The organism is Plantibacter sp. Leaf314 (genome assembly GCF_001423185.1).
Taxonomy (GTDB): Bacteria; Actinomycetota; Actinomycetes; order Actinomycetales; family Microbacteriaceae; genus Plantibacter.
Map to the genome: position 1 here is coordinate 336,678 of NZ_LMOB01000003.1, position 57,671 is coordinate 394,348.

Below are 57,671 nucleotides of genomic sequence, written 5' to 3' on the forward strand. Positions count from 1 at the left end.
ACATTCGGAGTGACGAGGAAGTCGACGTGGGAACGAAGCGCAACGGAGCGAGCAGGTGGGCGATGAGCCTCCTCCCGAACCGCGGCACCGATCGAACCGACCACGACTCCCTCTCGGCCCGGCTTCCCGCCGGCCACCTCTCCCTGCACCCTCGCCGGCACCACGACGAGGCGTCCGCACCCGCACCCGCGAACGCCACGTAGCCGACGAGCGGCCTCGATGAGCTGGACACATCGACGCCGTTCGACCTGCGCATGACAACGACGTCCAAGCAACCCCCTAGGGAAGGAACCACACAGTGAAGAAGAGAATGCTCCTCGCCACGCTGGCCGCAGGCACGATGGTCGTGTCGCTCGCCGGCTGCTCCGGCGGCGCAAGCGGCGGATCGGGCGGCGGCGAAGGCGACGGCAAGCTCGTCGGCGTCGCGATGCCCACCAAGAGCTCCGAGCGCTGGATCCAGGACGGCAACGCCGTCAAGGAGCAGCTCGAGAAGGAGGGCTTCAAGGTCGACCTGCAGTACGCCGAGGACGACATCCCCACCCAGGTCTCGCAGATCGAGAACATGATCACCAAGGGCGCCTCCGTCCTGATCATCGCGTCGATCGACGGCACCACGCTCACGAGCGTGCTGCAGGAGGCCAAGGACGGCGACATCCCCGTCATCGCCTACGACCGCCTCATCCGCGACAGCGAGAACGTCGACTACTACGCGTCGTTCGACAACTACAAGGTCGGCGTGCAGCAGGCCAACTCGGTCCTCAACGGCCTCGGCCTCGTCGACCTCGAGGGCAAGCCCACCGAGGGCGCACCCGCCGGTCCGTTCAACATCGAGATGTTCGCCGGCTCGCCCGACGACAACAACGCCACGTTCTTCTGGGACGGCGCGCAGGACACCCTGAAGCCGTTCATCGACGCGGGCACCCTCACGGTCGCCAGTGGCCAGACCTCCTTCGAGCAGGCTGCAACGCTCCGTTGGGACGGTGAGACCGCGCAGAAGCGCATGGAGAACATCCTCACGTCGACCTACTCCGACGGTTCCAAGGTCAACGCGGTCCTGTCGCCCTACGACGGCATCTCGCGAGGCATCATCTCGGCGCTGACCGACGCCGGCTACTCGGTGGGCGACGGCTGGCCCGTCATCTCCGGCCAGGACGCCGAGCTCGACTCGGTCAAGGCCATCGAGTCCGGTGAGCAGTACGCGACCATCTTCAAGGACACCCGCCAGCTGGCGAGCGAAGCCGTCAAGATGGCCGTCGCCGTCCTGAACGGTGAGAAGCCCGAGGTCAACAACACCGAGGACTACGACAACGGCAAGAAGGTCGTCCCGTCCTTCCTCCTCGAGTCGCAGATCGTCGTCAAGGACAACATCCAGGAGGTCCTCGTGGACTCCGGGTACTGGACCGAAGACGAGATCAAGGGCTAACACCCACCGAAGTCCCCAGTCGGGCTCGGGGAGCGGATTCCGCTCTCCGAGCCTGTCTCGGGGCCCGGGTCCGCACCTCGACGCTTCGACCACCTCAGTGACCATGTCCGGTCCCTGAGTCGGACGACGTGCCTGAGGTCACCGGCCAGGCTCAACGACGACCACCAGTAAGGAGACTCAGGTGTCAGCCGAGACGACGAGCATCCTCGAGATGCGCAACATCATCAAGACCTTCCCCGGCGTCAAAGCCCTCTCGAACGTCACCCTCGATGTGCAGCGCGGTACCGTGCACGCCATCTGCGGCGAGAACGGTGCCGGCAAGTCCACCCTCATGAAGGTGCTGTCGGGCGTGTACCCGTTCGGGACCTACGAGGGCGACATCGTCTTCGAGGGCGAGACGATGGAGTTCAAGGACATCCGTGACTCGGAGTCCAAGGGCATCGTCATCATCCACCAGGAGCTGGCGCTCAGCCCCTACCTCTCCATCGCGGAGAACATCTTCCTCAACAACGAGCTGAAGGGGCCGCTCGGCCTCATCGACTGGAACCGCACCAACCAGGAGGCGGCAGCCTTGCTCGCCCGGGTCGGGCTGCGGGAGAACCCGACGACGAAGATCCTCGAGATCGGTGTCGGCAAGCAGCAGCTCGTCGAGATCGCGAAGGCCCTCTCGAAGCGCGTGAAGCTCCTCATCCTCGACGAGCCGACCGCCGCCTTGAACGACGAGGACTCCGACCACCTGCTCGACCTCATCCTGCACCTCAAGGAGCAGGGCATCACGTCGATCATCATCAGCCACAAGCTCAACGAGATCAAGAAGGTCGCCGACACCGTCACGGTCATCCGCGACGGCAAGACGATCGAGACGATCGTGAAGAACGACGTCACCGAAGAGCGCATCATCAAGGACATGGTCGGTCGCGACCTCGAGCACCGCTACCCGGACCACACGCCGAACATCGGTGCCGAGATCCTGCGCGTCGAGGACTGGACCGCCCACCACCCGCAGGACCCGACCCGCGTGATGGTGGACGCCGTGAACCTCAACGTCCGTGCCGGTGAGATCGTCGGCATCGCCGGCCTCATGGGCGCCGGGCGCACCGAGTTCGCGATGAGCCTCTTCGGCCAGTCGTACGGCAGCCGGATCAGCGGCAAGGTCTTCAAGAACGGCTCGGAGATCCGCACGCGCACCGTGTCGGAGGCCATCGCGAACGGCCTCGCGTACGCCACCGAGGACCGCAAGTACTACGGCCTCAACCTCATCGAGGACATCAAGCGCAACATCTCGATGGCCTCGCTGAAGAAGCTCGAACGCGGCGGACTCGTGAACGACAACGAGGAGTACAAGGTCGCCGAGGAGTACCGCAAGAGCATGAACATCAAGGCTCCCAACGTGCTCGCGAAGACCGGCAAGCTCTCGGGTGGCAACCAGCAGAAGGTCGTGCTGTCGAAGTGGATCTACTCCGACCCCGACGTCCTCATCCTCGATGAGCCCACCCGTGGGATCGACGTCGGCGCGAAGTACGAGATCTACACGATCATCAACCGCCTCGCCGCGGAGGGGAAGGGCGTCATCGTCATCTCCTCCGAGCTCCCCGAGCTCATCGGCATCTGCGACCGCATCTACGCCCTCAGCGAGGGCCGCATCACCGGCGAACTGCCGATCGAGGAAGCGAACCCCGAAGCGCTCCTCAAGCTCATGACCATGGAGAAGCCCCGCTAAGCGGGCGCGGACGGATCGAAGGAGAACCGCAATGTCCGATCTGGACACCAAACCCACCGTCCCGGCAGGGGACGGCACCGCCGCCGGCGGCCTCGTCAACCCGGCCACGAACCGGTTCACGAGCTGGCTGACCCACATCCTCAGCGACCTCGGCAAGAACGGCATCTTCATCGCCCTCCTGCTCGTCGTCGTGTTCTTCGCCGTCATCACCGACGGCATCCTGCTGCGGCCGCAGAACATCTCCAACCTGATCGTGCAGAACGGGTACATCCTCGTCCTCGCGATCGGCATGGTGATGGTCATCATCGCCGGCCACATCGACCTGTCGGTCGGTTCCGTCGCGGCCTTCGTCGGCGCCGTCTCCGGTGTCTTCGCCGTACAGATGCAGATGCCGTGGTGGATCGCGGTCATCCTCTCGCTCGCCATCGGTGCCCTCGTCGGCGTCTGGCAGGGCTTCTGGATCGCCTACGTCGGCATCCCGGCGTTCATCGTGACGCTCGCCGGCATGCTCATCTTCCGCGGCCTCGCGCTCGTGGTCCTCGGCAACGCGAACATCGGTTCCTTCCCGGGCGAGTACCGCGCCCTCGGCAACGGCTTCCTGAACGACGTCTTCGGTGACTTCCCGATCGACCCGCTCACGCTGGGGATCGGCGTCATCGCCGTCATCGGCCTCGTCGTGCAGCAGGTCCGCACGCGCCTCGGCCGTCAGAAGTACGGCCAGGAGACCGAGCCCTTCCCGTGGTTCGTCGCCAAGCTCGTCCTGATCACCGCCGGCATCGGCTTCTTCGTCTACGCCCTCGCCGCGTACAAGGGCATCCCGGTCACGCTCATCGTGCTCGCCGTCCTGGTGCTCGTGTACGGCATCGTGATGAACCGCTCCGTCTTCGGTCGCCACATCTACGCGATCGGTGGCAACCGCCACGCGGCCGAGCTGTCCGGTATCAAGACGCGCAAGGTCGACTTCTTCCTGTTCGTCAACATGGGCTTCCTCGCGGCGCTCGCCGGCCTCATCTTCACGGCCCGCCTGAACCTCGCCGGTCCGAAGGCCGGTGACGGCTTCGAGCTCGAGGCGATCTCCGCGGCGTTCATCGGTGGAGCCGCGGTGCAGGGTGGCGTCGGAACCATCGGTGGCGCGATCATCGGTGGTCTCATCATCGGCGTCCTGAACAACGGTATGTCGATCATCGGCCTCGGCATCGAGTGGCAGCAGGCCGTCAAGGGCCTCGTGCTCCTGCTCGCCGTCGCCTTCGACGTCTACAACAAGCGCCGCAGCGGCGGACGCTGATCCGCAGCCCCGCTCAGGCGGCGAGCTGTCCAGCACGAACGACCAGTCACCCTCAGCGATGACCGCGAACCACGGAGGCGAGCGCACCGGCGAACAGGCCGGGGCGCTCGCCTCCGTGCGTGGTCCGGGCGGTGATGCGACGGTCCCGTCGGTACCGGCACTCGAGGTGCTCGACGGTGACGAGACGGTGCTCGCCGTCGAGGCCGGCGTCGTCCACGCGGTCGTCGGGCCCCGGTCGGCGACGCGGCGGTTCGTCGACGCCCTCTCCGGCGCCGCGGGCGGACGGCGGCGACGCAGGACCGCCGAGGTCGTGCGCATCGCGGGGACGGCCGTCGCCCTCGCTTCTCGTGCGGCGTCGAGTGCGGCCGGGATCGCCGTGGTGACCGGCGGCCAGGCGATCAGTTGGACGCAGGACGTGGGCGACAACGTCCTGCTCGGCAACGAGCACGGCTCGGGTGTCGACGGCTTCGGCGCCGCGGTCCGCGCCGCGCTCCGCTTCGGGCGCCCCGGTGGTGATACCCGTGGGAGCGACCGGGACCGCGTGGTCCGCGCGCTCGCGACGGTCGGCCTGGCGACCGAGCCGACCACGGCGGTCGCGGAGCTGACCGCTCTGGAACGCCGACTCGTCGAGCTCGCGAGAGCGGTCGCAGCGGGAGCCGCCGTCGTGATCGTCGACGAGTCCGGAGCCGGACTGTCCACGCCGGAACGCGAGCGCTGGCAGACCGCCCTGCGCTCCGTCGCCGCCACGCCCCGGCCGTCCGGGACCGCTCCGGTGGTCCTGCTCGTCACGGGGACGGTCACCGGTCTCGCCGCCGTCGCATCGGCGGTCACCCTGCTCGGAACCGGATCCGGCGCGAACGGCCCCCGCACGCTCCCGGTGTCGGACGCGGCCGATGAGCGGCGGGTGCTCGACGCCTTGGCAGTGGGCCTCGGGAGCGCCGCGGGTCTCCGTGGTGTGGACCGCACGAGCGACAGCGCGCGGTCCTGCCCGGATCGCGACACCCGCCCGACCGAGCGCACGGGCGGGCTGCGTGTCGAGCAGTGGCACGCGAGCCACCCCGCCGACGCCGCCAGGACCATCGTCGACGGGGTGAGCTTCGCGTGCGCTCCCGGCGAGGTCCTCGGCCTCTTCGGTCCCCTCGACTCCGGTGTCGGCGAGGTGCTCCTCAGCCTGTTCGGCCACTCGTACGGTGCCACGGTGCGTGGAGCGGTCGCCATCGACGGCGAGACCGTCGACGTCTCGACCATGGACCGCGCTCGCGCTGCCGGACTGCTTTACACGACCGAACACCCGATCCGCTACGACCTCGCGTTCCTCGGCGGCGTGCCCTCGAGTGTGTCGCCGACGTCGCTCACCCGCATGGTCTCGACCGGGCTCGCGGACGGCCGCCGGGCGTACCCGGCGACCACCGGGGTGAACGGCCTGGCGGCGGCGCTGCCCGGTGCGCATCGCGGCCCGACCGCCGAGCAGTTCACCGAGTCACTTCGGTCGCTCCTCGACACACCGGCACGGGTGGTGCTCCTGGCCGAACCGTTCGGTGACCGCCGCGACGCCGGTGCGGCCGAACGCGTCGCCCTCATCCGGGCCATCGCCGCCTCCGGTCGGGCGGTCGTGGTGGCCGGCGACGACCCCTCGGCGCTCGTCGAGGTCTGCGACCGGGTCATCGCCGTCCGCAACGGCCGGGTGGTGGGGGAGACCCGTCCCGACCGCGACGCCAGGGGGCATCGGGACGCGGTCCTCGCCGTCCTCGACGCGATGGGCGGGCTCGCATGAGCGGCGCTGGCCAGGCCGATGTACAACGTTGTACACTGGCATCGGCCCGGACGCCGTCGAACCTCCACCCGACCCCGGCCCACCCACCCCGAGCGTCCCCGGGACGCCGCAGGCTTCCGCACCACCCGACGAACCAGCACCACCAGACGAAGGAGTCCAGCCGGTGAACACCGAGCACACCGCAGCATCCCCCAGCGCGTCAGCCGCCTCCGGCGAGACCTACACGATCGGCGTCGACTTCGGCACCCTGTCCGGCCGGGCCGTCGTCGTCCGCGTGTCCGACGGCGCTGAGCTCGGCTCCGCGGTGCTCGACTACCCGCACGCCGTCATGGACCGCGAACTCGCCTCGACCGGCGCCACCCTGCCGCCCGACTGGGCGCTGCAGGTCCCGGCCGACTACGTCGCGGTCATCAGGTCCGCCGTGCCCCGCGCCGTCGAGGCCGCCGGGATCGACCCGGCGGCGGTCATCGGCATCGGCACCGACTTCACGGCCTGCACGATGGTCCCCGTCATCGCCGACGGCACCCCACTCAACGAGCTGCCCGAGTACGCCGACCGCCCGCACGCCTACGTGAAGCTGTGGAAGCACCACTCCGCGCAGCCGCAGGCCGACCGCATCAACGAACTCGCCGCCGAGCGGGGCGAGTCCTGGCTGCCGCGCTACGGCGGACTCATCTCCAGCGAGTGGGAGTTCGCCAAGGGACTCCAGCTGCTCGAGGAGGACCCGGAGCTCTACGAGCGCATGGACCACTGGGTCGAGGCCGCCGACTGGATCATCTGGCAGCTGACCGGGCGGTACGTCCGGAACGCCTGCACCGCCGGGTACAAGGGCATCTACCAGGACGGCGCCTACCCGAGCCACGAGTTCCTCGCCGCCCTCAACCCCGCGTTCGAGCGCTTCGCCGACGACAAGGTCGAGCACGAGATCGGTGAGCTGGGCGCTGCCGCCGGCACCCTCTCCGCGGAGGCCGCGGCCTGGACCGGGCTCCGTGAGGGCATCGCCGTCGCGGTCGGGAACGTCGACGCCCACGTCGCCGCCCCCGCGGCACAGGCGGTCTCGCCCGGCCAGATGGTCGCGATCATGGGCACGTCCACCTGCCACGTCATGAACGGCGACGTCCTCCGCGAGGTCCCCGGCATGTGCGGCGTCGTCGACGGCGGCATCATCGCCGGCCTGTACGGCTACGAGGCGGGCCAGTCCGGCGTCGGCGACATCTTCGCCTGGTACGTCGAGAACCAGGTCCCCGCCCGGTACACGGAGGAGGCGGCCGCGCGCGGCGTCAGCATCCACGAGTACCTCACCTCTCTGATCCAGGACCAGCCGGTCGGTGCCCACGGGCTCGTCGCGCTCGACTGGCACTCCGGCAACCGCTCGGTGCTCGTCGACCACGAACTCTCCGGCACGGTCCTCGGCCTGACGCTCTCCACACGCACCGAAGAGGTCTACCGGGCGCTGTTCGAGGCGACCGCCTTCGGGACGCGCAAGATCGTCGAGACGTTCAACGCTTCGGGCGTGCCCGTCACCGAGTTCATCGTCGCCGGCGGTCTGCAGCGGAACCCGTTCCTCATGCAGACCTACTCCGACATCCTGCGCCTGCCGATCTCGATCACCGCGAGCGCCCAGGGTCCCGCCCTCGGCTCCGCCATCCACGCGGCCGTCGCGGCCGGCGCCTACCCGGACGTCCCGGCGGCCAGCGCCGCGATGGGCAAGGTCGACCGCGCCGTCTACACGCCGAACGAGGCCGCGGCGGACGCGTACGACCTGCTCTACGCCGAGTACGCCACCCTCCACGACTACTTCGGTCGCGGAGCCAACGACGTCATGAAGCGGCTGAAGCGCCTCCGCCGGGCCGCCCTCGGTGGCGGCTCCGACCGCCTGCCGTCCGACACCGAGACCACCGCCCTCGAAGGAGCAACCTCGTGAACACCTACTCACCGGAGATCGAGGTCGCGATCGCCCGCGTCCGCGCCGACGTCGCGAAGCTGCACGGCGAGCTCGTGCGCTACGGCCTCGTCATCTGGACCGGCGGCAACGTCTCCGGTCGGGTGCCCGGCGCCGAGCTGTTCGTGATCAAGCCGTCGGGCGTCGACTACGACGACCTCGCGCCCGAGAACATGATCCTCTGCGACCTCGACGGCAACGTGATCCCGGGCACGCCCGGCTCCGACCGGTCGCCCTCGAGCGACACGGCCGCGCACGCCTACGTGTACCGCCACATGCCCGAGGTCGGCGGGGTCGTGCACACGCACTCCACCTACGCCGTCGCCTGGGCTGCACGCGCCGAGCCGATCCCGTGCGTCATCACCGCCATGGCCGACGAGTTCGGCGGGGAGGTCCCCGTCGGGCCGTTCTCGATCATCGGCGACGACTCGATCGGTCGCGGCATCGTGGAGACGCTGACCGGCCACCGGTCGCGCGCCGTCCTCATGCAGAACCACGGTCCGTTCACCATCGGCAAGGACGCGCGGGACGCCGTGAAGGCGGCCGTCATGGTCGAGGACGTGGCCCGGACCGTGCACATCTCGCGGCAGCTGGGTGAGCCGAAGCCGATGCCGACCGAGGCGATCGACGCCCTGTTCGACCGCTACCAGAACGTCTACGGCCAGGCGCCCCAGGGCGCGCTCTAGGCCAGCCACCGCACCCCGGTCCCTCCCCATCCCTGAGCTCGTCGACGGGCAGGGACCGCGCACACCACTCCAGACCAGAAAGCAGACCCACCCATGCCGAAGCCCACCACCACCCTCGACCACTACACCGTCTGGTTCCTCACCGGCAGCCAGAACCTCTACGGCGAGGAGACCCTCCGCCAGGTCGCCGAGCAGTCACAGGCCATCGCGGCCGAGCTCGGCGCCGCCGCCGACGTCCCGGTCCGGATCGAGTGGAAGCCCGTCCTCAAGGACTCCGAGTCCATCCGTCGCGCGATGCTCGACGCGAACGCCGACGACAGCGTCATCGGCCTCGTCACCTGGATGCACACCTTCAGCCCCGCGAAGATGTGGATCGCCGGCCTCGACGCCCTGCAGAAGCCGCTCCTGCACCTGCACACGCAGGCGAACGTCGAGCTGCCGTGGTCGGAGATCGACTTCGACTTCATGAACCTCAACCAGGCCGCCCACGGCGACCGTGAGTTCGGCTACATCCAGACCCGTCTCGGCGTCGCCCGCAAGACGGTCGTCGGGCACGTGTCGGACCCGCGGGTGCAGCGCGAGGTCGGCACCTGGCAGCGCGCCGCAGCCGGTTGGGCCGCCACGCACGAGCTGAAGCTCGCCCGCTTCGGCGACAACATGCGCTACGTCGCCGTCACCGAGGGTGACAAGACGGAGGCCGAGCTGCGGTTCGGCGTGCAGGTGAACACCTGGAGCGTCAACGAACTCGCCGAGGCCGTGCACGCCTCGACGGACGCCGACATCGACGCGCTCGTCGCCGAGTACGAGGAGCTGTACGACGTCGTCCCCGAGCTGCGGAAGGGCGGCGAGCGGCACGAGTCGCTCCGCTACGGCGCCGCGATCGAACTCGGCCTGCGCTCGTTCCTCGAGGCCGGCGACTTCGCCGCGTTCACGACGAGCTTCGAGGACCTCGGTGAGCTGCGCCAGCTGCCCGGTCTCGCCGTCCAGCGCCTCATGGCCGACGGTTACGGCTTCGGTGCCGAGGGTGACTGGAAGACGGCCGTCCTCGTGCGCGCCGCGTCAGTCATGGGTGCAGGCCTCCCCGGCGGCGCCTCGCTCATGGAGGACTACACGTACCACATGGAGCCCGGCAACGAGCTCATCCTCGGGGCGCACATGCTCGAGGTCAGCCCGACGCTGTCCTCCGCGCGCGCCACGCTCGAGGTGCACCCGCTCGGCATCGGCGGCAAGGAGGACCCGGTGCGCCTGGTCTTCACGGCCGACTCCGGCCCCGCCGTCGTCGTCGCCATGAGCGACATGCGCGACCGCTTCCGCCTGACGGCCAACGTCGTCGAGGTGGTCCAGCCCATCGAGGCGCTGCCGAAGCTGCCCGTCGGTCGTGCCGTGTGGAAGCCGGCTCCCGACTTCGCGACCTCGGCCGCCGCCTGGCTCACCGCGGGTGCCGCGCACCACACGGTGATGTCGACGGCCGTCGGGGTCGAGGTCTTCGCCGACTTCGCCGAGATCGCCAAGACCGAGCTGCTCGTGATCGACGAGTCGACGACCACGCGTGACTTCCAGCGTGAGGTCCGCTGGAACAACGCCTACTACCGTCTGGCCCAGGGCTTCTAAGCAACCAGCAGTCCCATGAGGACGGCCTCCCACCGCACGGTGGGAGGCCGTCCTGCGTTCCGGCGTCACCGATCGTGCGGTGCGACGTCGGCGCTTGCTAGCCTGAGGCGAGGCGCCGGGGGTGGCGCGTGGAACGACGGGGGTCGACCGATGACGGACGTGTTCGAGCAGGCCGGGGCACCGGGGCAGGACGAGGAAGCGGCGACCGGACGCACCGGGCTCGGCTGGCGGCTCGCGATCGGCGGGACCGTCCTCGTCGCCGGTGTCGGCGCGGTCCTCGCGATCGTCGCGGTGACGGGCGGGTTCGCCGCGGCGGATCCGGCGGCCGCCGAGCGGGCGATGGAACGCTGCATCGAGGAGCAGGCGAGCCGGATCGTCGACGCCGGCGACCGCACGCCCGAGGAGGCCGCGGCGGAGGGCTGTGCACTCCAAGCCGACTCGGACACCTTCCTCGACGAGTACGGCGACTGACCGGACCGCTCGGGCCGGCTAACGCAGGAGCCCGAAGACCAAGCCGACGACGAAGAGTGCGAGCGCGCTCCACATGAGGATGTCGTCGAGGCTCATCCGGACGGCGAGGCGCCGACCGCGGGTGCTGACCCGGCCGGCCGCCGTCTTCGTCGAGGCCGATTCGTCCGCCGCGGCGCTCCGTCGGTCACCTCGGGTCTCGCGCCACCGTGCCCAGCGTTCGACGCGGTCGTCGAGCGCATCGACGGCGTCGGCGATGTCCCGCCAGTCCTCCGGTCTGGTCGTGACGAGGTCCTTGGTGGTCACGAGGAGGAGCCAGTCGTCGACGATCTCCACGTCGAAGCCCCGCACGTGGTCGAGCAGGCGTGCCATCACGTCGGGCGTGAACAGGTAGAGCGCGTCGGCCTCGTAGCCGATCGGGCAGTACAGCTGGAAGTGGCGGTCGAACCCGCCCTCGAGGCTGAGGCGCTGCGCGTCGGCCGGGGCGCCGGCACCGGTCATGCCTCGGCGGCGGCCGTCCTGGGCGCGCAGCAGGATGTGGGGGAGCGCCACGGGCATCCGGAGCGCGCAGTAGCCGCCGAAGGGGGCCGCGAGGTTCTTGCGGTTGCCGATGACCTCGTAGTTCGCCATCTCGATGCCGCGCGGCTCCCGGCTCCGGAACACCCGGTGCAGGTTCGCGGACCCGCGGCTCCACCAGGGCATGTCGCGCTGCAGGGCGATGGGACCGACCCGGTAGTCGAACCCGTTCGCCTGGGCGAAGGCCGCGAGACGGAGGTGCGTGCGTTTCAGGGTCCTGCGCGACCAGACCCGGACCGTCATCCGGACGAGGATCACGGCGAGGAGGATCATGACCACCACGAGGGTGCCCATGCCGAAGGCGATCCCACCGGCGTTCCGGCCGCCCTGCGCGTAGGCGAGCAGGCCGACGAGTCCGAAGAAGAAGATGCCGAACAGCCCGCCCAACGCGCCGAGGGTGGTGGTGAGCCGTCGGAGTCGCCCGATGCGATCGCGTGCGTCGCGGTCCTCCGCCACGAAGGCCGGCCACTGCGCTCGGACCTCGTGGCCGGGAAACGGTCGGGTGAGCGCACTCGTGTCGAGTGGTTCGGGGAGCGCCTGCACGTCCTTCAGCCTACTTCCGCGCTCGTGGCCGGAAATCAGCGAGGCATGGCCGGGAATCCCTCGGCGCGGCTCGGGCCACGCGCCAGAATGAAGGCATGACCGAACAACGCGCCGTCCTCGATGCCTCCGTCAGCTTCCTGAACGGCGGTGGCCTCGCCGTCGAGGACTTCCGCCTCGACCTGCCACCCGCCATCGCCCAGGCGAAGGGGAAGGCGCAGCAGCAGGAGGTCGGCCGGCTCCTCGTCACCCACCTCGGGCTGGCGATGGTCGGTGAGATCCGCATCACGAAGCTCGAGATCGTGCGCGAACAGCACAAGGGCTCGCGCGGCATCCTCGCTGCAGCGGCGGCCGCGGGGCTCGAGCTCCCCGCTGAGACGACGGCTGAGACGCAGCGGCGGCCGCGCCCGGAGGGACGGCTCGTGGAGCTGAGCCACCCGATCCGCGCCGGACTCCGCACCTACCCGGGCCTGCCGGAGCCGGTGATCCGCCCCTTCCTCACGCGCGAGGACTCACGCGCGAACTACGCGGAGGGGACCGAGTTCGCGATGGACGTCATCGAGATGATCGGCAACACCGGCACCTACCTCGACAGCCCGTTCCACCGCTACGCCGGCGGAGGCGACCTCGCGAGCCTGACGCTCGACCGACTCGTCGACCTCCCAGCCGAGGTCTTCCACCTCGAGGACTCGTCCGAGCGCGGCATCGGCGCGAACGTGTTCCTCGACCGCGAGCTGCGCGGGACCGCCGTGCTCCTGCACACCGGCTGGGACCGGCACTTCGAGAGCGACGCGTACCGCTCGAACGCGCCCTTCCTCGCGGAGGACGGTGTCCGACACCTCGTCGAGCAGGGCGTGGTCCTCGTCGGCATCGACTCCATCAACATCGACGACACCGAGGCGGGTTCCGGCGGAGCGCGCCCGGCACACTCCCTCCTGCTCGACGCCGGGATCCAGGTGGTCGAGCACCTGACCGGTCTCGAGCAGCTGCCCGCGAGCGGCGCGACGTTCACCGCCACCCCACCACTCGTCGAGGGCTTCGCGACGTTCCCGGTGCGCGCCTTCGCCCGCCTGCCCTAGGCCCGGGACCGTCGCCGTCGGACGGGCGCTCCGGGCACCCGTCCGACGGCGTCCGTCACTCCTCGATCTCGGCGCGCAGGAGCGCGGCGTCCGTGTGCTGCTCCAACCGCTCGTGCGCGTCGGCGAGTTCGGCCGTGACCGTCGTCCAGTCCGGTGAACCCGCAGGCAACCTCCCGCGCGCGGAACGGAACAGCTCGACCGCGCCGAGGTGGTCGTCGACCGCCGCACGTGATCGCGCCCCGAACACCTCGGCGACCGCGGCACCGTTCTCGTCACCGGCCGCCACGAACCCCGCCGCCGCGCGACGGGCGGTCGCCGTCGCGTCGTCGGCCCGTCCGAGCGCGCCGAGGGCCCTGGCTTCCGAATCGGTGATGTCCGCCACGAGCCACGCCGCCTCGTGCGCGGTCGCGAGCCCGCGGGCCTCCTCGAACCAGGGGAGCCCGGTGTCGTCGCCGAACGCCGCCCGTGCGCTCGCCGCCCGCTGGAGTGCCTGGACGAGCAGCTGCGGATCCTCGAGACGACGCGCTGCCGCGAGGGCCTGGTCGACGACCTCGACCGCATCGTCGTCCTCGAACTGGAGGAGCAGGGTGCTCAGACCGAAGCCCGTGCGGATGACGACCTGGTCGTTCCCGACCGCGGCGGCGTCGTCGAGCGCAGCACGCCACACCCCGTACGCCATGCCGTGTTCGCCGATCATGCGCGCCGCCTCGCCCATGTTCGCGAGGAGGTCCGCGAGTTCACCGGGGGCCGCCTGCTCGCGCCGCGCCTGGTAGACCTCGTCATAGTGCTCGAGGGCCGTGGCGGCGTCGCCGGCGAACTGCAGGTACCGGGCCAGCTGCAGGGTGAGCGAATCGACGTCCTCGACCTCGGCTCGCCGAGCATGCGTGATCGCGAGCTGCATCCGGGCCGCCGCCTCGCGGTCGCGGTCGGCGTCGCTCAGGAGCGCGGCCGAGAGGGTGCAGGCCTGGATGATGCCGAGCCGGTTGCCGAGCGTGGTCTGGAGGCCGACGAGCTCGTCGGCGAGGGCGACCCCCTCGGCGAACGCCCCGGCTCCGCCGAGCATGCGGGTGCGGAGGGTCAGCGCCGGGAGCCGGACAGACGCCCGCTGCCCGGGCTCGAGGAGTGGGTCGAGGAGCTCTTCGGCCTCCTGGATCCGTCCGGTCACCGCGAAGAGGTGGGCGTGCAGCAGCCGCGCCGGTGGACCGGCCTCGCCGGGATCGTCGACGGCCGCGGCGAGGACGGCCTCGCCGGCGAGTCGGTCGGCGATCCCCATGAAGCGCTCCGCCGCCTCCTGCTCGGTCTGCTGCCCGGCGAGCTCGAAGGCATGCCGGGCGGTGATGACCAGGGTGTGGATGAGCCGGTCGGGATCGACGGGGACGAGGCGGGCCTCGTCGAGTTCCGCGAGCAGCGCCGTGAGTCGGTCCTCCGTGGCCGTGCCGAGGAGCGCTGGACCGAACCGGCCCTCGAGCTCGGCGACGGCGTTTCGGCCGGCGGCACGGAGGGCGATGCCGCGGTCGGTCCACGCAGTACCCGCGCGTCCCTCGTCGCCCTCGATGACGGCCGCTTGCGTGATCACGCCGAAGAGCCCGGCGCGGAGGTTCTCGTCCGGGTCCGACTCGTCGGCGAGCAGGGCGAGACCCTGTTCGGCCGCGACGATCGCCCCCGTGGTGTCGGCGCTCTGGAGGAGGGCCGAGGTGCGTTCGCGCCACTCGGCGGCGGAGGCCGCCGGCTCCGGTTCGACGACGGGTGCGGCGAAGCCCTCGACGGAGAGCGGGAGGTCCCAGTGCTCCGTCGCGAGCGCGCGAGCCGCCTCGAGCCGCGCGGTGCGGAAGTCGTTGCCGTTCCGTTCGTCGAACGCCCGGGCGAGCCGTTCGGCCGAGGCCCACGCCCGCTCGGCGATCGCGGCCACGGTCCAGTCCGCGTCGTCGCGCGGGGCACCGTCGGTGGCGTCGGCCGGCGCCACCCCGAGGTATCGCGCGAGCTCGGGGGCGTCGGCGCCACGCACCGGCAGCCCACCGTGGCCGGCCCGCGTGACCGCGTCGAGGAGCACGCCGACCGCGGTGAGGCCGTCGGTGTGCCCGGACAGGTTGATGGGGTCGTTGACGAGGGTAGGGAGGTGACGCTCGAGCATCGCGAGGCCACGTGCCTCGTTACCGGTGACCGCGCAGAAGATCAGGTGGTCGGCGATGATGCCGAAGCCGTCCGCGTTCGAACGCGCCACCCGGTAGCTGCGCTGGTGGGCCGCCTTGGCGTCGTCGAGTCGGCCGGCGCGCAGGTAGGGGAGCAGCGCCTGGGCCTCGCTCGTCTCCGGCTCCTCGCCGCAGCTCATGCGGTTCTCGAACATCTCGTCGTAGATCCGGATCGCCTCCTCGTCGTGCCCGCGGAGCTGATGGAACCAGGCGTCCTCGTTGCGGACGCAGGCCTCGCAGTGGCTGTACCGGTCGTCCTCGATGCTCGACCGGCGTTCGAGGAGCGTCGCCGCCTCGTCGAGCCGTCCGGTGACCGTCGCGATGTGGAACTGCGACTGCACGACGCCGCTCATCGTGGCACCGGCCGCCGCGTACCTGGCCTGCATGTCCTGGTGCATGGCCTCGATCTGCGCGAGCGAGAAGGTCGGGTTCGTCGACAACCGTCCGGCCATCCACTTGTACTGGAAGAGGAGGTCGCAGCCGTCGACCGTGATCGGGAAGCGCTGCGGGTCGGCGTCGTGCTTGCCGACGCACCACCCGAAGGAGCTGAACATGGTGTCGGTGTCGCCCGTCATGTGGGCGGACTGGGTCAGCCGCATCCGGGTCGCGTACGCGGCCTCCTCGTCGCCGGCCGCGTCGGCGCGTCGCAGCGCCTCGTCGAGGAGCGCGCGCTCGGCGGGGCCGCACGGCAGGGTGTCGGCCTCCGCGAGGAGGTCGTCGACACTCGCGTCGGGGTCGAGGTCGGTGGAGACGGGGGTGGTTGCGGAGTCGTTCATCGGAGTTCCTTGTCGTCGAGACCGACACTGAGGCCGATCAGGTCGGTCATGGCTGCGTCGAGCATGCGGCGGTCGCGGGCCTCGAGCGGGCGGTGGCCGGCGAGGAGCGCCTGCACGTAGAGGAGTTGGATGCTGCGCTCGAACACGAGGTCGTCGCCGAGCGTGGCCAGCCGGCGCACGAGCGCCGCGTTCCAGTTCAGGCACAGGCGTGCCGCGGCCGTCGCGTCGCCGTCGTCCGGTTTCGCCTCGGCGAGGAAGGAGTCGACCGCGCCGACGACCTGGGACCAGATGCCGGGGGCGACGGCGGCCGCACGGTGGCGTTCGAGGCGGCGGAGCACCGAGGGGTCGGCGACGTACAGGGCCGCGAGATCGTCGGGGCGGTAGCGCCTGACGGACACCCGGCACTCGACCTCGTCGAGCACGCGGCTGGCGCGGTCTTCCAAGGCGGTCGTCGTGGCGAGGTCGTCGAGGTGGGGTGGCTCGAGGTTGTCGAGCTCGTCGGCGACCGTCACCCGTTCGACCCGGACGCCGTCGATCAACGACGGCAGGCGCTCGAGGATCTCCTGGTCGTAGACGTACCCGCCGTTGACGATCGGGGAGGCCGGGGCGACGACCGCGGCGATCTGCCGGAACTCGTCCCGCGTCGCGGTGTACCGGATGACCCCGGTCTGCGAGAGGTGCTCGTCGATCGTCATGGTGCCGGCGGAGGTCTCGATCGGCAACCACCGGACCACCGCGGTCGCGAGGTCGTCGTCGTGCGCGGCGATGGCCTTGATGCCGAGCTGATGGACGCCGATGAACTCCTGCAAGCGGTGCGGGCGCTGGCGGGCGAGGTCGAGGATCCAGCGTCGGAGCGCGGCGCCGATCGCCTCCCGCGTGAACTCCAGAGCGTCGTCCTGGACGAGTTGTTCGCGCGAGGCCGTCGGGCGAAGGCCGGTGGTGTCGACGATGCAGCGGACGAAGAACGCCCAGTCCGGCAGGAGGTCGTCGACCTGCTCGCTCAGGAGCATGCCGCCCAGGTAGACCCGGCTCGCCTGCCGTGCACCCGGCGGCGGTGGCGAAGGCAGGACGAAGGCGGTGCCCCGGGTGTCGGTGCCGGGCACCACGATCTCGACGGCGTCGAAGGGGCGTGTGCCGAGGAGCTCCTCGCCGAACGCGAGCAGCTCCTCCCGCGGGGTGGTCGTTGGCGTGCGGAACACCGGCTCGACGTTCACCCGCGTGGTGGTCGACGTCGTCGGGTCGGCCACATCGACGTCGAGGTCGAGGTACCGCCCGAAGCTCGTCGCCAGGCCGAGGACCGCCCCGTGCCCGAGCAGGCCGCCGTCGTGGAGCGGGCCGTCGAGGCGCGGCTCCAGCAGCACCTCCGAGCCGATCGGGCGTGCGGCGGTCGTCTGCTCGTCGAGTTCCCGGATGGTGAAGGTGCCGTCGGTGTGGCCGATCCACTCGATGGCCGGTCCGCCGCGGGCCGAGCGGCTGTGGACGGTGATGGTGTCGGCGACCATGAAGCAGCTGAGGAGTCCGATGCCGAACCGGCCCAGGTAGTCGCCGCGCTGGAGCTCGTCGAGGTCGCCGCGTTTCGAGCTGCGCCCGACCGTGGCCAGGAGTTCGGCCGCCTCGTCGCGCGTGAGCCCGATCCCGTTGTCCTGGAAGCGGAAGGGCGAGCCGGCGCCGCCGGGTGAGCCAGCCACATGCGGGGTGATGAGCAGCGCGCCGGAGGGTGCCGTCGGGTCTTCGGCGCGACGGGCGGCGACCGCGTCGCGACCGTTCTGCAGGAGTTCGCGCAGGTAGACGCGCGGGCCGGAGTAGATGTGCCGGCTCAGCAGGTCGACGACTCCGCGGAGGTCGACCTGGAACGGCAGCGGGGCTCGGGCGTCGTCTGGCATGGCTCTCTTCCGTCGGCGGCTGCTGCGTCGGAGACCGGCGGGCCACCGGTTCCGGTCAGGCGGCTTGGCGGACGTCTCGACCGCGGTCACCTGCAGCCGGAACAGCCTAGCGGGCGTCGCGAAACGGACGCTGGGTCCCTCCTGCGGGAACGGCGCGGTCAGCCCGCCGCACAGCGGCTGTGGAGCGAGATCGCGACGGATCAGGCGTCGGATGTCGTCGCGGAACGGTGCCACCGGCTGCTAGCCTTGATCCTCGTTCTCGAATCGATTCGACATCGGTTCCGCACCGCCTCCCGCACCGCCGCCCGCTCCACCCACACCTCGCTAGGAATCCGTACACCCGTGCACACCGCAGGAATCACCGTCGTCCACCCGGGCGACTCGCTCTCAGGCCGGCAGCGCCTCGTCTACATCCTCGTGCTCGGCGCCCTCACCGCGCTCGGCCCGTTCACGATCGACCTCTACCTGCCCGCGTTCCCCATCCTCGAACAGGATCTCGACGTCCCGGTCAGCCTCATCCAGTTGACCCTCACGGGCACGACCATCGGGTTCGCGGTCGGGCAGCTCTTCATGGGGCCGTGGAGCGACAAGGTCGGTCGTCGCCTGCCGCTCATCCTCGCGACGAGCATCCACATCCTCGCCTCGGTCGGTGCGGCCTTCGCACCCGACATCGGCTGGCTCATGGTGTTCCGGGTCCTGCAGGGTGCCGGTGCCGCAGCCGGCGGTGTCGTCGCGATGGCGATGGTCCGCGACCTCTTCGGCGGGAAGCCCCTCGTGCGGATGCTGTCGCGCCTGGCGCTCGTCAACGGCCTCGCGCCGATCGCCGCCCCGGTCATCGGGTCCCAGCTGTTGCTCGTCCTCGACTGGCGGGGGCTGTTCGTCTTCCTCGCCGCGTACGGCCTGTTCGTCGTGGTCGCGGTGTCGCTGTGGATCGTCGAGACCCTGCCGCCGGCACGGCGTCGCGACGCCGGTCACAGCACCGTGCGCGACCGCTACCGTTCGGTGTTCAGTGACCGCGTCTTCGTCGGTGTCGCCCTCATCGGCGGCATGAGCTTCTCCGGGCTCTTCGCCTACCTGTCGAGCTCCTCGTTCCTGTTCCAGGAGGTCTACGACTTCGACGCGCAGGAGTATGGGCTCCTGTTCGCCGTGAACTCGCTCGGGATCGTCGCCGGCGTGCAGATCTCCTCGCGCCTCATGCGCTGGTACGGTCCGCAGTGGATCCTCGCCTGCACCACGATCGTGCAGCTCATCTCCGCGCTGACGATCGTCGCGCTCACCATGGCCGACGTCGGGTTGTTCGGGGTGCTCGTACCCCTGTTCTTCTTCATCCTCTCCTGCGGGTTCGGATTCCCGGCGGTCCAGGTCCTCGCCCTGGCGAACCACGGACACGAGGCCGGAACGGCGGCGTCGCTCCTCGGCGCGCTCAACTTCGGTCTCGCCGGGATCATCTCGCCCATCGTCGGGGTGTTCGGCATCGGCACCGCGATCCCGATGGGCACGGTCATGGCCGCCACCTCGGTCGTGTCGGTCTGCGCCCTCTGGTTCATCGTGCAGCCGAAGAAGGTCCCGGCGCTCGCCGGCTGACGCATCTCTTGTGCTGCGCCAGCGCGGTGCGCTGACGCGAGCGCGGGGCTACGGCTCGAGCGCGGTGCTCCGGAGGGGCGCGCTCACCGCGCTGACCCGCGCCGGCGCCGATCCGGGTGTGCTCGCGCCACCGCACCGCGCTGGCGCCGGTTTCGGTGTGGTCGCGTCGCCGCACCGCGCTGGAGTCCCTGGCTGGACCGTGGGCTCGGGCGACGACCCCCGCTCATACTCCGGGGTCGATGCCGTCCACGTAGGTCCAGGCACCGGTGTCCTTCGAGAACCGGCTCCGCTCGTGCTGGCTCCCGGCGGAGCCGCGGACGCCCGGGATCTTGTGGTGCGCGACGAACTCGACCATGCCCTCGGTGTCGAGCAGACCGCCGCGTGCCGTGGCGAGGATGTCGAGTCGGTACCAGCGGAGCGTGTCGTCGAGCTCGAGCGCAGCCGGTCTCGTGCTCGGGTGCCACGTGCGGAGGAGGTAGCCGGCGTCGCCGACCGCGAACGCCGAGAAGCGCGACCGCATGAGCGCCTCCGCCGTGGCAGCCGCAGCCTCGCCGCGGTGCAGCCGTCCGCAGCAGGCGCCGTAGGTCTCGCCGGAGAGGCACGGGCATCGGGCGTCGTCCGCAAGGTGTGCGGTCGGGTCGTCGGCGGTCATCGTCCCAGTATCACCCGCGCCCGCGTCCGCGTCGTGACCACGGGGTTCGTGCGGCTCCATCCGCTGGGCGCAAGCCCGCACGTGATCCATGCCGAACACGGCATGATGGGACGATGACGGCACCTGACGACCACGATGACCCCGCAGCCGGACCGGCTCCGGAGCTCCACGAGAGCGTCCCGCCGACGCTGGACGAGCAGGATGCACTCGCGATGGACCCCGATCCGTCGTCGATCCGACCCGACCCGAAGCTGGCCGCGAAGGTGTCCCGCCGGTGGCCGCTCATCAGCGGTGCCATCGCCGTGGTGCTCGTCCTCCTGCTCGGCGTCCTCCTCTTCCAGCGCGGGCCGAACGCCCCGTTCGGGTTCGACGAGGAGTGGATGCAGGAGGTGCTCGAGGAGCGTTCCCCGTGGCTCGTCCAAGCAGCGCTCGTCATGAACTGGTTGGGCGGCGGCGTCGTCGCGATCTTCATCGTGCCGCTGCTCGGGATCGCCGTGCTTCTGCTGCTGCGTCGCCCCTGGGCCGCGTTGTACTTCGGACTCGTCTCCGCGCTGAGCGCCGGTGCCGTGCAGGTCATCAAGAACATCGTCGGGCGGTCGAGGCCCGAGGACATCCTCGTGCACGCCGACTTCGGGTCGTTCCCCTCCGGCCACAGTGCCAACGCCGCGACCATCGCGGTCGCGTTCGGGATCATCTTCCCGCGCGTCTGGGTCTGGCTGATCGGGGTCGCCTACACGCTGCTCATGATGCTGTCGCGGACCTACCTCGGCGCCCACTGGGTGAGCGACACCGTCGGCGGGCTCCTCCTCGGTGCCGGCGTCGCGCTCATCGTCGCAGTCCCGCTGCTCCAACGGATGTCGGCGGAACCGAAGAAACGCGTCCCGCTGGCCGACGCCTGACGGACCCCGACTCGGCCAGCTCGCGGTCGGGTCAGCGCGGTGCGCCGGCCCGAAACCGACCGCACCGGCGCGAGCGCGTGGCTCCGGCGTGAGCGCACCCCTCCGGAGGGTCGCGCTCACGCCACAGGCCCGCGCTCGGTCCAGCGCACCGCGCTGGCGACGGCCACCATCCGCAGGCGGGTCACGCCGGGGGCGACGCCGGACGGGTAGTCTGCTGACAGCTGAGCCGGGCCGGGAGGAGACGCGTGTCGATCACGATGCATGACGTCGCCGCGCGCGCCGGTGTCTCCATCAAGACCGTCTCGAACGTCGTCAACGACTACCCCTACGTCAGCGACGCGACACGCTCCAAGGTGGAGCAGGCGATCGCCGAACTCGGCTACCGGCCGAACCTCTCCGCCCGCAGCCTGCGTTCCGGTCGCTCGGGCGTCATCAGCCTCATCATCCCCGACCTCCGCAACGCCTACTTCGCCGAACTCGCGGATGCGGTCATGCGCCAGGCGCGGGCGCGCGGGCTCTCGGTCCTCATCGAGCAGGTCGCCGGTGGTCGCGACGTCGAACTCGAGATCCTCCGCGGCCCCCGCATGCAGCTCGTCGACGGCATCCTCTACAGCCCGCTCAGCCTCGACCGCGAGGACAGCGCCCTCCTCCCCGACGGGCCGATGGTGGTGCTCGGCGAGCAGGTCTTCGACGGCGAGCGCGACCACGTGACCATGGCGAACGTCGACGGCGCCCGCGCGGCGACCGAACACCTGCTCGCCCTGGGGCGGCGCCGGATCGTCGCCCTCGGCACCGACCCCCACGACACCCTCGGGCCCGCGGAGCTGCGGCTGCAGGGCTACCGGGAGGCGCTCGCCGCGGCGGGCATCGAGGCCGACCCGGACTACGTCAGCACGGTCGTCAGCTGGCACCGGAGCGACGGCGCGAACGCCATGCGTGAGGTCATCGCCTCGGGGATCCCGTTCGACGGGGTCGTGGCGTTCAACGACGCGATGGCGCTCGGCGCGATGCGGGTGCTGCAGGACGCCGGGCGGCGGATCCCCGAGGACGTCGCGATCATCGGGTTCGACGACCTCGACGAGACGCGCTACGCCCTGCCGGCCCTGTCCACGGTCGACATCGGCCGCGAGGAGATCGCCGAGCGCGCGGTCGAGCTGCTCATCGAGCGGATCGGTGAGACGGGCGAGCCGCAGGCACCGCGCGCGGTCGTCAGTGGCTTCCGCGTGGTGCCGCGGGAGTCGACGGCGCCGAGGGGCGGGGCGACGACGTCCGCGACGGACGTGGCCGGCGGCCGGAGCGGGATCCCTTCAACGTTGTAGAGTGCGTACCGAGCGGCCGATGCGGTCGCCGCCGAGGAGGATCATGGCGACCACCCTGCACGACGTGGCGAAGCTCGCCGGTGTCTCCGCCAAGACCGTCTCGAACGTCGTCAACGACTACCCGCACATCAAGGCGGCGACGAAGGAGCGGGTGCTCGCCGCGATCGCGGAACTCGGCTACCGGCCGAACCTCTCCGCCCGTGGTCTCCGCTCCGGTCGCTCCGGCGTGATCAGCCTCATCGTCCCCGACCTCCGCAACGCGTACTTCGCCGAGCTCGCCGACGCCGTCATGCGCGCGGCCGCCCGTCGCGGCCTGTCCCTGCTCATCGAGCAGAGCGGTGGAGGCCTGGCGCGCGAGGCGGACCTGCTGCGCGGGGCCCGGCTGCGGGCCGTCGACGGTGTCCTCTACAGCGCGTTGCAGCTGAGCGACGACGACCTGGCGGTCATCGAGGACGTCTCCATCCCGATGGTGCTGCTGGGGGAGCGGATCTTCAACGCGCCGAACGACCACGTCACCATGCGCAACACCGAGGGGGCCCGGGCCGCGACGGAGCACCTCCTGTCGATCGGGTGTCGGCGGGTCGTCGCGTTCGGCGCCCACCGCGGCGACCTGGTCAGCTCGGCCAGTCTCCGCTTCGCCGGCTATCGCGCCGCACTCGAGGCCGCCGGTCTGCCCGTCGCCCCCGAGCTCGTGCGCGACGTCGCGGTCTGGCACCGCTTCGACGGTGCGGTCGCGATGCGGGAGATGCTCGACGAGGGCCTGCGGTTCGACGGGATCGTGGCGTTCAACGACGCTCTCGCCCTCGGAGCGATCCGGGTCCTCGCCGAGCGCGGGATCCGCATGCCGGAGGAGGTCGCCGTCATCGGCTTCGACGACATCGACGAGGGCCGGTACTCCCTGCCGTCGCTGTCCACGATCGCGCCCGGCCGCGAGCAGATCGCGTCCACCGCCGTCGACCTCCTGGTGGAGCGCATCGAATCGGCCGACGACGACGCACGGCCCGCTCGCCGGGTGTACGCCGACTTCCAGCTCGTCCAACGCGAGTCGACCACCCGCTGACGACCTCCCGCTCCGGCGTGCATCGTCGCGCTTGACAGCCCGGGGACCCGCGGGCAGACTGCAATTACAACGTTTACCTTCAACGTTGGAAAACGACGACGACGTCCATCGAAAGGACCGCCCATGGTCACCGCACGCCTCGCGATCGACCCGAACGCAACGGTCGCCCCCGTCAACCGCCGGATCTTCGGCTCGTTCGTCGAGCACCTCGGTCGGTGCGTCTACGACGGCATCTACGAGCCCGGCCACCCCACGGCTGACGCCGACGGCTTCCGCGGCGACGTCGTGGAGCTCGTCAAGGAACTCGGCACGAGCACCATCCGCTACCCGGGCGGAAACTTCGTCTCCGGCTACCGCTGGGAGGACGGCGTCGGCCCCCGCGAGGACCGGCCTGTGCGTCGTGACCTGGCCTGGCACTCGCTCGAGACCAACCAGGTGGGCGTCGACGAGTTCGCCAGCTGGTGCAAGCTCACCGGCAGCGAGATGATGATGGCCGTCAACCTCGGTACCCGCGGGGTCCTCGAGGCGCTCGACCTCCTCGAGTACACGAACCACCCGAGCGGCACGGCCCTGTCGGATCAACGCATCGCCAACGGCGCCCCGGAGCCCTACGGCATCCGCATGTGGTGCCTCGGCAACGAGATGGACGGCCCGTGGCAGGTCGGCGCGATGTCCGCCGACGACTACGGCAAGCTCGCCGCCCGCACGGCGTCGGCGATGAAGATGGTGGACCCGAAGCTCGAGCTCGTCGTCTGCGGCTCGTCCAGCTCCTCCATGCCGACCTTCGGTGACTGGGAGCGCACCGTCCTCGAGCACAGCTTCGACTCGGTGGACTACATCTCCTGCCACGCCTACTACCAGGAGCGCGACGGCGACCTCGGCTCGTTCCTCGCCTCCTCGCTCAACATGGAGTACTTCATCCGCACCGTCGTCGCGGCCGCCGACCACGTGCAGCACAAGCGCCACTCCGACAAGCAGATCCAGCTCTCCTTCGACGAGTGGAACGTCTGGTACCTCGACGAGTGGAACGCCATCGAGGGCACGATCGAGGAGTGGGCCTACGCGCCCCGGCTCATCGAGGACGTGTACTCCGTCGCCGACGCGGTGGTGTTCGGCAACCTGCTCATCACGCTGCTGAAGCACAGCGACCGGGTGGGTTCGGCGAGCCTCGCGCAGCTCGTGAACGTCATCGCCCCGATCATGACGGAGCCGGGCGGGGAGGCGTGGCGGCAGACCACCTTCTTCCCGTTCTCGGTCACGAGCCGGCTCGCCGCCGGTGTGGTGATCGCACCGCGCATCGAGGTCGCCAGCTACGCCACGAAGGTGCACGGCGACGCACCGCTCGTCGACTCGGTCGCCACGTACGACGCTGAGGCGGGGACCGCTGCGGTCTTCCTCGTGAACCGCAGCCAGGACGAGGCGATCACGGTGACCGTCGACGTCTCGGCGCTCGGCGTCGGGTCCGTCGTCGAGGCGACCGGCATCCATGACGACGACGTGTACGCGAAGAACACGATCGACGACCGCGAGCGCGTCGGCCTCGTCGCCAACGAGAGCGCCGTCCTCGCCGACGGCACCCTGACGATCACGCTGCCGCCGGTGTCGTGGACGGCGGTCGCGCTCGGCGCCTGACGCGTTCGGGGGTTGTGGTGCACAATTCAGGACGGCCGCGGCGTGGCGCCTGCCGGGGGCCGGCTCATGCACCGACGCGCCGGGCCGGTCCTGAGTTGTGGACCTGGTCGAGGGCACCCGAGGGCGACGAGTGGGGAACCCCCTCGTCGCCCTCGTCGTGCAGCCCTACAATCAGCACATGACGGCTCGGGGATCCTACGCGAAGGGCGTCGCGCGGCGGGAGGAGATCCTGCGCGTGGCCCTCGCGGTCTTCGCGCGCGAGGGGTATCGGGGCACGTCGTTGCGCGAGGTCGCCCGCGAGGTCGGGGTCAGCCTGCCCGGGCTCATGCACTACTTCGCATCGAAGGAGCATCTGTTCGCCGCGATCCTGCGGGTCCGCGACGCGGTCGATTCCGAGGAGTTCGCGGCGACCGGGTCGCAGGACGCGATCGAGGGGCTCGTCGCCGTCATGCGGCACAACAGTGACGTCCCGGGACTCGTGGAGCTCTACCTCACCATGGCCGCCGCGGCGGGTGATCCGGCCCACCCGGCCAGGGAGTTCTTCGTCGAGCACGTCGCCGGGGTGCGGCGGAGTCTCGTCGAGGTCGTGCGTGAGCGACAGGCGGAGGGCGTCGTGCGGGCGGAGCTCGACGCCGAGCACGTGGCGCGGATCATGATCGCCATCGCGGACGGGCTGCAGGTGCAGTGGAGTCTCGATCCGTCGATCGACATGGGTGGCGACCTCGAGCGCGCCTGGCACCTCCTCGTCCGGGACGACGCCGGCGCTGTGCGCTGACGCGAGCGCGGGGCTCCGGCGCGTGAGTGTTCGGGACGACGCTGGCGCGGTGCGCTGACGCGAGCGCACCCCACCTGCGCGAGCGCGGGTCTTCGGAGGGGCGCGCTCACCTCCATGACCCGCGCTCGCGTCAGCGCACCGCGCCGGCGCTCCACCACGGGTGTCGGGTGGATCCGTGAAAACCTATTGACCACTCGGGTTTCATGGATATACTCAAACCCGTGCAGTGATCGGTTTACCGCGATCGCGCCAGCACCGCACCATCCGTGGACCAGAGCCGGTCCGCAGCTCAGCGTTGAGAGGAATCCGGATGTCCACCACCCCCCGCGGCCCCAAACCCACCGGCCAGCGAGCCTCGAGCGGCCCCTACATCAGCCTCGTCACCGGCCCGAGCGGCCCCACGGAGCGGGCGTCGAAGCGGGTCGTCAGCACGATGGCCCTCGCCCAGTTCGGCCTGTTCGTCGCCTTGCTCGCGCCGGTCACGGTCAGCCTCGCGCTGAAGACGCAGCAGCTCGTCCCGGGCGATCAGGCCGCCGTCGTCAACGGCAACGTCCTCTCGATCGCCGCCCTGTTCGCCCTCGTCGCGAACCCGGTCATCGGCCGCCTCTCCGACCTGACGCTCTCGCGCTTCGGCCGTCGTCGTCCGTGGATGTTCCTCGGTGCGATCGGCTTCGTCGTCTCGCTCACCATCGTCGCGCTCGCGCCCAGCGTGCCGGTGCTCATCGTCGGCTGGTGCCTCGCGCAGCTTACGGGCAACGCCATCCTCGGCCCGCTGCTCACCACGATCGCCGACCAGGTGCCGCCTGAGCAGCGCGGCAGCGTCTCGGCGAACGTCGGCGTCATGCAGAACCTCGGCATCCTCGCCGCAGCGTTCGTCGCCAGCTGGTTCGTCACGAACATGGTGCTCCTCTTCGTCGCACCCGCCGTCTTCGCGCTCATCACCGTCTGGCTCTACTGCTTCGTCCTGCCCGACCGCCCCATCACCAAGCGTCCGGACGTCGGCGGGTGGAAGGGACTGCTCTTCACCTTCTGGGTGAACCCGCTCAAGCACCCCGACTTCGGTTGGGTCTGGCTCTCGCGGTTCCTGCTCACGCTCGCGTCCTTCCTCTTCGTCGCGTTCCGGCTGTTCTTCCTGCAGGAGGAGGTCGGGCTGACCGAGCAGGAGGCGGTCAACACCCTGACCCTGGGCGTCCTCATCTACACGATCGCGCTCGTCGTGCTCGCGAAGGTCGGCGGCTGGCTCTCCGACCGCATGCTCAACCGCAAGGTCTTCGTGATCGGCTCGACGGTCGTCTTCGCGCTGGGGCTCGTGCTGCTGGCCCACACGACGACGGTCCCGATGTTCTACGCGGTCGAGGCGATCATGGGCGCGGCGTACGGCGTGTACGTGGCGGTCGACACGGCGCTCGTCGTGGACGTGCTCCCGAACCCGGACGACGCGGCCAAGGACCTCGGGGTGCTGAACATCGCGAACGCCCTGCCGCAGTCGCTCGCCGGAGCCGTCGGTGCGGTCCTGCTCGGGCTGGGCGGGCTCGGCAACAACTACACGGCGCTGTTCTGGGGCGCCGGCGTCATCTGCGTCCTCGGCGCGCTGACGATCCTCCCGGTCCGGCACCGCATGATCCGCAACGCCGACGGCACAGTGACCGGGTCCATCGCGACCCGCGGCTGAGCGACCGCCACCAGCCTGCCCCGCGACAGCACTCACGCGCCAGCACTCACGCGCCAGCACTCCCGCGAGACCACCACCATCACCACAGACGCCAACGTCGGCGTCGGAACGGACGGCAACACCATGACCGCACCAGCGCTCTCCGTGCAGCTCTACAGCATCAAGGAGCACCTCGACCACGGACTCGACGCCGCGCTCGCCCGGCTGGCCGGGATGGGCCTCCGCGACGTCGAAGCCTTCGACTTCGTCTCCCGGGCCCCAGAGCTCCGCGAGGCGTTCGACCGCCACGGGCTCGCCGCCCGCACCGGCCACGCCACCCTCCTCTCCGACGAGATCCGGTTCGGCGACCAGGTGATGCCGGTCTCCTCGCAGGAGGACGTCTTCGCCGCCGCCACCGCGCTCGGCCTCGAGATCGTCATCGACTCCTTCGTGAGCCCCGACCGCTGGCTCGACGAGGCCGCGGTCGCGGACACCGCCGCACGCCTGAACGACGCCGCCGAGCGCGCAGCCGACCACGGGCTCCGCGTCGGGTACCACAACCACTCGCAGGAGTTCGTCGCGTCCTTCGGCGGCCGGAGCGCGTTCGAGGTCTTCGCCGAGCAGTTGCGTGACGACGTCGCGCTCGAGGTCGACCTGTTCTGGGCGGCGACCGCCGGGCAGGACGTCCCGGCGCTGCTCGCCCGGCTCGGCGACCGGGTGCAGGCGCTCCACGTGAAGGACGGTCTGCTCCCCGCGGACCCCTTCGCGCCGGGGGCCGCACCGTTCGCGCCGACGAGCCTCGACCAGCGCCCGTTCGGGCAGGGCGAGGTGCCGCTGCGCGAATCCCTCGCTGCGGCACCATCGGCCCGCTTCGCCATCATCGAGTTCGACCACTACGGCGCCGGCGACATCTTCGACGGCATCCAGGCGAGCGTGGACGCGCTCGTCGCCGAACAGCTCGTCTCGACCGAAGCGGTGGCCCGCTGATGCTCGCGGCAGCGGACGGCACGATGCCCACGGCAGCGGACGGCACGCGGACCCGCGCAGCGCAGGGCAGCGGCCCCGTCGGCGTCGGGTTCATCGGCACCGGCATGATCAGCGACACCTACCTCGAGCACCTCACCGCGTTCCCCGACGTGACCGTCGTCATCCTCGGCGACCTCGACGTCGACCGCGCGAAGGCGCAGGCGGAGAAGTGGGGTGTCGGCGCGTGGGGGACCGCCGCCGACGTCATCGCCCACCCGGACGTCGAGCTCGTCGTCAACCTCACGATCCCGGCCGTCCACGCGCAGGTCGCCTCCCAGGTGATCGCCGCGGGCAAGCACGTGTGGACCGAGAAGCCGATCAGTGTGGACCGGGCGAGCGGCCTGGCACTCCTCGAGCAGGCGGACGCGGCCGGCCTCCTCGTCGGCATCGCCCCCGACACCGTGCTCGGCCCCGGCGTGCAGTCCGCGCGTCGCGCGATCGCCCGGGGCGACATCGGGCAGCCGCTCACGGCGCAGACCGTCATGCAGTACGCGGGCCCGGACATCTTCCACCCGAATCCGGAGTTCCTGTTCGCGAAGGGCGGTGGACCCCTGTTCGACATGGGCCCGTACTACCTCACGACGCTCGTGCAGGTGTTCGGGTCGGTCGCGTCGGTCTCCGCTGCGGGATCCCGTGGGCGGGCGACGCGCACGGTCCAGCAGGGCGATCGAGTCGGTACGGAGTTCGCCGTCGAGGTGCCGACGCACGTCAGTGCGATCGCCCGCTTCGTCGACGGCGGGGTGAGTCAGAGCGTGTTCAGCTTCGAGTCACCGCTCGCCAAGATGGGCGTCGTCGAGATCACCGGCACGGAGGGGACCCTCGTGATCCCCGACCCGAACATGTTCACCGGTGAGGTGCGGATCACCCGTGCGGCACCGATGGAGCGCATGCAGCAGGAACCGGAGTGGGAGGTCGTACCGACCGAGGGGGTGCTCGCGGGCCGGGGGACGGGCGTGCTCGACCTCGCGCGCGCGATCCGCTCGGGCGGTCAGCCGCTCGCTTCGGGAGCGCTCGGGTACCACGTGCTCGACACGCTCGTGTCGATCGACGAGTCCGTCGTCTCGGGCGAGACCGTCCAGGTGGAGAGCCGGGTCGCACCGGTGCCGCTCGTGGCCGAGGACTGGGACCCGTTCGCCGCGACCCTCTGAGCTGAGCGCTGAGCGGAGCCGGGCCGGCACGGGCCGGCAGCAGAGCCCGACCGACTCGGCAAGCCCCCGGTGGTGTCCGTCGTCCCGCGTACCCTGAGGCGATGGACACCACCGGTCGGCGCGTCGCCGAGCACGACGATGCAGCTGCTCCCGCTCGCCGTCGGTGGATCCTCACCGGGCAACTGGGCCCGGCGTTCGACGACGGCGGGCCGATGCTGCTCGTCGAGTCGCGGTCGACCTTCACCAAGCGACCGATGCACCGGGCGAAGGCCCACCTCTTCCTCTCGGCGATCCGGCATCGGGCCGCCGAGCTGGGCGACCGGGCCGAGTTCCACCAGGTCGACCGGTACGAGGACGTCATCGACGTCGGTGCGGACCTCGAGGTGATCGATCCGCCCTCGTGGACGGCTCGGCGGTTCGTCCGTGAGCGCGGTCTCCGGGTGCTGCCGAGTCGCGGCTTCGTGACCTCGGAGCAGGACTTCGCGGCGTGGGCGTCGACGCGGGACGGCAAGCGGCTCCTCCTCGAGGACTTCTACCGCACCGTCCGTGAGCGCACCGGCATCCTCATGCGCGGCGATCAGCCCGAGGGTGGACGCTGGAACTACGACCACGACAACCGGAACCCGCCGCCGAAGGGCGCCGCCCGGCTCGGCCTGCCCGAGCCGTTCTGGCCGGCGGAGGACGACATCGACGCGGAGGTCCGGGAGGACCTCGACCGGTGGCAGCGCGACGGGCTGGTCCAGCTGGTCGGCGACGACGGACCCCGACGCTTCGCGGCCACCGCGGCCGAGGCGGAGGCGGCGCTCGCGGACTTCATCGAGACGAGGCTCGGCGACTTCGGGCCGTTCGAGGACGCCATGCTCGGCGGCGACTGGACGATGGCGCACTCCCTGCTGAGCGCGCCGCTCAACCTCGGCCTGCTCGACCCGCGCGATGCCGTCGAGACCGTGGTCGCGGAGTACCATGCCGGTCGCGCACCCCTGGCGAGCGTCGAGGGATTCACCCGACAGATCATCGGCTGGCGCGACTACGTCTGGCACCTGTACTGGCACCTCGGCGAGCCGTACCGCACGAGCCACAACGCCCTCGGAGCGCACGAGCCGCTCCCCGCTGCGTTCCGCGAACTCGACGCCGCCGCCATCCAGTCGAACTGCCTCCGCGAGACGATCGACGGCATGCGCCGCCACGGGTGGGCGCACCACATCCAGCGGCTCATGGTGCTCGGCAATTGGGCCCTGCAGCACGGGTACGACCCGGTCGCGCTCAACGACTGGTTCATCGACATGTTCGTCGACGGCACCCCCTGGGTCATGCCGGCGAACGTGATCGGGATGTCGCAGCACGCGGACGGCGGGATCGTCGCGACGAAGCCATACGCGTCAGGTGGTGCGTACATCGACAAGATGTCCGACTACTGCGGGGGTTGCGTCTTCAACCCGAAGGTGCGGTTGGGCGACGACGCCTGTCCGTTCACCGCCGGGTACTGGGCCTTCCTCGACCGCGTCGAACCGCGCATCCGACACAACACGCGCATGGCGCAGCCACTCGCCGGACTCCGTCGGCTGTCCGACCTGGCCGCCGTCGTCGACCAGGAGCGCACGCGCGAACAGTGGTGAGCGGTGCGGCCGTCCCGCCCTCGCGCGACCCCTCGACCGGTGGGGAGCGCGTCGCTAGGCTCGGCACATGACGCCCAGTGATGCAGCATCCGACCCGCAGATCGCCGCACTCCAGGCTGCCGCCGAGCAGGCCCAGGCCGAACTCGAAGCCGCCCAGGCGCAGGCGGCGCTCGCCGCGGCGAAGGTGAAGGCCGCCGAAGCGGCGGCGGCGCTCGCTGGAGCCGGGATCACGGCGTCGGGCGGGGCACCGGGCACTGCTCCGGCCAGCGCTCCGGGCGAGGCGCCCACCACCGTCGTCCCGTCGGCGGCGGTCGCGGCGACTGCTGAACCGCTCGCTACCGATGCGCTCCCCGCCGATGCGCTCACCTCCGACACGATCGGCCCCGGCCCCCTCGGTCTCGACGACGTGGTGCGGATCCGCGACGGCTACGTCGTGCACGGCCCGGCGCTCGAGATGGGTGCGCTGGTCAACGGAGATCCGCTTCCGGGCGTGCAGGTCCGCATCCCCCTCAGCGTCATGAACCGGCACGGCCTCGTCGCCGGCGCCACCGGCACCGGCAAGACCCGCACCCTCCAGGGGCTCGTCGAGCAGCTCTCCGCCGCGGGGGTCCCGGTGTTCGCCGCCGACATCAAAGGCGACCTCTCCGGCATCGCGACGCCGGGGGATTCGAGCCCCAAACTGCTCGACCGCACGCGCGGCATCGGCCAGGACTGGACCCCGGCCGCCACGCCCACGGAATACTTCGCGCTCGGCGGGGTGGGCAAGGGCGTCCCCATCCGGGCGACCATCGCCGCCTTCGGCCCGCTGCTGCTGAGCAAGGTCCTCGGGTTGAACGCCACCCAGGAGTCGAGCCTCGGTCTCGTCTTCCACTACGCCGACCAGGCCGGCCTCCCGCTCCTCGACCTCAGCGACCTGCGCGCCGTCCTCACCTATCTCGCGAGCGACGACGGCAAGAGCGAGCTGAAGGACCTCGGCGGCCTGTCCGGCGCGACCGTCGGGGTGATCCTGCGCGAACTCATCACCTTCGCCGACCAGGGCGCCGACGTCTTCTTCGGGGAACCCGAGATCGACACCGCGGACTTCATCCGCCTCGACCCGAGTGGTCGGGGCATCGTCAGCCTCCTGGAGGTCCCCGGGGTCCAGGACCAGCCGGCGCTCTACTCCACGTTCCTCATGTGGTTGCTCGCCGACCTCTTCAACACCCTGCCCGAGGTGGGCGACCCCGAGAAACCGAAGCTCGTGTTCTTCTTCGACGAGGCGCACCTGCTTTTCCGTGACGCGTCGAAGGACTTCCTCGCGCAGATCACGCAGACGGTCCGGCTCATCCGCTCGAAGGGCGTCGGGATCTTCTTCGTCACGCAGACGCCGAAGGACGTGCCGGGGGAGGTGCTCGCGCAGCTCGGTTCGCGGGTGCAGCACGCCCTCCGCGCCTTCACCCCGGACGATGCGAAGGCCCTGAAGGCGACGGTGTCGACGTACCCGACGTCCGGGTACGACCTCGGCGAAGTGCTCACCTCCCTGGGTACGGGCGAGGCGGTCGTGACGGTGATGAACGAGAAGGGTGCGCCGTCGCCGGTCGCCTGGACGAGACTGCGCGCGCCGGAGGGGCTCATGTCGCCGACACCCGATGCCGCGATCGACGCGACCATCGCTGCGTCCCCGCTCCTCGCTCGGTACGGGACGCCCGTCGACCGGGAGTCGGCGCGGGAGATCCTGACCGCGAAGCTCGAGGAGGCGAACCAGGCCGCCCTCGCCGCGGAAGCAGAGCTCGAACGTCAGCGCATCGCCGCCGAACTCGCGAAGCAGCAGGCCGCGGCGGACAAGGCGCAGGCCGCCGCCCAGCGGAAGGCGGACGCCGAGTACGAGCGGCTCCTCCGGAAGACCGCCGGGACGACGAGGCGGACGTCCACGAGGTCGACGTCGAGTTCGTCGAAGAGCCCACTCGAGGAGATCCTCGGGTCGAAGGCGACGCGTTCGATCCTCACCGGCGTGGTCGAGGGGATCTTCGGGACGCGCCGCCGCCGCTGAACCCGGGCCTCAGCGAGCGGCACCGAGGGCACGCTCCGCGAGGAGACCCACCGCGATGATGTCCCGCGCATCCTCGTCGACCCCGTCCTGGAGTGACCAGACGGCGGACAGCGCGGACCGGGCGACCGACCACGCGAGGATCGTGCTCCGGTCGACCCCGAGCGAGCGACGCAGCAGCTCCACCCGCTGCTCGAGGTGTCGGGGGTCCTGCGCCGTCGCCCGGTCCGGGTTCGCGAGCATCGCCGCCGCGTCGAACGCCCGATGGCCGACGATGCCCTTCGGATCGATCGCCCGCCAGTCACCGGGAGCGAATTCGAGCACGTTCTCGTGGTGCAGGTCGCCGTGGAGGACCACCGTGTCGGCGGGCGTCGTGTCGTCGAGGAGGCGACGCGCGAGGATCCGCCCGCGACCGAGGAACGCGGCGCTCGCCGCATCGTCGGTCAGTGCGCCGAGTGCCGCAGCATCGGTGAGCAGCAGCGCGCGGAACCACTCGTCGAGCGAGGGGAGCTCGGTGAGGACGTCGCCCGTGTCGTGCGCCGTGGTCGCAGCGGGCGCCGGAGCCGCGACGGCCCCGTGCAGGACGCCGAGCACCGAGCCGAGCACCCCGATCGCGCCGAGGTCGTCACCCGCCCGGGTCAGCGAGGTGAGGTCGCGCCCGCCCACCGCGCGTTCCAGGATGACCGAGTGCTCGTCGGCGGCGAACACCGCCGCACACCCGACGCCACGCCAGGCGGCGAGGAGCCGCCCACCGAGCGCCTCCTCGTGGACGAGGGGGACCTTGAGCATCGCCGATCGACCGCGGTGCGTCACCGGGAGCAGATGGCTCGACGCCGTGACGATCGGGTCGCCGTCGCGGACGAGTCCCCACTGCCCGACGGCGGCGTCGACCGTCCCCGCTCGCCACTCCATGGGAGCCACCCTAGACAGCCGGGCCGGGGTCTAGGCTGGCGCGGTGATCGAGATCCGCGCCTACCGCCCCACCGACCGTTCCGCCGTCGCGACGATCTGCACCCGGACCGGCGACTCCGGGGCGGACGCGACCGGGCACTTCAGCACGGACGAGCTGCTGCCGGACGTCTACGCGCTGCCCTACGTCGACCACGAGCCGGAGCTGGCGCTCCTTGTCGACGCCGGTGCCGGCCCGATCGGCTACATCCTCGGGACGGCGGACACCGTCGCCTTCGACCGGTGGTTCGTCGAACGCTGGTGGCCGACGGTCGTCGGGAAGTATGCGGCGGCCGCATCGTCCGGCGCGGCCTCCGAGCAGGAGCGTGGGATCGTCCGCTCGGCCACGGAACGGATCGGCCTGGCGCCGGAGCTCCTCGCGCAGTACCCGGCGCATCTGCACATCGACCTCCTCCCCGAGACGCAGGGGATGGGGCTCGGGAGGCGGCTCATCGACGCGTTCTGCGGTCTGCTCGCGGAACGCGGTGTGCCGGGGGTCCACCTCGGGGTCGGCGTCTCGAACACCGGCGCACAGCGGTTCTACGAGCGGACGGGCTTCACCCGCGTCGACGGCGATTCTGGCGCGCACTGGTACGCGAAGGCGCTCTGACGCGAGTCGGTCCGCGGGTGCGGGCTAGAGCAGTTCGGCGCGCGCCCACCGCAGGCGCTCGAGCGGCGTGAGGAGACCGGGATGGTCCTCCCGGAGGTCGTCGAGTGAGACCGGCTGCCGAGGACGCTCCACCGGACCCTCGTAGGCGGCGACGACGGCCGCGATGCTGTCGTTGCCCCAGCGGCTGCTGCGCATGCGGAGCAGGGGCCGGTTCTCCGTGTCGCAGACGAAGAACTGTGCACTCGTCCGCTGGCCGCGACCACCGAACTCGAACAGCAGGCTGCGGCCGATCGCCTCACGAGAGACGAACCTTCGGCGTCCGAGGACGGGTTGCTCGATGAAGCCGTCGTGGCACACGACGATGCGTTGGCGACGCGAGAGGATCGCGAGCACGGGCAGGGCGACCAGGCCGACGATGCCGAAGGTGACCACCCAGGTGTGCTCCATGCTCGGCCCGGGCCCGACGAGCCAGAGCGAGACGCCCCAGACGGGCAGGATGACGATGGCGGCACTGAGGACGGTGCTGAACAGGATGCGGGGATGCGGTCGGACCGTCACCGCTTCATCCCCCCGTCGCATCACGCGCACCTCTTTCCCCGCCGACCATCGTGGCCTGCTTTCAGTGGTGCGACAATCCGCCATCTGGGGGACAAGTAGGACGAATGTCCCACTTCGGTCGGACGTCGGGGACTCCGTCGTCGGCGGGAGGCGACCGGACCCTTGACTTCGACGGCCAGCGATGTGCAATATATTGCATGCCCGCTCCTGCAACCGCCCAGCCGCATCGCCGAGCCCTGCTCAGGGACGACGTCTACCGCTCCCTGCGGAACGCCATCGTCGACGGCACCTTCACGCCAGGCGAGAAGCTCGTCGACACGGACCTCGAACGCTGGCTCGGCGTGAGCCGCACGCCCATCCGGGAGGCGATCCTCCGGCTGGCACGCAGTGGGCTCGTGATCGCGAAACCCGGTCGGTCGACCGTGGTTGCCCCAGTCGACACGAGGGCGACGTTGCAGGCACAGGCCGTCGCCGCGGCCATGCACGAACTCGCCGTCCGCGAGGCGGTGCCGCACCTGACCGACGCCGACCTCGACCGCATGCGCGCGGCCAACCGAGACTTCGAGGCCGCCCTGCAGCGGGACGACTCCGACGCCGCGCTCGAGGCGGACGACGCGTTCCACGCCGTGGCCGTCGACGTCGCCGGCAACCCCTTCGTCCGCGACGCGCTCGAAGCCGTCACGCCCCTGCTGCGCCGGGTCGAACGCCTCCGGTTCTCCTCCGTCGCCGCCCGGGGCTCGATCGCGCAGCACGACGCGCTCGTCGAACGGTGCGCCGAGGGTGACGTCGACGCCGCCGCCGCACTCGTCCGGGGCAACTGGACGACGCTCGCCGACCTCGTCGTCGCCCACCTCGACGAGGACTGAGGAACCCGGTCCTCGGAACAGCCCGTCGCGGGCATCACCCGCCGAACCGAACAGCCGCATCGCATCGCACCGCCACCTGCACACCCGCCGCACCACCGACCTCCAGGAGCACCATGTCCCTCAGCGACTTCGCCCGCTACCCGCTCACCTTCGGGCCGAGCCCCGTCCACGAGCTCAACCGTCTGACCGCCCACCTCGGTGGCGCGACGATCTGGGCCAAGCGCGAGGACGTCAACAGCGGTCTCGCCTACGGCGGCAACAAGACCCGCAAGCTGGAGTACCTCATCCCCGAGGCCATCGCCCAGGGGGCCGACACCCTCGTCTCGATCGGCGGGTACCAGTCGAACCACACGCGCCAGGTCGCGGCGGTCGCGGCGAAGCTCGGCATGCGGGCGGTGCTCGTGCAGGAGAACTGGGTGGATTGGCCGGACTCGGTCAACGACCGCGTCGGCAACATCATGCTGTCGCGGATCATGGGCGCCGAGGTGCGCCTCGACCCCGCCGGCTTCGGTATCGGCTTCAAGTCGAGCTGGGAGCGCGCCCTCGACGACGTGCGCGAACGCGGCGGCGTCCCCTACGCGATCCCGGCGGGTGCCTCCGACCACCGACTCGGTGGTCTCGGGTTCGCGAACTGGGCAGCCGAGGTCGAGCAGCAGGAGCGCGAGCTGGGCGTGTTCTTCGACACCATCGTGGTCTGCAGCGTCACCGGGTCGACGCACGCGGGCATGATCGCCGGGTTCGCCGGCCAGGATCGACCCCGTCGGGTCATCGGGATCGACGCCTCCGCGAAGATCCAGGAGACCCGCGACCAGGTGGCGCGCATCGCCCGCAACACGGGGGCGCTCATCGGGCTCGACCGCGAGCTGCGCGACGACGAGATCACCGTGCTCGAGGGCTGGGCCGGCGACCTCTACGGGATCCCGGTGGAGTCGACGATGGAGGCGATCCGGCTGACGGGACGACTCGAGGGCGTCATCATCGACCCGGTCTACGAGGGGAAGTCGATGGCGGGGCTCATCGACCTCGTGACGAGCGGTGACATCCCGGCGTCGAGCAACGTGCTCTACGCGCACCTGGGCGGGCAGCCGGCGATCAACGCGTACAGCGCCCTCTTCCGCGACTGATCCCGCGGGCGCCTCGCACGGCGTCCGGTCGCCCCGCCGATCGGCCCGTCGCGCTCGCCAGATCCGGGTGATCGCCCTATCAGGGACGATCGCCCGGGTCCAGCCGCGGGATGTGGCCCGGAGTGGTGCGAAACTGGACGCATCGACGACGCGAGGAGGTCGCATGCGCGCACCGATGGAACCCCGACACCAGAACCGGATCGCATGATCCGTCTGCAGTCGACCGCCTGGCCGACCAGCGGCACCACGCTCGACCTCCCGGCCCTCGACGCTGCGGCGGCGGGCTCGATCACCGATCTCGCATCGCGGCTCGCGTTCACCCGACAGGCGGTCGAGCTCGTCGGTCCGCTCGAACAGCACACCGCGGGGCGCGTCTTCGCGGGCCTCGGAGCGATCGCCGCCGTCGACGTCACGCTCGCGCGCGTCGTGGAACCGCACCTCGACGCGCTCGCCATCCTGCGCCAGGCGGAGCTCGACCCCTCACCGGACTCCACGTGGGGGGTCTTCGCGGCCGAGGCGCCCGGTGTCCGGCTCGACGCCGTCCGCGTCGACGACGGCTGGATCCTCAGCGGGACGAAGCCGTGGTGCTCGCTCGCCTCGAGCCTCAGTGACGCCCTCGTCACCGCTCACACCGGTCCGAACGAGCGGCGACTCTTCGCGGTCTCGCTCGCCGCCCCCGGCGTCACGACCGACGACAGCGCCTGGCTCGCCCGCGGAATGCCGCTCGTCCCCAGCGCCCCCGTCGGCTTCGACGTGGTCCCCGCAGCACCCGTCGGCGACGACGGCTGGTACCTCCGGCGCCCCGGATTCTCCTGGGGTGGCATCGGCGTCGCGGCCTGCTGGTGGGGCGGCGCGAGCACCCTCGTCGAGCGGTTGCTCACCGCGGCACGCGCACGACCCGACGCCGAGCTCCTCCTCCGCACCCTCGGATCCGCCGCCATCGACCTCGCGATCGCGGAACAGGCGATCGCGGACGCGGCTGCTGCGATCGAAGCGGGCCTGGCCGACGGCGCTGCCGGTCCTCGTCTCGCGCAGCGCGTCCGGTCGACGGTCAGGGCCAGGGTGGACGCGATCCGCTCCGGTGTCCTCGGCGCACTCGGACCCGGCCCGCTCACCGCGGAACCGGCCTACCTGGAGCGCATGTCCGACCTCGAGCTGTACGTACAGCAGGACCACGGCGATCGCGACCTCGCGCGCTACGGCCGCATGCTGGTGGAGGCCGACTGATGCCCGCCTTCGACCACCGAGACCCCGGCACCTCAGCAGCCGCCTGGGGCACGCGCCTGCACGACCTCGACCTGCCCGTCTGGGACGGCTGGCGGCAGGCGACCGGCCTCGTGGTCCTCTCGCCCCATCCGGACGACGAGTCGCTCGGCGCCGGCGGGCTCATCGCCGCAGCCGCAGCCGCCGACATCCCCGTCACCGTCCTCCTGGTCACGCTCGGCGAGCGCTCGCACCCCGATTCGCCGACCACCACCCCGGAGGAGCTCGCTCCACGCCGGGAGGCGGAGTTCATCGAGGCCGTCACCCGGCTCGGTACCGAGGTCGCCCACGAGGTCCTGCGGGTCCCCGACGGCGGGCTCGACGCCGAACGCTCCGGCCTCGCCGCGTCCCTGCGCTCGGCGGTCGAGGCCGCCGGGACGAGGCCGCTCATCGTCGCCCCCTGGCGCGGCGACGGCCACCGCGACCACCGCATCGCCGGTGAACTCGCCGCCGCGCTCGCGACCGAGCGTGACCTCGCGCTCGTCGAGTTCCCGATCTGGCTCTGGCACTGGGCCGACACCGACGACGACACGCTGCCGTGGAACGAAGCGCGCATCGTGCCGCTCGACGCCGCGGCGCACGGGGCGAAGATCGCCGCGATGGATGCCTACCCGTCTCAGACGGAGCCGCTGTCCGACGCCCCCGGCGACGAGGCCATCGTCGACCACCACCACCTGCAGCACTACGCGCGTCGCTTCGAGGTGCTCTTCCCGAACCAGCGGGCGCTCGACCTCACCGCGGAGCCGGACGTGCGCACGGCGGCGGTCGGGCAGGCCGACGGCTCGCGGTCGCAGGAGTCCTTCGAAGACCACTACCGCGAGCACCCCGACGGCTGGGACTTCGGGTCCTGGTACGAGGCGCGCAAGCGTCAGGTGCTCCTGGCCGCGCTGCCGCGCCAGCGATACCGCTCGGTGCTCGAACTCGGCTGCGCCACCGGCGTGCTCACGGCCCGGCTCGCGGAACGCAGCGACCAGGTGCTCGGTGTCGACATCGCCGAGGCGCCGTTGCAGCTCGCCCGACGACACGTCCCCACCGCCCGCTTCGAACGCCGGACCGTGCCGGACGAGTGGCCGGCGGGCGAGTTCGACCTGGTGGTGCTGTCCGAGGTCGGCTACTACCTGTCCGAGGCGGACCTCGACCGGGTCATCGATCGGATCCTCGGATCGCTCACCCCGGACGGCAGTATCGTGGCGTGCCACTGGCGTCACCCCGATGACCACGCGGCGACCTCGGCCGAGCTCGTCCACCGCCGGCTGCTCGAACGCTGGCCCGGCCGTCGCTCGGTCCAACACGTCGAGGACGACTTCCTGCTCGACGTCCTCGTGCCGGCCGGTGAGGCGAGTGTCGCCGCGGTGGACGGTCTGACGTCCTGATGCTGCGACGGATCGACGTCGTCGTGCCGGCCCACGACGAGGAGGAGCTGATCGGCGCCTGCCTGGACGCCCTGCTCGTCGCCTGTGCTGAGGTGCAGCGGCGTCGCCCCGGCCTGCAGGTGGGCCTCGTGGTGGTGCTCGATGATTGCCGTGACGACACGGCCCGGATCGTCGAGGAGCGTCTCGACGGCCTCGACGACGGCGACGGCGGCGGGTCCGGCCACGACGCCGGTTCAGCCGCGGCGTCCGTGGTGGTCATCGCGGAGCGCAGCGTCGGAGCGGCCCGCCGCGCGGGTGTCGACACCGCGACGCGACTCGGCGAGGCCGACCCGACCGAGCGGTGGATCGCGAACACCGACGCCGACTCCCGCGTCCCGGCGGACTGGTTGTCCGTGCACGCCGACGCCTTCGACGCCGGTGTGGACGTCCTGCTGGGCACGGTCCGTCCCGACTTCGGCGACTTCTCCGAGCGCGACGTGGAGCGGTGGCTGGAGACGCATCCTGCCGGGCATCTGCCGGGGAACGTCCACGGGGCGAACCTCGGTGTCCGGGCCGATCGGCTCGAGGCGATCGGTGGGTTCCGCGAGTTGGCCGAGCATGAGGACGTCGACGTCGTCGAGCGGGCGCGGGCGGCCGGGTTCCGGGTCGTGCCGACGCTGGACGGCGCGGTCGAGACCTCGGGCCGCCGCCGTGGTCGCACGCCGGGTGGGTACGCGGCGTTCCTCGCCGAGACCTACCCGATCGTCTGAGCGCTCTGATCGTCTGGCGGGCCCGGGTGCTTGACGTGCCCGGGCGCCTGACGCCACCTCACGGGGTCGTGGTCGTGCCCTCCGGGTCGACGATGACCTCGGTGACCTCGTCGAGGTCGAGCACCGGGTATCGGGAGACGGCGCCGATCTTCTCCTCGCTCGCGAGCACGTAGACCTCGGTGCTGCGCTCGGCGAGGGCGCGTTTCGTCGCGGCGTCGTCGAGTTCCCCGGTCGTGAGGCCGTGTTCCGGGTGCACCCCGGTGACGCCGAGGAAGCACGCGTCGGCACTCAGCCGTCGGATCGCCTCGGTGGCGAGGGCTCCGTTGGCGACCATCGAGTGCCGCCCCAGTTCGCCGCCGACCATGATCACGCGTGCCGGCGAACGCTCGGCGACGGCGAGCGCGACCGCGGGGCTCGGAGTGATGACGGTGAGGGTCGGGTCGTCGGGGAGCAGGCGGGCGAGGGCGAGGGCCGTGGTGCCGGCGTCGATGATGATGGTGCTGCCCGGGCGGATGCGTGCGGCGGCGATGTGGGCGACGCGCTCCTTGCTGTCCGTCTCGAGGGAGAGGCGTTCCGCGAAGGGGCGGTCGGCCGCGGGTACCGGCAGCGCTCCGCCGTAGACGCGGATGCACTGACCGGTGTCGGCGAGGTCGCGGAGGTCCCGGCGGATCGAGTCCTCGGACACCCCGAGCGCGGCTGCGGCCTCCTTGGCGACGATCCGGCCGTCGCGCTCGAGGAGGTCGAGGAGGTGCGTTCGACGTTGTGCGCTCAGCATGCGTACTCCTTCACGATGTTGCACGTTTGTGCGTGGTTAACGCTACAGTGCTTGGCATGAACACACCACTCCTCATCCTCATCGCCGGCCCCTACCGTTCCGGAACCGGTGGCGATCCCGCCGCCATCGCCCGCAACCTCGAACGACTCGAAGCCGCGGCGGCCCCCATCTACGCCCTCGGCCATGTCCCGATGATCGGCGAGTGGGTCGCCCTGCCGATCCTCCGAGGGATCGACGCCGGAGCCACCGCCGGCGACGGCGACGTCATGTACGAGACGGCGAGGCGCCTGCTGCAGCACTGCGACGCGGTGCTCCGGCTGCCGGGTGAGTCCTCCGGTGCCGACACCGACGTCGCGATCGCCCGCGAGCGCGGGATCCCCGTGTACGCCGACCTCGCGGAGATCCCGGCGATCGAGGGCTGACGCCGCCGCCCGCCGAGTCGCGGCGGTCCGGCTAGGCTGACCGGCGTGCTCGACGACCTCCTGATCCGCCCGTACCGCGACACCGATGCCCGAGCGACCCGAGCAATCTTCGAACGCGCGGTGCGGGTGACCGCTGCCGCCCACTACACGGCCGAACAACGCACCGCATGGGTGCCGGACGACCCGCTGGCTGTGGTGCTCGACGACTGGGCCGCTCGACGTGCCGCGGTGACGACGTGGGTCGCTGTGATCGACGACTCGGTGGTCGGATTCACCGACTTGGACGTCGAGACCGGCTACCTCGACATGCTGTTCGTCGATCCGGACGCCGGACGACGCGGCGTCGGTTCCGCGCTCATCCGTCAGGTGCTCGACGAAGCCCGGGCGGTGGGGCTCCGGGAGGTGACCGTGCAGGCGAGTCGGACGGCGCAGCCGGTGTTCGAGCGTCACGGCTTCGTCGTGGTCCGTGAGCAGCGGGTCGAGCGTCGTGGAGTGCTCATCGAGAACGCCGCGATGCGGGTGGTCCTCGACGCGTGAGATCGGTGCGATCGGCGTGAGCGCGGGTCGCACGCTTGGGCGCGGCCCTCTGGAGACCCGCGCCCACGCGTATGACCCGCGCTCACGTCAGCGCACCGCGCTGGCAGTCAGTCAGGCGTCGGTGAGTTGGGCGTCGGCTCGCTCCGGGGAGCCGGCGGCGAGCCCGCGGCCGATGGCCGCCCGCGAGCCCAGCCAGAGGAGCACGCCCACCAGGAAGACGATGACCTCCGTGACGGTCAGTGACCAGACGATGCCCCCGAGTCCGAACCAGAGGTTGCCGAGCAGCACGATGGGGACGAACAACACCCCCTGGGTGACGGCCATGACCGTCGCGGCGAGCGCCCGCCCGGTCGCCTGGAAGAGCGAGGTGATGAGCCCGGTGAAGCCGTTGGCGATCATCGCGGTGAGCTGCGCGACGAGGATCGTGACGCCGAGCCCGAGGACGGCCGGATCGGCGATGAACGCGGAGACGATCGGCTCGCGCAGGACGAAGACGACACCGGCGAAGAGCACCGAGATCCCGCCGACCGTGAGGGCCGAGGCGCGGAGGGCCGAGCGGAGGCGCGCACCGTCACCCTTGCCGAACGCGTAGGCGAGGAGGGGGAGCACGCCGAACGTCACCCCCATGACGAGGAACTCCGGTACCTGGGCGATCCGGACCGCGACGCCCATGGCGGCGAGCGGTGCGTCTCCGTAGCCGGCGGCCAGCGTGTTCAGGACGAGCGCGGTGACGATGAGGAAGCCGGACTGCAGGAGCGTGCTGACGCCGACACTGAGGACCGGCTTGAGGATCGTCGGCGACAGCGTGAACCAGCGCGGCGCCAGGCTGACGTGCTCGCTGTTGCGCTGCAACCACGCGACGAAGTAGACGACGACACCGAGGTTGGCAAGGCCCATCGCGAGTGCCGCCCCGGCCACACCCCAGCCGAGACCGAGGATGAAGACGAGGTCGAGGACGAGGTTGGCGACGGCGGAGGCGATGAGCGCGATCATCACCTGACGGGCGGCACCCTCGGCTCGGACGAGCTGTTCCAGGCAGAACGCGGTCGCCATGACGGGGACGAATGCGAGCATGACGCCGATGAACGCGGAGGTCGCCGGGGCGGTGACCGCATCCGCCCCGAGCAGTGACACGAGAGGGCGGAGGAAGACGAGGCCGATCCCGCCCAGGACGGCACCGGTGAGGAAGGCTCCCCAGACGGCGAAGGTGGCGGCGCGTTTGATGTCACCGGCTTGCGCGGGGTCGTGTTCCGAGGCGCCGAGGAGCCTCGAGATGAGCGCGCCGCCGCCGACGCCGAACAGGTCGCCGATGGCCATGATCAATCCGAGGATCGGGGCTCCGAGCGTGATCGCGGCGAGCAGGGTGGTGTCGTGGAGCGAACCGACGACGCCGGCGTTGATGAGGTTGTAGACGGCGCTGACGACGAGCGCGGCCGCCATCGGGACGCACAGGTGGACCAGCGCTCGGATGATCGGGGCGGTCGAGAGGTACCAGCGGTTGCTCCCGACCGTGTCGGTGGCGGTCGTGGTGGCGGTCGGGGGAGCGGCGGCGGTCGGGGGAGCAGCGGCGTCGCGGGGGATGGACGTGTCGGCTTCGTGATCGGTGTGGTGTTCGGGGTGCATGGAAGGCTCCGTTTCGGGCAGGTTCCGGGCGCGACGATGAGCGCCGGCGCGGCGAGGGGTGAATGGGGAAGAGGGGAACGGTCGCGGGCTGGGCGGACGAGCTCAGCGGGCGTCCGGGCGCGACGGACAGCGCCGTCGTGGCGATGGTGAGCGTGATGGCGAGCGTGATGGCGGTCGCGGTCGCCGTCGGCGGCGGGTGACGCGCGTGGCGAGTGGTCTCGGCGCGCGGTCAGGGAGCTCGGGTCAACCGAGCGATGGTCAGCGGGTCGGCTGCGGCAGGTTCGCCGTGAGCTTCGTGAGCAGAGCGTGCAGGGTGTCGCGTTCGCTCTGGTCCAGCGGGGTGAGGATGCTGTCGTCGGCGTCGGCCATCGCGGTTTCGAACCCGTCGATGAGGTCGGCGCCGAGCTGGGTGGCGAAGACGCGCTTGGTGCGCGCGTTCCCGTCCTCCGCGCGGCGTTCGATGAGGTCTCGGCGTTCGAGCCCCTGCAGCAGGCTCGAGACGCTCGCGGCGCTCGTCCGGCTGACCTCGGCGATGTCGCGTTGGATCGAGCCGGGATGTTGAACGAGGTACCCGAGGACGAAGGCCTGTTCGTGACTGAGTTCGCGGGCGCGGATCCAGTCCTCGCCGGCCTTGCGCTGTGCCCATCCGATCCAGCGGACCATCTGCAGGGTGCTGGTGAAGGCGGGTGTCTCGTCGTCCATGATTAGAACACTAACGCTTTGATCTCTAACCGTCAACCCGTGAATGGTCTGTTCTTGCCAGCGCGGTGCGCTGACGCGAACGGTGACCGTTCGGCCTGGACGCGGGTCTGAGCCGCGGGCGCACCCCTCCGGAGACCCGCGCTCACGCGTGTGACCCGCGCTCACGTCAGCGCACCGCGCTGGCAACGGGCTACGGGCTACGGAAACACAGAACGCCCCACGCTGATGCGCAGGGCGTTTGTGGTGATGCTGGCGGAGAATGGGGGATTCGAACCCCCGAGGGCGTTAACCCAACACGCTTTCCAAGCGTGCGCCATAGGCCACTAGGCGAATTCTCCTCGGCTGTTTGTGAAAAACGGCCAGATAGCAGCATACCTGGTTCGCGGACTCCCGCGCGCCACCTGCCGGAACCATGCACCGCTCGGCACCACGGATCAGCTCGCGGCAGGGGGTCGCCAGTCGACGCGTTGGTCCCGGTGCGACACGAGCGACCGCGGGAACACCACCGACAGGACCCGTTCGATCGGCGGGCTCACGGCGCGCAGGGCCGTCTTCGCCTCACCGAGCGCGGCCTCGACGGCGTCGGCGCTCGCCGGAGGTTCGCCGCCGGAGGGCCGGTCGGTGTCGGCCCGCGCGTAACTCTCCCGCTCGACGGCGGTGACGAGCCGCTCGATCGCGGGCGAATCGACCTGGAACTGCCCGTGCAGTCTCGCCGCGAAGCCACGCGGCGACTCCGACGTCGTCACCGGGAACCCGAGATCCCTGGCGCTGTCGACGAACTCCGCCCACGCCCAGCCGGCCGAGGTCCCGGCGGCGTGCGCCCGTCGACGCCCGGCCGCCCGCCGGACACCGCGGGCGATCGAGGGTGTGGCGAGGAGCACGAGCACGCCGAGCAGGATCGCGAGCGGCACCAGCATGGCGGGCAGGCCACCGCCGGTCTGGGTGGCCGTCGATCCGCCGAGGGCCCCAGCCGTCGGCGTGGGCGTCGATGCCGCGGTCGGAGCCGGACGGCTGTCGGGACTCACCGATCCACTTCCCGGTGCTGCCGCGCTCGTGTCGGTGAACTGCGTCACGACCCCGCGGCTGGCGGTCGGTTCGAACGGCACCCAGCCGACGCCCTCGAAGTACAGTTCCGGCCACGCGTGCAGCTGGTCGGAGGTCACGATGTAGGTGCCGCGATTGGACGGCGTGTTGTCGACGGTCGTGCCGGGCAGATACCCGATGGCGATGCGCGCCGGGATGCCGAGGACGCGCGACATCACGGCCATCGCGGAGGAGAAGTGGATGCAGTACCCGGCCTTGCGTTCGAGGAACGTCGCGATGACCTCTGCGCCGCTGCCGTCGAAGCCCTCCTCCACGGGTGCCGATTCGGAGTACTCGAAGGAGCTGCGGAAGTACCGCTGCAGGGCGATCGCCCGGTCGTAGTCGGTCGAGGCGGTCGCCGTGACGTCCGCGGCGGTGTCTCGGATGATCTGCGGCAGCTCGTCGGGCAGTTCGAGGTAAGGGGCAGCGGACGCCGGGTCGGCGACGGGCGGGACGTCACGCATCTGCTGCGCCGTCGGCAGGATCGCCGTGCTCGTCGCGGTGTAGGTCTGGCCACGGGTGGATCCACGCTCCGCCATCGCCGTCAACCCGGCGGCTTCGAACCGCCAGTCACCGCGGAGCCCGTCGACCTTCTGCGTCGGATACGGCAGGGGCAGCCACGGGCTCGACAGCGAGTCCACCGTGACGGTGGTCTCGAAGGTCTCCACGGGGATCGCCTCGCTGAGCCCGGCCGGCGCGGGGAACGCGTCGAGCGAGTTGCCGTCGTTGTAACCGGAGTTGTCGGGACCCCAGACGTTGCCCGTGAAGTCGCTGAGGTCGGTGACCTTGAGGTAGGGCGCGTCGTCGGCGGTGGTCGTGTACTCGAGCGCGGTCGTGTTCGCCGGGCGACGCAGGCTCTGGCCGAGGGAGATGAGCGGGTTAATGCCGTTGGCGAAGGGGCCGTTGCCGCGGGCGCCGGCGGTCACGTCGCGGACGGCGAGGTCGGGCAGGGCGGCCGGGGTGAGCAGGGCGACGATCACGGCGACCGCGCCGACGAGGACCGCGGGGCCGACACTGCCGAAGCGTCCCGCGATCGCCGTCGTTCCCGTCCGCCGGGTGGAGCCGGCCGCACGGGCCGAGGCGGCCTCTCGCAACCGTTCCCGGCGTCGCACGTCCTCGCGGAGCAGCCAGAGGAAGGCGAGCGCGACGGCGGCGAACACCCAGGGGTCGAGCGGGAACGACACGGCGACGGTTGGGCCGGCGTAGACCGCGAAGACGAGGACGCCCGCGAGGACCGGCGCATGTCGGCCGAGGACGAGCCAGGCGACGGCGAGGGCGACGAGGCCACCGCCGGCGGCCATCACGAAGACGACACCGGCGTCCGTGTCGAGCGGCGCGGACCCGTCGTGGAAGGTCTGGAACCCGGCGTCGCGGAGGCGTTCGAAGGTGGCGAGGGTGGTCGGTGTCGGCACGATGCCGAGGATGGCGGTGCCGCTCGCGAAGCCGATGGTGATGGTGAGCAGCCAGGTGATCGCGGAGCCGACCCATACGAACACCGCCGGCAGCCTGGTGCGACGGAGCAGGACGGCGCTGGCGAGGACGATCGCGATGACGACGTTCGCCACGACCCACCAGTCGAGCGTGTCGAGCACGCGGCCGAAACCGAGGCCGCCGGTCACGAGGAGGGCGAACGCGGCGAGGGCGAGCCGGAGGTCTCCGGTGGTCGCGGACGCACGTGGGTCTTCCGGTCGACCGCTGTCGACGCCGGACCACGATCCGCCGCTGGTCCCGGCTCCGGTCGGGCGAGCCCGGTCGCGTGAGGCGGGGCCGGCGGTCGGTCGTCTCCCGTTGGCGGTCCCGGCCGCGCGACGTCCCTCAGCGACGGACATACGCACCCCCGCGACGACCTTGGCGGGCGGTCGACCGTGATGCCCCGGCGGCGCTGGTGGGGCCGCTGCTGTCGAGCCACAGCGCCGCGAACGATGCCCCGCGTTCGCCGACGTGGCATCGCCACCCGGCGAGCTCCAGCAGCTCGACGGTCCGGCGTCGCGCGCCGGCCGGGAGCAGTGCGATCGGCAGCGGGGAGAGACGTGCGACCGCCGTCAGTTCGCCGAGGTCGCCCTCCTCCACGTCGCCGAGGATCGCGATGACGGGCTGCGTGCGACGTGCCGAGATGACGGGGGAGAGGTCGAGGAACCGGGTCGGCTCGTGCGACGGCCGCAGGAGTGCGAGGTCGAGCAGCGCGGCGTCGAGGTCGTCGTCCTCGAGGTGCTGCCCGCCGCGTTCGAGTGCGTCGCCCATGCCGCCGACGGGGCTGGAGCGCAGGCCGTTCGCCGACGAGCCGGCGCCGACCTCGCGGGAGAGGGCTTCGCTCCCGGCGCCGACGAGGTTCACCCGGTACTCGGCGTCGACGAGGTGCGCGGTGATCGACGCGGCGAGGGAGACGGCCTGCTCGAACGCCGGCAGGTGGGACGGGTCGTCGTCGGGCCAGGCCCAGTGGGCGGCCGCGGTGTCGAGGAGCACGGTCGCCTCGGGGTCGTTGCGCTGCTCCTCCTGCCGGACCATGAGCTCGCCGTGATGCGCGCTCGCCCGCCAGTGCAGGCGTCGGATCGCGTCGCCGGGGAGGTAGGGGCGGGCGATGACGTCGTCCTCGCCGGCGCCCGCGCGCAGGGAGGAGGGACGGGTGGAGCCGTCGCGGCTGGCGGTCAGCGCGGGGATCTCCGGCAGGACCACGACCTCCGGCAGGACGAGGACCGCGTGGGTTCCTCCGACGTTGCGTCGGCGGACGACCAGCCCGAACGGGTCGCTCACCGCCAGGCCGAGCGGTCCCAGTTCGTGTTGACCGCGTCGCAGCGCCGTCACCGTGTACTCGGCGGTCCGCTTGCGGGACCCGATGCCGGCGACGCCCGTGCTCGGGAGCGTGCCGCTCGCGTCGCCGTCGAGCCCGGACGGGATGCGGTCCTTCCACTCGGTGTGCACGTGCGGCAGGGCGCTCGTCTCGGCGATGGAGACCTCGACCGAGATACGACCGCCGACGGCGACGAGGTCCGGCCGCGTCGTGCGGTCGACCCGGAGCGAGGGGCGTTCCAGGTAGACGGCGCCGAAACTGGCGGCCACGAGGGCGATGAGGAGTCCGGCGGCGGCGAGCAGCTCCGGCGAACCGATGCCGCGGGCGAAGACGAGGCAGACGCCTGCCGCCACGAGCACGCCGACGGCGCGCCTCGTCAGCGGGATCCGACGCCTCATGGGCCCGGAACCTCCTGGCGCGTCACCGAGACCCGGCGATCACCGTGCTGGCGCACGATCAGGACCTCGCCTCGGCTCGGCCGGAGTGCGGCACCGGGGTCCGTTCGAGGAGTTCGACGAGCACCTCGGCGACCGCCTGCACGCCCGAGCGGTCGTGGGCGCTCACCGCGCGGCGCGTGGGGATGAGGCGATGCGCGAGCACCGGCGCGAGCAGCTGGTCGATGTCGTCGGGGAGGACGAACTCGCGGCCGTCGAGTGCGGCCAGGACCTTCGCGGCGCGGATGAGTTGCAGCGTGGCACGGGGGCTCGCCCCGAGGCGGAGCTCCGGGTGCACCCGCGTCGCCTGCACGAGCGACACGCAGTACTGCTCCACGATCGGCGAGACGAACACGCCGCGCGCCCAGGCGATGAGGCGTTCGACGTCCCCGCGCGAGGCGACCGGACCGATCGTGTCCAGCGGGTTCACCGTGTCGCGTTGGCGCAGCATCGCGAGTTCCGCGTCGGGGTCGGGATAGCCCATGGAGATGCGCGCCATGAACCGGTCACGCTGGGCTTCCGGCAGGGCGTAGGTGCCCTCCATCTCGAGTGGGTTCTGCGTGGCGACGACGGTGAACGGTGACGGCAGCGCGTGGGTCTCGCCGTCGACCGTGACCTGGCCCTCCTCCATCGATTCGAGGAGCGCCGACTGCGTCTTCGGGGAGGAGCGGTTGATCTCGTCCGCGATGACGATGTTCGCGAACACGGCGCCCGGCTTGAACTCGAACTCGCGGTCCACCTGGTTGAAGATCGAGACGCCGGTCACGTCGGAGGGGAGCAGGTCGGGCGTGAACTGGATGCGGCGGACGGAGCTGCCGACGGAGGCCGCGAGGGCCTTCGCGAGGACCGTCTTGCCGACACCGGGGACGTCCTCGATGAGCAGGTGCCCTTCGGCGAGCATCACGATGAGCGCCATGCGGGCGGCGAACGGTTTGCCGTCGATGACACGTTCGACGTTGTCGAGGATCCGTTCGGCGAGGAGCTGGAACTCCACGGCGGTCAACGCGGGGTTCAGTTCGGCGACGGAGTCCCTGGTGGTGCGGCCCAGACTGCTCTGCTCGGTCATGGTCGGCTCCTGCGGTCGTGGTCGTGCAGACGCCTGAACAGCAGCGCGACGATGGTGGCGAGCCCGACGGTCACGAGACACGGGCCGATCGCCAGGATGGTCTGGAAGACGAGGAACGCCATCGGTGGCCCGTCGCCGGTGCCGTTCCAGCCGCGGTAGCCGTTGCTCGTCGCGAACCAGATGGCGAGGCCACCGCCGACCGCGAGGACGACACCGACCGCCCACAGTGCGCGTTCCAGTTGCGCGGCCTTGGCCGATGCGGCGCCGCGGGCCTCCTCGTCCTCGTCGGCCCAGCGGGCGAGGTCCTCGGTGGACGGGCTGGCTTCCGGGGCGGCGCCGGCCGGTGCTCCCTGACGGAAGGGCTCGACGCGGGCGCGCGGGCCGTCGTCGAAGCGGTCGTCGGTGGGCGGACGGACCGGGCGGCCGTCGGTCGGCGGCTGGATGAGCTGCGGGGCGACCTCCTCGAGGGAGGCGAGTCGGCTCCGACGGCCGGAGTCGACGGCGTTCGGGCGGGAGCGCTGATCGGTGTGTCCGCGCTGGAACGCGGGGTCGTAGCGTTGGTCCATCGTCGGCCTCCGTCGCGCTGCGTGCATCGTCCGGGCCGGAACCCGTCTGCCCGATCCTAGGACTGATAACGAACAGGTAACACCCCTGGACGGGTCGCCCACAGGAACTCCATATGTGCATCACGTCGCGCACACACCGGGTCGGTACCGGTCAGGGGAGTCTTCGGAGCCGTCGGGCACATCGCTTGCGCTGCCCGTCGACGGGCTCAGGCACCAGGCCCCGGGCCGCGCGCTCCGGAAACGACGACAGGCCCGGGAACGGGGGTCCGTTCACCGAGCCTGTCGAGGAGCGCGTGTCCTACAGCGCCGAGAGCGCCTCGCGGATCGGGGTCTCGCCGCCGATGACCTCGAACTGCGTGCGGGAGGCCGCACCGGACTCGATCAGCGCGAACAGCACGGCGGCGACGTCGGCGCGCGGGATGGAGCCGCGGTCGGTGGTCGTCGCGGCGGTGATCGTGCCGGCGGGGGCGTCGTCGGTCAGGCCGCCCGGGCGGACGATGGTCCAGTCGAGGTCGCGGCCGCGCAGGTCGGCGTCGGCCTCGGACTTCGCCCGCAGGTAGACCTGGAAGACGTCGTCCGACTCCGGGTCGAAGTCGTCGGTGCCCATCGCGGACACCATGATGTAGCGCGGGACCTTGGCGAGTTCGGCTGCCTCGGCGAGGAGCACGGCTCCGTCGCGGTCGAGGGAGAGCTTGCGGTCGGCGCCGCTGTTCGGGCCGGCTCCGGCCGCGAACACGACGACATCGGTCCCGGCGAGTTCGTCGGCGAGTTCGGCCGGCGAGGAGTGCTCGAGGTCGAGGACGATGGCGCGGGAACCGATGCCCTGGAGTTCGCCCACCTGCTCGGGGTTGCGGATGATGCCCGCGGGGGTGTGGCCTGCTTCGGCGAGCAGTCGCTGCAGGTGGAGCGCGATCTGTCCGTGTCCTCCGGCGATGACGACGTCGGTCATGTGAGTCCTCTCGTTCGATGCGGTGTCGATCCTCGCGCCGCCCGTTCGTGGGAGCGGCGGTCGATCGAGGGTCTGCGGCCGGTGGCCCCAGATCCGCCAGTCAACGCCTCCGGAGGAGCGTACGCAACCCGGTCGCGGCTCGGGTACACTGGGTGACGGCTCCCCGCGTGGCGCCATCCAGGCCAACTCCCCCAGGGCGGAAACGCAGCAAGGGTAACCGGGCTCTGGCGGGTGCGCGGGGAGTCTTTTCGTGCGCGCGGTGCATGCGGTGCCCGTCTCTGGCCCGGCACGATCAGGCCGTCCGCGTCACAGCAGGACATCCGCCTCGCAGCAGGACATCCGAGGCCTGTTCCTCCTGTTCTCGCGCCGATCTCCTGCTCCTGCGCCGGTCTGCCGTCGACCGCGGACGCACATGAAAGCCCCGGAGCCCCGCACGTGGCAGGACCCCGGGGCTCGGGAGTGCGTCAGATCAGCTGAGCTGTGCGCGACGCTTCCGGACGACGAGCAGTGCGGCTCCACCGAGCATCAGCAGGGCGCTGAGACCGAGGAACGCGGTGCCGTCGACACCGGTCGACGCGAGGGAGTTCCCGGCGTTGGCTGCCGGCGGCGTGGCTGCACCCGGTGCGACAGCGGCCGGAGCCGCAGCGAGGGTGAAGGACACGGGCTCGGACGGAGCCGAGATCTGGTCAGCCTCGGTGGGGGCGGGGACGGTGCTCTGGATCGCGACGGTCGTGTACGCGTTCGGTGCGAAGGCGAGCGTGACGCTCCACTGACCGTTCTCGTCGACGAGGATGTCGTCGGCGGGGTCGGCCGGCTCGGCTGCAGCGCGGGCGTTCGCGGAGACCTCGTCCAGGGCGGCGGTCGGCACGGTCAGGAGACCGATGTAGGCGCCGGGCTCGCCGGTTCCCGAGAACGTGACGCGGTCGCCGACGATCGTCTGGCCCTCGGTCGGGCTGGTGATGCTCGGAGCGCCGAGGACGGTGTTGGCCGGGAGCGTGAAGTTCACGGTCTCTTCGCCGCGGCCTGCGCCGCCGGTGACCTGGTTGACGTTGACCGTCTGGGCGACGGCTGCGTCGTCAGCGTAGGTGCCGGTGGTGGTCCACTGGCCGTTGGTGACGACGGCGGCGGTGGTGCCGGGGACGCGGTCTCCGTTGGTGTCGAGCACGTTGACGGTGGAGCCGTCGGTGCCGGTACCGGTGAACGTGACCGTGCGAGAGTCCAGCTCCTGGCCTTCCGTCNCGGCGGCGGTGGTGCCGGGGACGCGGTCTCCGTTGGTGTCGAGCACGTTGACGGTGGAGCCGTCGGTGCCGGTACCGGTGAACGTGACCGTGCGAGAGTCCAGCTCCTGGCCTTCGGTCGGGCTCGTGACCGAGAAGGTCTGTGCGGGCACGGCGGCCGGGAGCGTGAAGTTCACGGTCTCTTCGCCGCGGCCTGCGCCGCCGGTGATCTGGTTGACGTTGACCGTCTGGGCGACGGCTGCGTCGTCAGCGTAGGTGCCGGTGGTGGTCCACTGGCCGTTGGTGACAGCGGCGGCGGTGGTGCCGGGGACGCGGTCTCCGTTGGTGTCGAGCACGTTGACGGTGGAGCCGTCGGTGCCGGTACCGGTGAACGTGACCGTGCGAGAGTCGCGGTCTCCGTTGGTGTCGAGCACGTTGACGGTGGAGCCGTCGGTGCCGGTACCGGTGAACGTGACCGTGCGAGAGTCCAGCTCCTGGCCTTCCGTCGGGCTCGTGACCGAGAAGACGGGGGCCACGGCCGGGAGGGAGAAGTCGACGGGGACTTGCGGAATGCCACTGCCGCCGAACAGACCACCGACCTTGATGTTCTGGGCGACGGTTGCGTCGTCCGCGTACGTCGGGAGCTGGACGCTGTAGTCGATGGGCTGGCCGAAGCTGCCGCCGACGTTGGTCCGAGCGAGCGGGGTGGTGCCGTCCGCGGCGTAGACGATGACGGTCGAGCCGCCGAACACGGAACCGGTGACGGTGACCGTGCGGGAGTCGACGGTGGAGTTCTGAGCAGGCGCGGTGACCGTGAGGCCGGCTTCGGCAGCGGAGGCCGGTGCTGCGGTGAGCACCGCGCCGCCGAGGGCAAGAGCGATGGCGGCGGGCACGGCGAGTGCCTTCCGCCAGGACAGGTGTCGTGACAAGAGCATTCCTTGGGTTCGAGGATGGGGCTGGGGCGTCCGGCAGGACTTCCGCCTGCGACTGTGCAGGGCGTCCGTCTTCATGGACGGGTGATACGACCGGACCGGGCGTCCGTCGGATGTCGGTCGCCCTGCGGGAGAAGCTAACAGTCTCCAGAGCACTGTCGGCCCTTTAGCGGAAATCGGCTGATCGACAAAAATGCCTGGTCAGCGTACCGCTACGCGGGTGTAGCGCGGGGATCGGTGGCCACTTCGGCGGAATGTCGGGGTTGTCGATCGTGTCAGCGGTTCCACTGCTCACCATTCCCGCCGGGCGCATCGGCCGCACCATTCATAGCAGCGGAAGTCCAGGCTTGCCCTGGGCCGAATCCGCTGCTACAGCCCCCCCCCCGTGCTACCCGACATTGTGCGGTTACCCAGCCCCCACGGACCCCGTCCCCGTAGGCTGGAAACCGTGGCGCGAAGCATTTACATCATCTCTGCCGAAGGACACTCCGGGAAGTCGACGGTGGCCCTCGGGGTCCTCGACACCCTGAGTCATCAGATCGAGCGGATCGGGGTGTTCCGGCCCATCGCGCGCTCGACGACGAAACCCGACTACGTGCTGCAGCTGTTGCTCGAGCACGACGGCGTCGACCTCTCCTACGAGGACTGCATCGGCGTCAGCTACGACGACGTGCACGCCGACCCGGAGGCGGCGCTCTCGCGGATCGTCCAGCGCTACAAGCACGTCGAGGCCCAGTGCGACGCGGTCGTCATCCTCGGCTCGGATTACACCGATGTCGGCAGCCCGACGGAGCTCGGCTACAACGCCCGGATCGCCACGAACCTCGGTGCGCCCGTCCTCCTCGTGCTCGGCGGCCGCGCCGGCCAGGGTTCGGGGGAGCAGCTCGGGCAGTCGCTCGCGCGCACGCCCGACGACATGCGCAACATCGCGGAGCTCGCCCTCGGCGAGCTGGCCGACGCCCACGCCCAGCTGCTGGCCGTCGTCGCGAACCGCGCCGACCCCGAGAAGCTGCTGGAGATCACGGCGGCGATCAGTGATGCGATCCACCCGAACGGTTCCTCGGGTGCGTCCGTCGTCGCTCCGGCGGGCCACGCGGCCGGCGCCGCGATGGTGCCCGTCTGGGCCATCCCGGAGGACACCTTCCTCATCGCGCCGACGATGGACAGCATCCTCGAGGCCGTCGACGGCACCCTCGTGAAGGGCAGCGCCGAACTCCTCACCCGTGAGGCGCTCGGCGTCGTCGTGGCCGGTATGTCGATGGTCAACGTGCTGCCGCGGCTGACGGAGGGCGCGGTCATCGTGATCCCCGCCGACCGCACCGAGGTCCTGCTCGCCGCGCTCATGGCGAACGCCTCCGACACCTTCCCGTCGATCGCCGGCATCGTCCTGAACGGCGGGTTCCCGCTGCCCGAGGCCGTCGAGGAGCTCATCTCTGGCCTCGGCGAGATCCCGCCGATCGTCAGCACCGACCTCGGCACGTACGACACGGCGGTCCGGGTCATGAACACCCGCGGTCGCCTCGCCGCCGACTCGCAGCGCAAGTACGACACCGCGCTCGCGCTGTTCGAACAGAACGTCGACGCTCCGCTGCTGCTCGAGCTGCTCAACGTCGCACGAGCCGACGTCGTCACGCCACTCATGTTCGAGTACGGGTTGTTGGAGCGGGCCCGGTCGATCCGGAAGCACATCGTCCTGCCTGAGGGCGACGACGACCGCATCCTCCGTGCCGCCGGCACGCTGCTCGCCCGCGAGGTCGCCGACCTCACCATCCTCGGTGAGGAGATCGAGGTCCGGTCGCGGGCGATCGAGCTCGGCATCGACCTCAGCAAGGCGACGATCGTCAGCCCCTTCGACGCGGTCCTGCGATTCAAGTTCGCGCAGGAGTACGCACGCCTGCGGGCCCACAAGGGCGTCACGATCGACATGGCGAACGACGCCGTCACCGACGTCTCGTACTTCGGCACGATGATGGTGCACCTCGGCCTCGCCGACGGCATGGTCTCGGGTGCCGCCCACACGACGGCGCACACCATCCGCCCGTCGTTCGAGATCATCAAGACGAAGCCCGGCGTCTCCGTCGTGTCGAGTGTGTTCCTCATGGCGCTCGCCGACCGCGTGCTCGTCTACGGCGACTGCGCGGTCAACCCCGACCCGACGGACGCTCAGCTGGCCGACATCGCGATCTCCTCGGCCGAGACGGCCGAGCAGTTCGGGATCGAGCAGCGGATCGCGATGCTGTCGTACTCCACGGGAGACTCCGGTGCGGGCGCCGACGTCGAGAAGGTCCGGTCGGCCACCCGCCAGGTCCGTGAGCGTCGCCCCGACCTCCTCGTCGAGGGGCCGATCCAGTACGACGCCGCCGCCGACGCCGCGGTCGCCGCGACGAAGATGCCCGACTCGCAGGTCGCCGGCCGCGCGACGGTGTTCATCTTCCCCGACCTCAACACCGGCAACAACACGTACAAGGCGGTGCAGCGTTCGGCCGGTGCCGTCGCCATCGGGCCGGTACTGCAGGGGTTGAACAAGCCGATCAACGACCTGTCGCGCGGCGCCCTCGTGCAGGACATCGTCAACACGGTCGCCATCACCGCCATCCAGGCGCAAGAGCAGGAATAGGTCCACACGCACATGCCCACCGTCCTCGTCGTGAACTCCGGTTCCTCGTCGTTCAAGTACCAGCTCATCGATGTCGAGACGGAGCGGACGCTCGCCAGCGGGCTCGTCGAACGCATCGGCGACGCGACGGGCGCGGCCGAGCACCGCGCGATGACGTATGAGGACACGAGCTCGGGCGAGACGGGCGACGACGCGACGCCGATCGAGGAGCGGTGGATCATCGAGCGGGCGATCCCCGACCACACGGCCGGGTTCCGCGTCATGCTCGACGCCTTCGCCGAGCACGGTCCGTCGCTCCAGGAGCACGCGCCGATCGCGGTCGGGCATCGGGTGGTGCACGGTGGCAAGCGCTTCTTCGAACCGACCGTCGTCACGGATCTCGTGAAGATCAACATCGAGGACATCTCGGAACTCGCCCCGCTGCACAACCCCGCGAACCTGCAGGGCATCACGGCCGCGCAGGCGGCGTTCCCGGACGTGCCGCACGTGGCCGTGTTCGACACCGCGTTCCACCAGACGATCCCGGCGGCGGCGTACACCTACGCGATCGACGCGGAGCTCGCGGCGAAGCACCGGGTGCGTCGGTACGGGTTCCACGGCACCTCGCACAAGTTCGTGTCGGAGGCGGCGGCCGCCTATCTCGAGCGCCCGCTGGGGGAGCTGAAGCAGATCGTCTTCCACCTCGGCAACGGGGCGTCGGCGTGCGCCGTCGATGGCGGCCGTTCGGTCGACACGTCGATGGGCATGACCCCGCTCGAAGGCCTCGTGATGGGCACGCGCTCGGGCGACATCGACCCGGCGGTGCTGTTCCACCTCCACCGGAAGGCGGGGCTCGGCTTCGACGAACTCGACACCCTGCTCAACCGTCGCAGCGGCTTGCTCGGCCTGTCGGGCACGGGCGACATGCGCGACGTGACGGATGCGGCGTCGAACGGTGACGAGGCGGCGCAGCTCGCGCTCGACGTGACCGTCCACCGCCTGCGGCACTACCTGGGTGCGTACCTCGCGGTGCTCGGTGGTCTCGATGTCGTCGTGTTCACGGCCGGCGTCGGCGAGAACGCGCCGCAGATCCGTGCCGGTGCGGTGCAGGGGCTCGAGGGGCTCGGCATCGTCCTCGACGAGGAGCGCA

47 protein-coding genes, 1 tRNA gene and 1 other RNA gene (1 of these 49 only partly in view) are annotated in these 57,671 nt (G+C 70.9%); 33 read left to right on the forward strand and 16 right to left on the reverse strand.

The features are described 5' to 3' along the window. Positions 1–62: 62 nt before the first annotated feature. From ASF68_RS18915 to ASF68_RS17725, 9 genes are all read left to right on the forward strand, one after another. Positions 63–203: a hypothetical protein gene (locus ASF68_RS18915; protein WP_157605282.1), complete on the forward strand. Its 141-nt coding sequence runs from the start codon at positions 63–65 to the stop codon at positions 201–203. A gap of 107 nt (positions 204–310) precedes the next feature. Beyond that, complete coding sequence (gene chvE, locus ASF68_RS17690; RefSeq protein WP_056014252.1) at positions 311–1,423, forward strand: multiple monosaccharide ABC transporter substrate-binding protein; 1,113 nt, start codon at positions 311–313, stop codon at positions 1,421–1,423. Between the two features lie 211 nt (positions 1,424–1,634). Further along, entirely contained in the window at positions 1,635–3,143 is a 1,509-nt protein-coding gene (mmsA, locus tag ASF68_RS17695; RefSeq protein ID WP_056014741.1) for a multiple monosaccharide ABC transporter ATP-binding protein, read from the forward strand. 31 nt (positions 3,144–3,174) lie between these two features. Beyond that, positions 3,175–4,428, forward strand: a complete 1,254-nt coding sequence (gene mmsB, locus ASF68_RS17700; protein WP_056014255.1) for a multiple monosaccharide ABC transporter permease — start codon at positions 3,175–3,177, stop codon at positions 4,426–4,428. A 58-nt stretch (positions 4,429–4,486) separates the two neighbouring features. Then, positions 4,487–6,202, forward strand: a complete 1,716-nt coding sequence (locus ASF68_RS17705; protein WP_056014258.1) for a hypothetical protein — start codon at positions 4,487–4,489, stop codon at positions 6,200–6,202. Between the two features lie 163 nt (positions 6,203–6,365). After that, positions 6,366–8,126 (forward strand): ribulokinase, encoded by a 1,761-nt coding sequence (araB, locus tag ASF68_RS17710; protein WP_056014261.1) that lies wholly within the window; start codon positions 6,366–6,368, stop codon positions 8,124–8,126. Beyond that, complete coding sequence (locus ASF68_RS17715; RefSeq protein WP_056014264.1) at positions 8,123–8,830, forward strand: L-ribulose-5-phosphate 4-epimerase; 708 nt, start codon at positions 8,123–8,125, stop codon at positions 8,828–8,830. The genes araB and ASF68_RS17715 overlap by 4 nt, the downstream gene beginning before the upstream one ends. A 93-nt stretch (positions 8,831–8,923) precedes the next feature. Beyond that, entirely contained in the window at positions 8,924–10,441 is a 1,518-nt protein-coding gene (gene araA, locus ASF68_RS17720) for an L-arabinose isomerase (RefSeq protein WP_056014267.1), read from the forward strand. A 150-nt stretch (positions 10,442–10,591) separates the two neighbouring features. Further along, positions 10,592–10,912 (forward strand): hypothetical protein, encoded by a 321-nt coding sequence (locus tag ASF68_RS17725; protein WP_056014270.1) that lies wholly within the window; start codon positions 10,592–10,594, stop codon positions 10,910–10,912. An 18-nt stretch (positions 10,913–10,930) separates the two neighbouring features. On the opposite strand, the gene ASF68_RS17730 is transcribed toward ASF68_RS17725, so the two are convergent. Then, on the reverse strand, positions 10,931–12,028 hold the full coding sequence (locus ASF68_RS17730) for a hypothetical protein (protein WP_056014273.1): 1,098 nt from the start codon (positions 12,026–12,028) through the stop codon (positions 10,931–10,933). A gap of 95 nt (positions 12,029–12,123) precedes the next feature. Between ASF68_RS17730 and ASF68_RS17735 the strand changes: the two genes are divergently transcribed. Next, complete coding sequence (locus ASF68_RS17735; RefSeq protein WP_056014276.1) at positions 12,124–13,104, forward strand: cyclase family protein; 981 nt, start codon at positions 12,124–12,126, stop codon at positions 13,102–13,104. A gap of 55 nt (positions 13,105–13,159) precedes the next feature. Here the strand turns inward: ASF68_RS17735 and ASF68_RS17740 are convergent, their stop codons facing one another. After that, complete coding sequence (locus ASF68_RS17740; RefSeq protein ID WP_056014279.1) at positions 13,160–16,069, reverse strand: hypothetical protein; 2,910 nt, start codon at positions 16,067–16,069, stop codon at positions 13,160–13,162. Beyond that, complete coding sequence (locus tag ASF68_RS17745) at positions 16,066–17,952, reverse strand: HSP90 family protein (RefSeq protein WP_056014744.1); 1,887 nt, start codon at positions 17,950–17,952, stop codon at positions 16,066–16,068. Before ASF68_RS17745 ends, ASF68_RS17740 begins: the two co-directional genes overlap by 4 nt. A 342-nt stretch (positions 17,953–18,294) precedes the next feature. On the opposite strand from ASF68_RS17745, the gene ASF68_RS17750 reads away from it, so the two are divergent. After that, on the forward strand, positions 18,295–19,536 hold the full coding sequence (locus tag ASF68_RS17750) for a multidrug effflux MFS transporter (RefSeq protein ID WP_235526870.1): 1,242 nt from the start codon (positions 18,295–18,297) through the stop codon (positions 19,534–19,536). 223 nt (positions 19,537–19,759) lie between these two features. On the opposite strand, the gene ASF68_RS17755 is transcribed toward ASF68_RS17750, so the two are convergent. Next, the gene (locus ASF68_RS17755) at positions 19,760–20,188 is read right to left on the reverse strand and encodes a YchJ family protein (protein WP_056014282.1); all 429 of its coding nucleotides are present in this window, start codon (positions 20,186–20,188) and stop codon (positions 19,760–19,762) included. A gap of 113 nt (positions 20,189–20,301) precedes the next feature. On the opposite strand from ASF68_RS17755, the gene ASF68_RS17760 reads away from it, so the two are divergent. From ASF68_RS17760 to ASF68_RS17805, 10 genes are all read left to right on the forward strand, one after another. Beyond that, a complete protein-coding gene (locus tag ASF68_RS17760; protein WP_235526871.1) occupies positions 20,302–21,087 on the forward strand; it encodes a phosphatase PAP2 family protein in 786 nt (261 codons plus the stop codon). 245 nt (positions 21,088–21,332) lie between these two features. Further along, positions 21,333–22,406, forward strand: coding sequence for a LacI family DNA-binding transcriptional regulator (locus ASF68_RS17765; RefSeq protein WP_082498794.1), 1,074 nt, complete (start codon positions 21,333–21,335; stop codon positions 22,404–22,406). A 43-nt stretch (positions 22,407–22,449) separates the two neighbouring features. Then, positions 22,450–23,466, forward strand: a complete 1,017-nt coding sequence (locus ASF68_RS17770) for a LacI family DNA-binding transcriptional regulator (RefSeq protein ID WP_056014285.1) — start codon at positions 22,450–22,452, stop codon at positions 23,464–23,466. 123 nt (positions 23,467–23,589) lie between these two features. After that, the gene (locus tag ASF68_RS17775; protein WP_056014288.1) at positions 23,590–25,098 is read left to right on the forward strand and encodes an alpha-N-arabinofuranosidase; all 1,509 of its coding nucleotides are present in this window, start codon (positions 23,590–23,592) and stop codon (positions 25,096–25,098) included. A 178-nt stretch (positions 25,099–25,276) separates the two neighbouring features. Further along, positions 25,277–25,873 (forward strand): TetR/AcrR family transcriptional regulator, encoded by a 597-nt coding sequence (locus ASF68_RS17780; RefSeq protein WP_056014753.1) that lies wholly within the window; start codon positions 25,277–25,279, stop codon positions 25,871–25,873. Positions 25,874–26,183: 310 nt separating this feature from the next. Further along, positions 26,184–27,545 (forward strand): MFS transporter, encoded by a 1,362-nt coding sequence (locus tag ASF68_RS17785; protein WP_082498795.1) that lies wholly within the window; start codon positions 26,184–26,186, stop codon positions 27,543–27,545. 123 nt (positions 27,546–27,668) lie between these two features. Then, the gene (locus ASF68_RS17790; protein ID WP_056014290.1) at positions 27,669–28,511 is read left to right on the forward strand and encodes a sugar phosphate isomerase/epimerase; all 843 of its coding nucleotides are present in this window, start codon (positions 27,669–27,671) and stop codon (positions 28,509–28,511) included. A gap of 23 nt (positions 28,512–28,534) precedes the next feature. Further along, positions 28,535–29,698 carry a Gfo/Idh/MocA family protein gene (locus tag ASF68_RS17795; RefSeq protein ID WP_056014759.1) on the forward strand — a complete coding sequence of 388 codons (1,164 nt, stop codon included), beginning with the start codon at positions 28,535–28,537 and terminating at the stop codon, positions 29,696–29,698. 101 nt (positions 29,699–29,799) lie between these two features. Next, on the forward strand, positions 29,800–31,314 hold the full coding sequence (locus tag ASF68_RS17800) for a cryptochrome/photolyase family protein (RefSeq protein WP_056014293.1): 1,515 nt from the start codon (positions 29,800–29,802) through the stop codon (positions 31,312–31,314). Between the two features lie 67 nt (positions 31,315–31,381). After that, positions 31,382–33,343 (forward strand): helicase HerA-like domain-containing protein, encoded by a 1,962-nt coding sequence (locus ASF68_RS17805; protein WP_056014296.1) that lies wholly within the window; start codon positions 31,382–31,384, stop codon positions 33,341–33,343. A 9-nt stretch (positions 33,344–33,352) separates the two neighbouring features. On the opposite strand, the gene ASF68_RS17810 is transcribed toward ASF68_RS17805, so the two are convergent. Then, positions 33,353–34,252 (reverse strand): aminoglycoside phosphotransferase family protein, encoded by a 900-nt coding sequence (locus tag ASF68_RS17810; RefSeq protein WP_056014299.1) that lies wholly within the window; start codon positions 34,250–34,252, stop codon positions 33,353–33,355. A 43-nt stretch (positions 34,253–34,295) separates the two neighbouring features. Between ASF68_RS17810 and ASF68_RS17815 the strand changes: the two genes are divergently transcribed. Then, entirely contained in the window at positions 34,296–34,898 is a 603-nt protein-coding gene (locus tag ASF68_RS17815; RefSeq protein WP_056014301.1) for an N-acetyltransferase, read from the forward strand. Between the two features lie 24 nt (positions 34,899–34,922). Here the strand turns inward: ASF68_RS17815 and ASF68_RS17820 are convergent, their stop codons facing one another. Then, positions 34,923–35,456: a hypothetical protein gene (locus tag ASF68_RS17820; RefSeq protein ID WP_056014304.1), complete on the reverse strand. Its 534-nt coding sequence runs from the start codon at positions 35,454–35,456 to the stop codon at positions 34,923–34,925. Positions 35,457–35,653: 197 nt separating this feature from the next. Between ASF68_RS17820 and ASF68_RS17825 the strand changes: the two genes are divergently transcribed. From ASF68_RS17825 to ASF68_RS17845, 5 genes are all read left to right on the forward strand, one after another. Continuing rightward, complete coding sequence (locus ASF68_RS17825; RefSeq protein WP_056014307.1) at positions 35,654–36,322, forward strand: GntR family transcriptional regulator; 669 nt, start codon at positions 35,654–35,656, stop codon at positions 36,320–36,322. Positions 36,323–36,435: 113 nt separating this feature from the next. Then, positions 36,436–37,446 carry a 1-aminocyclopropane-1-carboxylate deaminase gene (locus ASF68_RS17830; RefSeq protein ID WP_056014311.1) on the forward strand — a complete coding sequence of 337 codons (1,011 nt, stop codon included), beginning with the start codon at positions 36,436–36,438 and terminating at the stop codon, positions 37,444–37,446. Positions 37,447–37,650: 204 nt separating this feature from the next. Continuing rightward, entirely contained in the window at positions 37,651–38,673 is a 1,023-nt protein-coding gene (locus tag ASF68_RS17835) for a hypothetical protein (RefSeq protein ID WP_056014314.1), read from the forward strand. Continuing rightward, positions 38,673–40,082, forward strand: coding sequence for a bifunctional PIG-L family deacetylase/class I SAM-dependent methyltransferase (locus ASF68_RS17840; protein ID WP_056014316.1), 1,410 nt, complete (start codon positions 38,673–38,675; stop codon positions 40,080–40,082). The genes ASF68_RS17835 and ASF68_RS17840 overlap by 1 nt, the downstream gene beginning before the upstream one ends. Next, on the forward strand, positions 40,082–40,831 hold the full coding sequence (locus ASF68_RS17845) for a glycosyltransferase family 2 protein (RefSeq protein ID WP_056014318.1): 750 nt from the start codon (positions 40,082–40,084) through the stop codon (positions 40,829–40,831). Before ASF68_RS17840 ends, ASF68_RS17845 begins: the two co-directional genes overlap by 1 nt. Positions 40,832–40,889: 58 nt before the next feature. On the opposite strand, the gene ASF68_RS17850 is transcribed toward ASF68_RS17845, so the two are convergent. Beyond that, positions 40,890–41,606 carry a DeoR/GlpR family DNA-binding transcription regulator gene (locus ASF68_RS17850; RefSeq protein WP_056014320.1) on the reverse strand — a complete coding sequence of 239 codons (717 nt, stop codon included), beginning with the start codon at positions 41,604–41,606 and terminating at the stop codon, positions 40,890–40,892. Positions 41,607–41,662: 56 nt separating this feature from the next. Here ASF68_RS17850 and ASF68_RS17855 point away from each other — a divergent pair, with 56 nt between their 5' ends. Together ASF68_RS17855 and ASF68_RS17860 are read left to right on the forward strand one after the other, a co-directional pair. Next, the gene (locus tag ASF68_RS17855; protein ID WP_056014322.1) at positions 41,663–42,028 is read left to right on the forward strand and encodes a hypothetical protein; all 366 of its coding nucleotides are present in this window, start codon (positions 41,663–41,665) and stop codon (positions 42,026–42,028) included. Positions 42,029–42,073: 45 nt separating this feature from the next. Further along, a complete protein-coding gene (locus ASF68_RS17860) occupies positions 42,074–42,565 on the forward strand; it encodes a GNAT family N-acetyltransferase (RefSeq protein WP_056014324.1) in 492 nt (163 codons plus the stop codon). Between the two features lie 111 nt (positions 42,566–42,676). Here ASF68_RS17860 and ASF68_RS17865 read toward each other — a convergent pair whose 3' ends face one another. Next, entirely contained in the window at positions 42,677–44,188 is a 1,512-nt protein-coding gene (locus ASF68_RS17865) for an MATE family efflux transporter (protein ID WP_082498797.1), read from the reverse strand. 62 nt (positions 44,189–44,250) lie between these two features. On the opposite strand from ASF68_RS17865, the gene ASF68_RS18920 reads away from it, so the two are divergent. Then, complete coding sequence (locus tag ASF68_RS18920) at positions 44,251–44,388, forward strand: hypothetical protein (protein WP_157580600.1); 138 nt, start codon at positions 44,251–44,253, stop codon at positions 44,386–44,388. A gap of 58 nt (positions 44,389–44,446) precedes the next feature. Here the strand turns inward: ASF68_RS18920 and ASF68_RS17870 are convergent, their stop codons facing one another. The 7 genes from ASF68_RS17870 to ASF68_RS17900 all read right to left on the reverse strand — a co-directional run bounded on the left by ASF68_RS17870 (position 44,447) and on the right by ASF68_RS17900 (position 51,776). After that, a complete protein-coding gene (locus tag ASF68_RS17870; protein ID WP_056014327.1) occupies positions 44,447–44,890 on the reverse strand; it encodes a MarR family winged helix-turn-helix transcriptional regulator in 444 nt (147 codons plus the stop codon). A gap of 250 nt (positions 44,891–45,140) precedes the next feature. Continuing rightward, positions 45,141–45,228 (reverse strand) — tRNA-Ser (locus ASF68_RS17875). Between the two features lie 96 nt (positions 45,229–45,324). Further along, entirely contained in the window at positions 45,325–47,802 is a 2,478-nt protein-coding gene (locus tag ASF68_RS17880) for a DUF3488 and transglutaminase-like domain-containing protein (protein WP_056014330.1), read from the reverse strand. Continuing rightward, on the reverse strand, positions 47,789–49,159 hold the full coding sequence (locus ASF68_RS17885) for a DUF58 domain-containing protein (RefSeq protein ID WP_056014333.1): 1,371 nt from the start codon (positions 49,157–49,159) through the stop codon (positions 47,789–47,791). The genes ASF68_RS17880 and ASF68_RS17885 overlap by 14 nt, the downstream gene beginning before the upstream one ends. A 58-nt stretch (positions 49,160–49,217) precedes the next feature. After that, positions 49,218–50,261 (reverse strand): MoxR family ATPase, encoded by a 1,044-nt coding sequence (locus tag ASF68_RS17890; protein WP_082455680.1) that lies wholly within the window; start codon positions 50,259–50,261, stop codon positions 49,218–49,220. Next, positions 50,258–50,827 carry a hypothetical protein gene (locus ASF68_RS17895; RefSeq protein WP_056014336.1) on the reverse strand — a complete coding sequence of 190 codons (570 nt, stop codon included), beginning with the start codon at positions 50,825–50,827 and terminating at the stop codon, positions 50,258–50,260. The genes ASF68_RS17890 and ASF68_RS17895 overlap by 4 nt, the downstream gene beginning before the upstream one ends. Before the next feature lie 298 nt (positions 50,828–51,125). Then, positions 51,126–51,776, reverse strand: coding sequence for an SDR family oxidoreductase (locus ASF68_RS17900; RefSeq protein WP_056014339.1), 651 nt, complete (start codon positions 51,774–51,776; stop codon positions 51,126–51,128). A gap of 154 nt (positions 51,777–51,930) precedes the next feature. Here ASF68_RS17900 and ffs point away from each other — a divergent pair. Continuing rightward, positions 51,931–52,027: signal recognition particle sRNA small type (gene ffs, locus ASF68_RS18595), an RNA gene on the forward strand. Between the two features lie 218 nt (positions 52,028–52,245). Here the strand turns inward: ffs and ASF68_RS19445 are convergent. After that, the gene (locus ASF68_RS19445; RefSeq protein WP_369796541.1) at positions 52,246–52,941 is read right to left on the reverse strand and encodes an LPXTG cell wall anchor domain-containing protein; all 696 of its coding nucleotides are present in this window, start codon (positions 52,939–52,941) and stop codon (positions 52,246–52,248) included. A 1,432-nt stretch (positions 52,942–54,373) separates the two neighbouring features. Between ASF68_RS19445 and pta the strand changes: the two genes are divergently transcribed. Beyond that, positions 54,374–56,542 carry a phosphate acetyltransferase gene (gene pta / locus ASF68_RS17910; protein WP_056014345.1) on the forward strand — a complete coding sequence of 723 codons (2,169 nt, stop codon included), beginning with the start codon at positions 54,374–54,376 and terminating at the stop codon, positions 56,540–56,542. A 12-nt stretch (positions 56,543–56,554) separates the two neighbouring features. Further along, on the forward strand, positions 56,555–57,671 hold the 5' portion of the coding sequence (locus tag ASF68_RS17915; protein WP_056014348.1) for an acetate/propionate family kinase. 122 nt of this gene lie beyond the right edge of the window; 1,117 of the gene's 1,239 nt are visible here — the first part of the coding sequence; its start codon is at positions 56,555–56,557; the stop codon falls past the right edge of the window.

Bases quoted from the DNA above. Each gene is read 5' to 3' on its own strand.
- ASF68_RS18915 (WP_157605282.1), top strand. From the start codon at position 63: ATGAGCCTCCTCCCGAACCGCGGCACCGATCGAACCGACCACGACTCC.
- chvE (WP_056014252.1), top strand. From the start codon at position 311: ATGCTCCTCGCCACGCTGGCCGCAGGCACGATGGTCGTGTCGCTCGCC.
- mmsA (WP_056014741.1), top strand. From the start codon at position 1,635: ATGCGCAACATCATCAAGACCTTCCCCGGCGTCAAAGCCCTCTCGAAC.
- mmsB (WP_056014255.1), top strand. From the start codon at position 3,175: ATGTCCGATCTGGACACCAAACCCACCGTCCCGGCAGGGGACGGCACC.
- ASF68_RS17705 (WP_056014258.1), top strand. From the start codon at position 4,487: ATGACCGCGAACCACGGAGGCGAGCGCACCGGCGAACAGGCCGGGGCG.
- araA (WP_056014267.1), top strand. From the start codon at position 8,924: ATGCCGAAGCCCACCACCACCCTCGACCACTACACCGTCTGGTTCCTC.
- ASF68_RS17725 (WP_056014270.1), top strand. From the start codon at position 10,592: ATGACGGACGTGTTCGAGCAGGCCGGGGCACCGGGGCAGGACGAGGAA.
- ASF68_RS17735 (WP_056014276.1), top strand. From the start codon at position 12,124: ATGACCGAACAACGCGCCGTCCTCGATGCCTCCGTCAGCTTCCTGAAC.
- ASF68_RS17740 (WP_056014279.1), bottom strand. From the start codon at position 16,069: ATGAACGACTCCGCAACCACCCCCGTCTCCACCGACCTCGACCCCGAC.
- ASF68_RS17745 (WP_056014744.1), bottom strand. From the start codon at position 17,952: ATGCCAGACGACGCCCGAGCCCCGCTGCCGTTCCAGGTCGACCTCCGC.
- ASF68_RS17755 (WP_056014282.1), bottom strand. From the start codon at position 20,188: ATGACCGCCGACGACCCGACCGCACACCTTGCGGACGACGCCCGATGC.
- ASF68_RS17760 (WP_235526871.1), top strand. From the start codon at position 20,302: ATGACGGCACCTGACGACCACGATGACCCCGCAGCCGGACCGGCTCCG.
- ASF68_RS17770 (WP_056014285.1), top strand. From the start codon at position 22,450: ATGGCGACCACCCTGCACGACGTGGCGAAGCTCGCCGGTGTCTCCGCC.
- ASF68_RS17775 (WP_056014288.1), top strand. From the start codon at position 23,590: ATGGTCACCGCACGCCTCGCGATCGACCCGAACGCAACGGTCGCCCCC.
- ASF68_RS17780 (WP_056014753.1), top strand. From the start codon at position 25,277: ATGACGGCTCGGGGATCCTACGCGAAGGGCGTCGCGCGGCGGGAGGAG.
- ASF68_RS17785 (WP_082498795.1), top strand. From the start codon at position 26,184: ATGTCCACCACCCCCCGCGGCCCCAAACCCACCGGCCAGCGAGCCTCG.
- ASF68_RS17790 (WP_056014290.1), top strand. From the start codon at position 27,669: ATGACCGCACCAGCGCTCTCCGTGCAGCTCTACAGCATCAAGGAGCAC.
- ASF68_RS17795 (WP_056014759.1), top strand. From the start codon at position 28,535: ATGCCCACGGCAGCGGACGGCACGCGGACCCGCGCAGCGCAGGGCAGC.
- ASF68_RS17800 (WP_056014293.1), top strand. From the start codon at position 29,800: ATGGACACCACCGGTCGGCGCGTCGCCGAGCACGACGATGCAGCTGCT.
- ASF68_RS17805 (WP_056014296.1), top strand. From the start codon at position 31,382: ATGACGCCCAGTGATGCAGCATCCGACCCGCAGATCGCCGCACTCCAG.
- ASF68_RS17810 (WP_056014299.1), bottom strand. From the start codon at position 34,252: ATGGAGTGGCGAGCGGGGACGGTCGACGCCGCCGTCGGGCAGTGGGGA.
- ASF68_RS17825 (WP_056014307.1), top strand. From the start codon at position 35,654: ATGCCCGCTCCTGCAACCGCCCAGCCGCATCGCCGAGCCCTGCTCAGG.
- ASF68_RS17830 (WP_056014311.1), top strand. From the start codon at position 36,436: ATGTCCCTCAGCGACTTCGCCCGCTACCCGCTCACCTTCGGGCCGAGC.
- ASF68_RS17835 (WP_056014314.1), top strand. From the start codon at position 37,651: ATGATCCGTCTGCAGTCGACCGCCTGGCCGACCAGCGGCACCACGCTC.
- ASF68_RS17840 (WP_056014316.1), top strand. From the start codon at position 38,673: ATGCCCGCCTTCGACCACCGAGACCCCGGCACCTCAGCAGCCGCCTGG.
- ASF68_RS17845 (WP_056014318.1), top strand. From the start codon at position 40,082: ATGCTGCGACGGATCGACGTCGTCGTGCCGGCCCACGACGAGGAGGAG.
- ASF68_RS17850 (WP_056014320.1), bottom strand. From the start codon at position 41,606: ATGCTGAGCGCACAACGTCGAACGCACCTCCTCGACCTCCTCGAGCGC.
- ASF68_RS17855 (WP_056014322.1), top strand. From the start codon at position 41,663: ATGAACACACCACTCCTCATCCTCATCGCCGGCCCCTACCGTTCCGGA.
- ASF68_RS17865 (WP_082498797.1), bottom strand. From the start codon at position 44,188: ATGCACCCCGAACACCACACCGATCACGAAGCCGACACGTCCATCCCC.
- ASF68_RS18920 (WP_157580600.1), top strand. From the start codon at position 44,251: ATGGGGAAGAGGGGAACGGTCGCGGGCTGGGCGGACGAGCTCAGCGGG.
- ASF68_RS17870 (WP_056014327.1), bottom strand. From the start codon at position 44,890: ATGGACGACGAGACACCCGCCTTCACCAGCACCCTGCAGATGGTCCGC.
- ASF68_RS17880 (WP_056014330.1), bottom strand. From the start codon at position 47,802: ATGTCCGTCGCTGAGGGACGTCGCGCGGCCGGGACCGCCAACGGGAGA.
- ASF68_RS17885 (WP_056014333.1), bottom strand. From the start codon at position 49,159: ATGAGGCGTCGGATCCCGCTGACGAGGCGCGCCGTCGGCGTGCTCGTG.
- ASF68_RS17890 (WP_082455680.1), bottom strand. From the start codon at position 50,261: ATGACCGAGCAGAGCAGTCTGGGCCGCACCACCAGGGACTCCGTCGCC.
- ASF68_RS17895 (WP_056014336.1), bottom strand. From the start codon at position 50,827: ATGGACCAACGCTACGACCCCGCGTTCCAGCGCGGACACACCGATCAG.
- ASF68_RS17900 (WP_056014339.1), bottom strand. From the start codon at position 51,776: ATGACCGACGTCGTCATCGCCGGAGGACACGGACAGATCGCGCTCCAC.